49 protein-coding genes and 2 pseudogenes (2 of these 51 only partly in view) are annotated in these 56842 nt (G+C 61.5%); 20 read left to right on the top strand and 31 right to left on the bottom strand.

Going from position 1 to position 56842, the window contains the following annotated elements; all coding sequences use genetic code 11:
* Positions 1-796, top strand: the 3' portion of a protein-coding gene (gene hppD, locus AC0L28_RS23425) for a 4-hydroxyphenylpyruvate dioxygenase (RefSeq protein WP_128170248.1). 317 nt of this gene lie to the left of the window's left edge; 796 of the gene's 1113 nt are visible here — the last part of the coding sequence; its start codon lies beyond the left edge, outside the window; the stop codon is at positions 794-796.
* 8 nt (positions 797-804) lie between these two features.
* On the opposite strand, the gene AC0L28_RS23420 is transcribed toward hppD, so the two are convergent.
* The 6 genes from AC0L28_RS23420 to hmgA all read right to left on the bottom strand — a co-directional run bounded on the left by AC0L28_RS23420 (position 805) and on the right by hmgA (position 5291).
* Positions 805-1116 (bottom strand): BrnA antitoxin family protein, encoded by a 312-nt coding sequence (locus tag AC0L28_RS23420; protein WP_027153896.1) that lies wholly within the window; start codon positions 1114-1116, stop codon positions 805-807.
* The gene (locus AC0L28_RS23415) at positions 1103-1360 is read right to left on the bottom strand and encodes a BrnT family toxin (RefSeq protein WP_128170246.1); all 258 of its coding nucleotides are present in this window, start codon (positions 1358-1360) and stop codon (positions 1103-1105) included. The genes AC0L28_RS23420 and AC0L28_RS23415 overlap by 14 nt, the downstream gene beginning before the upstream one ends.
* A gap of 51 nt (positions 1361-1411) precedes the next feature.
* Positions 1412-1960 (bottom strand): DinB family protein, encoded by a 549-nt coding sequence (locus tag AC0L28_RS23410; RefSeq protein WP_473480462.1) that lies wholly within the window; start codon positions 1958-1960, stop codon positions 1412-1414.
* A 27-nt stretch (positions 1961-1987) separates the two neighbouring features.
* Complete coding sequence (locus tag AC0L28_RS23405) at positions 1988-3001, bottom strand: fumarylacetoacetate hydrolase family protein (protein WP_473480460.1); 1014 nt, start codon at positions 2999-3001, stop codon at positions 1988-1990.
* Between the two features lie 74 nt (positions 3002-3075).
* The gene (locus AC0L28_RS23400) at positions 3076-3966 is read right to left on the bottom strand and encodes an MBL fold metallo-hydrolase (RefSeq protein ID WP_473480493.1); all 891 of its coding nucleotides are present in this window, start codon (positions 3964-3966) and stop codon (positions 3076-3078) included.
* 11 nt (positions 3967-3977) lie between these two features.
* On the bottom strand, positions 3978-5291 hold the full coding sequence (hmgA, locus tag AC0L28_RS23395) for a homogentisate 1,2-dioxygenase (RefSeq protein WP_128176899.1): 1314 nt from the start codon (positions 5289-5291) through the stop codon (positions 3978-3980).
* 79 nt (positions 5292-5370) lie between these two features.
* Here hmgA and AC0L28_RS23390 point away from each other — a divergent pair, with 79 nt between their 5' ends.
* The gene (locus tag AC0L28_RS23390; RefSeq protein WP_287070675.1) at positions 5371-5826 is read left to right on the top strand and encodes a MarR family winged helix-turn-helix transcriptional regulator; all 456 of its coding nucleotides are present in this window, start codon (positions 5371-5373) and stop codon (positions 5824-5826) included.
* Positions 5827-5888: 62 nt separating this feature from the next.
* Here AC0L28_RS23390 and tdh read toward each other — a convergent pair whose 3' ends face one another.
* Both tdh and AC0L28_RS23380 read right to left on the bottom strand, forming a co-directional pair.
* A complete protein-coding gene (tdh, locus tag AC0L28_RS23385) occupies positions 5889-6923 on the bottom strand; it encodes an L-threonine 3-dehydrogenase (protein WP_473480458.1) in 1035 nt (344 codons plus the stop codon).
* A 52-nt stretch (positions 6924-6975) separates the two neighbouring features.
* Positions 6976-8163 (bottom strand): glycine C-acetyltransferase, encoded by a 1188-nt coding sequence (locus tag AC0L28_RS23380; protein ID WP_128247833.1) that lies wholly within the window; start codon positions 8161-8163, stop codon positions 6976-6978.
* Between the two features lie 281 nt (positions 8164-8444).
* Between AC0L28_RS23380 and AC0L28_RS23375 the strand changes: the two genes are divergently transcribed.
* Positions 8445-10517 carry a putative bifunctional diguanylate cyclase/phosphodiesterase gene (locus tag AC0L28_RS23375; RefSeq protein ID WP_473480456.1) on the top strand — a complete coding sequence of 691 codons (2073 nt, stop codon included), beginning with the start codon at positions 8445-8447 and terminating at the stop codon, positions 10515-10517.
* A gap of 114 nt (positions 10518-10631) precedes the next feature.
* Here AC0L28_RS23375 and AC0L28_RS23370 read toward each other — a convergent pair whose 3' ends face one another.
* Positions 10632-11057, bottom strand: a complete 426-nt coding sequence (locus AC0L28_RS23370; RefSeq protein ID WP_023802333.1) for a MarR family winged helix-turn-helix transcriptional regulator — start codon at positions 11055-11057, stop codon at positions 10632-10634.
* A 116-nt stretch (positions 11058-11173) separates the two neighbouring features.
* Between AC0L28_RS23370 and AC0L28_RS23365 the strand changes: the two genes are divergently transcribed.
* Positions 11174-11581, top strand: a complete 408-nt coding sequence (locus AC0L28_RS23365) for a hypothetical protein (RefSeq protein WP_023802332.1) — start codon at positions 11174-11176, stop codon at positions 11579-11581.
* 395 nt (positions 11582-11976) lie between these two features.
* Positions 11977-12438 (top strand): preQ(1) synthase, encoded by a 462-nt coding sequence (queF, locus tag AC0L28_RS23360; protein WP_473480455.1) that lies wholly within the window; start codon positions 11977-11979, stop codon positions 12436-12438.
* Between the two features lie 91 nt (positions 12439-12529).
* On the opposite strand, the gene AC0L28_RS23355 is transcribed toward queF, so the two are convergent.
* From AC0L28_RS23355 to AC0L28_RS23345, 3 genes are all read right to left on the bottom strand, one after another.
* Complete coding sequence (locus tag AC0L28_RS23355) at positions 12530-12985, bottom strand: hypothetical protein (RefSeq protein ID WP_473480453.1); 456 nt, start codon at positions 12983-12985, stop codon at positions 12530-12532.
* Between the two features lie 53 nt (positions 12986-13038).
* Positions 13039-13518: a DUF3828 domain-containing protein gene (locus AC0L28_RS23350; protein ID WP_023802330.1), complete on the bottom strand. Its 480-nt coding sequence runs from the start codon at positions 13516-13518 to the stop codon at positions 13039-13041.
* Between the two features lie 108 nt (positions 13519-13626).
* The gene (locus AC0L28_RS23345) at positions 13627-14505 is read right to left on the bottom strand and encodes a LysR family transcriptional regulator (RefSeq protein ID WP_473480451.1); all 879 of its coding nucleotides are present in this window, start codon (positions 14503-14505) and stop codon (positions 13627-13629) included.
* Positions 14506-14655: 150 nt separating this feature from the next.
* Between AC0L28_RS23345 and AC0L28_RS23340 the strand changes: the two genes are divergently transcribed.
* Together AC0L28_RS23340 and AC0L28_RS23335 are read left to right on the top strand one after the other, a co-directional pair.
* Positions 14656-15894: an aromatic ring-hydroxylating oxygenase subunit alpha gene (locus AC0L28_RS23340; protein ID WP_473480449.1), complete on the top strand. Its 1239-nt coding sequence runs from the start codon at positions 14656-14658 to the stop codon at positions 15892-15894.
* A gap of 4 nt (positions 15895-15898) precedes the next feature.
* Positions 15899-16966 (top strand): FAD-binding oxidoreductase, encoded by a 1068-nt coding sequence (locus tag AC0L28_RS23335; RefSeq protein WP_473480447.1) that lies wholly within the window; start codon positions 15899-15901, stop codon positions 16964-16966.
* Between the two features lie 164 nt (positions 16967-17130).
* On the opposite strand, the gene AC0L28_RS23330 is transcribed toward AC0L28_RS23335, so the two are convergent.
* Positions 17131-17733: a dimethylsulfoniopropionate lyase gene (locus AC0L28_RS23330; RefSeq protein ID WP_473480445.1), complete on the bottom strand. Its 603-nt coding sequence runs from the start codon at positions 17731-17733 to the stop codon at positions 17131-17133.
* Positions 17734-17779: 46 nt separating this feature from the next.
* On the bottom strand, positions 17780-19816 hold the full coding sequence (locus AC0L28_RS23325) for an oxidoreductase (RefSeq protein ID WP_473480443.1): 2037 nt from the start codon (positions 19814-19816) through the stop codon (positions 17780-17782).
* 147 nt (positions 19817-19963) lie between these two features.
* Here AC0L28_RS23325 and AC0L28_RS23320 point away from each other — a divergent pair, with 147 nt between their 5' ends.
* The 3 genes from AC0L28_RS23320 to AC0L28_RS23310 are packed head-to-tail and all read left to right on the top strand — an operon-like array spanning position 19964 to position 23429.
* Positions 19964-20593 (top strand): TetR/AcrR family transcriptional regulator, encoded by a 630-nt coding sequence (locus tag AC0L28_RS23320; RefSeq protein ID WP_128176872.1) that lies wholly within the window; start codon positions 19964-19966, stop codon positions 20591-20593.
* A 15-nt stretch (positions 20594-20608) separates the two neighbouring features.
* Positions 20609-21403: a pyrroline-5-carboxylate reductase family protein gene (locus AC0L28_RS23315; RefSeq protein ID WP_128176870.1), complete on the top strand. Its 795-nt coding sequence runs from the start codon at positions 20609-20611 to the stop codon at positions 21401-21403.
* Positions 21404-21443: 40 nt separating this feature from the next.
* Positions 21444-23429, top strand: a complete 1986-nt coding sequence (locus AC0L28_RS23310; RefSeq protein ID WP_473480441.1) for an oxidoreductase — start codon at positions 21444-21446, stop codon at positions 23427-23429.
* Here the strand turns inward: AC0L28_RS23310 and AC0L28_RS23305 are convergent.
* The 3 genes from AC0L28_RS23305 to AC0L28_RS23295 form a co-directional block, all read right to left on the bottom strand.
* Complete coding sequence (locus tag AC0L28_RS23305) at positions 23424-24119, bottom strand: corrinoid protein (RefSeq protein WP_236473070.1); 696 nt, start codon at positions 24117-24119, stop codon at positions 23424-23426. The two genes, AC0L28_RS23310 and AC0L28_RS23305, sit on opposite strands and share 6 nt — an antisense overlap.
* A 96-nt stretch (positions 24120-24215) precedes the next feature.
* Positions 24216-25865, bottom strand: a complete 1650-nt coding sequence (locus AC0L28_RS23300; protein WP_128176866.1) for an ABC transporter substrate-binding protein — start codon at positions 25863-25865, stop codon at positions 24216-24218.
* A 42-nt stretch (positions 25866-25907) separates the two neighbouring features.
* The gene (locus tag AC0L28_RS23295; RefSeq protein ID WP_287240780.1) at positions 25908-27458 is read right to left on the bottom strand and encodes a trimethylamine methyltransferase family protein; all 1551 of its coding nucleotides are present in this window, start codon (positions 27456-27458) and stop codon (positions 25908-25910) included.
* A 92-nt stretch (positions 27459-27550) separates the two neighbouring features.
* On the opposite strand from AC0L28_RS23295, the gene AC0L28_RS23290 reads away from it, so the two are divergent.
* The gene (locus AC0L28_RS23290; RefSeq protein ID WP_128170765.1) at positions 27551-28453 is read left to right on the top strand and encodes a LysR substrate-binding domain-containing protein; all 903 of its coding nucleotides are present in this window, start codon (positions 27551-27553) and stop codon (positions 28451-28453) included.
* 15 nt (positions 28454-28468) lie between these two features.
* Here AC0L28_RS23290 and AC0L28_RS23285 read toward each other — a convergent pair whose 3' ends face one another.
* A complete protein-coding gene (locus tag AC0L28_RS23285) occupies positions 28469-29461 on the bottom strand; it encodes a zinc-dependent alcohol dehydrogenase family protein (RefSeq protein WP_473480439.1) in 993 nt (330 codons plus the stop codon).
* A gap of 104 nt (positions 29462-29565) precedes the next feature.
* On the opposite strand from AC0L28_RS23285, the gene AC0L28_RS23280 reads away from it, so the two are divergent.
* Positions 29566-30468 (top strand): LysR family transcriptional regulator, encoded by a 903-nt coding sequence (locus tag AC0L28_RS23280; RefSeq protein WP_473480437.1) that lies wholly within the window; start codon positions 29566-29568, stop codon positions 30466-30468.
* Between the two features lie 80 nt (positions 30469-30548).
* Entirely contained in the window at positions 30549-32408 is a 1860-nt protein-coding gene (mutL, locus tag AC0L28_RS23275) for a DNA mismatch repair endonuclease MutL (protein WP_473480435.1), read from the top strand.
* Between the two features lie 234 nt (positions 32409-32642).
* Here the strand turns inward: mutL and AC0L28_RS23270 are convergent, their stop codons facing one another.
* Positions 32643-33536: a DMT family transporter gene (locus tag AC0L28_RS23270; RefSeq protein ID WP_473480433.1), complete on the bottom strand. Its 894-nt coding sequence runs from the start codon at positions 33534-33536 to the stop codon at positions 32643-32645.
* 90 nt (positions 33537-33626) lie between these two features.
* Here AC0L28_RS23270 and AC0L28_RS23265 point away from each other — a divergent pair, with 90 nt between their 5' ends.
* Together AC0L28_RS23265 and AC0L28_RS23260 are read left to right on the top strand one after the other, a co-directional pair.
* Positions 33627-34550: a LysR substrate-binding domain-containing protein gene (locus AC0L28_RS23265; protein ID WP_473480431.1), complete on the top strand. Its 924-nt coding sequence runs from the start codon at positions 33627-33629 to the stop codon at positions 34548-34550.
* 146 nt (positions 34551-34696) lie between these two features.
* Positions 34697-34930 (top strand): DUF2093 domain-containing protein, encoded by a 234-nt coding sequence (locus AC0L28_RS23260; protein WP_027153867.1) that lies wholly within the window; start codon positions 34697-34699, stop codon positions 34928-34930.
* Between the two features lie 107 nt (positions 34931-35037).
* Here the strand turns inward: AC0L28_RS23260 and lpxK are convergent, their stop codons facing one another.
* The 6 genes from lpxK to AC0L28_RS23230 form a co-directional block, all read right to left on the bottom strand.
* A complete protein-coding gene (lpxK, locus tag AC0L28_RS23255) occupies positions 35038-36066 on the bottom strand; it encodes a tetraacyldisaccharide 4'-kinase (RefSeq protein WP_287175759.1) in 1029 nt (342 codons plus the stop codon).
* Position 36067: 1 nt separating this feature from the next.
* Positions 36068-37384, bottom strand: coding sequence for a lipid IV(A) 3-deoxy-D-manno-octulosonic acid transferase (waaA, locus tag AC0L28_RS23250; protein WP_473480429.1), 1317 nt, complete (start codon positions 37382-37384; stop codon positions 36068-36070).
* On the bottom strand, positions 37381-38169 hold the full coding sequence (locus tag AC0L28_RS23245) for a lysophospholipid acyltransferase family protein (RefSeq protein WP_128170771.1): 789 nt from the start codon (positions 38167-38169) through the stop codon (positions 37381-37383). Before AC0L28_RS23245 ends, waaA begins: the two co-directional genes overlap by 4 nt.
* A gap of 5 nt (positions 38170-38174) precedes the next feature.
* Positions 38175-38420, bottom strand: coding sequence for a DUF4170 domain-containing protein (locus AC0L28_RS23240; RefSeq protein ID WP_023802307.1), 246 nt, complete (start codon positions 38418-38420; stop codon positions 38175-38177).
* Between the two features lie 76 nt (positions 38421-38496).
* A complete protein-coding gene (locus tag AC0L28_RS23235) occupies positions 38497-39306 on the bottom strand; it encodes a 3'(2'),5'-bisphosphate nucleotidase CysQ (RefSeq protein WP_128176847.1) in 810 nt (269 codons plus the stop codon).
* Positions 39293-40636 carry a TldD/PmbA family protein gene (locus tag AC0L28_RS23230; protein ID WP_473480427.1) on the bottom strand — a complete coding sequence of 448 codons (1344 nt, stop codon included), beginning with the start codon at positions 40634-40636 and terminating at the stop codon, positions 39293-39295. The genes AC0L28_RS23235 and AC0L28_RS23230 overlap by 14 nt, the downstream gene beginning before the upstream one ends.
* Positions 40637-40991: 355 nt before the next feature.
* Between AC0L28_RS23230 and AC0L28_RS23225 the strand changes: the two genes are divergently transcribed.
* Genes AC0L28_RS23225 through AC0L28_RS23215 form a run of 3 tightly spaced genes read left to right on the top strand, consistent with a single transcriptional unit; the run spans position 40992 to position 43141 of the window.
* Entirely contained in the window at positions 40992-42047 is a 1056-nt protein-coding gene (locus AC0L28_RS23225; protein WP_473480425.1) for a glycosyltransferase family 2 protein, read from the top strand.
* Positions 42022-42708, top strand: coding sequence for a class I SAM-dependent methyltransferase (locus AC0L28_RS23220; protein WP_473480423.1), 687 nt, complete (start codon positions 42022-42024; stop codon positions 42706-42708). The genes AC0L28_RS23225 and AC0L28_RS23220 overlap by 26 nt, the downstream gene beginning before the upstream one ends.
* Complete coding sequence (locus tag AC0L28_RS23215) at positions 42701-43141, top strand: GtrA family protein (protein WP_473480421.1); 441 nt, start codon at positions 42701-42703, stop codon at positions 43139-43141. The genes AC0L28_RS23220 and AC0L28_RS23215 overlap by 8 nt, the downstream gene beginning before the upstream one ends.
* A 22-nt stretch (positions 43142-43163) precedes the next feature.
* Here AC0L28_RS23215 and AC0L28_RS23210 read toward each other — a convergent pair.
* A pseudogene (locus AC0L28_RS23210) lies at positions 43164-43997 on the bottom strand (GNAT family N-acetyltransferase).
* Positions 43998-44173: 176 nt separating this feature from the next.
* Between AC0L28_RS23210 and AC0L28_RS23205 the strand changes: the two are divergent.
* Positions 44174-45496 (top strand): NAD(P)/FAD-dependent oxidoreductase, encoded by a 1323-nt coding sequence (locus AC0L28_RS23205; RefSeq protein WP_473480419.1) that lies wholly within the window; start codon positions 44174-44176, stop codon positions 45494-45496.
* Positions 45497-45762: 266 nt separating this feature from the next.
* Here the strand turns inward: AC0L28_RS23205 and AC0L28_RS23200 are convergent.
* A pseudogene (locus tag AC0L28_RS23200) lies at positions 45763-45954 on the bottom strand (aldehyde dehydrogenase family protein); the annotation flags it as partial.
* A gap of 137 nt (positions 45955-46091) precedes the next feature.
* On the opposite strand from AC0L28_RS23200, the gene AC0L28_RS23195 reads away from it, so the two are divergent.
* Entirely contained in the window at positions 46092-46289 is a 198-nt protein-coding gene (locus AC0L28_RS23195) for a hypothetical protein (protein ID WP_473480417.1), read from the top strand.
* Between the two features lie 22 nt (positions 46290-46311).
* On the opposite strand, the gene AC0L28_RS23190 is transcribed toward AC0L28_RS23195, so the two are convergent.
* The 4 genes from AC0L28_RS23190 to AC0L28_RS23175 form a co-directional block, all read right to left on the bottom strand.
* The gene (locus AC0L28_RS23190; protein WP_473480415.1) at positions 46312-47712 is read right to left on the bottom strand and encodes a DUF1998 domain-containing protein; all 1401 of its coding nucleotides are present in this window, start codon (positions 47710-47712) and stop codon (positions 46312-46314) included.
* Positions 47625-52052, bottom strand: coding sequence for a DEAD/DEAH box helicase (locus AC0L28_RS23185; protein WP_473480413.1), 4428 nt, complete (start codon positions 52050-52052; stop codon positions 47625-47627). Before AC0L28_RS23185 ends, AC0L28_RS23190 begins: the two co-directional genes overlap by 88 nt.
* A gap of 162 nt (positions 52053-52214) precedes the next feature.
* Positions 52215-55499, bottom strand: coding sequence for a hypothetical protein (locus AC0L28_RS23180; RefSeq protein ID WP_473480411.1), 3285 nt, complete (start codon positions 55497-55499; stop codon positions 52215-52217).
* A 611-nt stretch (positions 55500-56110) separates the two neighbouring features.
* Positions 56111-56842, bottom strand: partial view of an ornithine cyclodeaminase family protein gene (locus AC0L28_RS23175; RefSeq protein ID WP_473480409.1) — the 3' portion only. The gene runs 246 nt beyond the window's last position; only the last 732 of its 978 coding nucleotides appear in the window; the start codon falls outside the window, past its right edge — the gene reads right to left on this strand; its stop codon occupies positions 56111-56113.

The raw sequence follows: 56842 nt of genomic DNA, 5'->3' as shown, positions 1-56842 counted from the left end.
CGCCAAAGGCGCCACACCCTATGAAGGCGCCGACAAGGCGCTCGATGTGCCGGCGATATCAGGCATTGGCGGCTCGCTGCTTTATTTCATCGAGGTCTACGGCGACAAAGGCTCGGCCTACGAAGCCGAATTCGACTGGCTGGGCGAGCCCGACCCGAAGCCGGAAGGCGTCGGCTTCTATTATCTCGACCACCTCACCCACAATGTCTATCGCGGCAATATGGACAAATGGTGGGATTTCTATCGTGACCTGTTCGGCTTCAAGCAGATCCATTTCTTCGACATCGACGGCAAGATCACCGGCCTGGTCAGCCGCGCGATCACCTCGCCCTGCGGCAAGATCCGCATCCCGCTCAACGAGTCCAAGGACGACACCAGCCAGATAGCCGAATATCTGAAGAAGTATAATGGCGAAGGCATCCAGCACATCGCTGTCGGCACGGACGAGATCTACGGCGCCACCGACAGGCTGGCAGCCAACGGGCTGAAGTTCATGCCCGGTCCGCCGGAAACCTATTACGAGATGTCTCATGCCCGCGTGCACGGCCATGATGAGCCGATCGAGCGGATGAAAAAGCACGGCATCCTGATCGACGGCGAAGGCGTGGTTGACGGCGGCACGACCAAGATCCTGCTGCAGATCTTCTCGAAAACCGTAATCGGGCCGATCTTCTTCGAATTCATCCAGAGGAAGGGCGACGAGGGTTTTGGCGAGGGCAATTTCCGCGCGCTGTTCGAATCGATCGAGCAGGACCAGATCAAGCGCGGCGTGCTGAAGGTGCAGGCGGCGGAGTGAGGCGACGCTTATTTGGGCAAGCCGGCGGCCTTGCGCAGAATGTCGTTAATCCGGCTCTGCCAGCCGGGACCGCCGGCGCGAAAGCGAGCGACCACATCGCTGTCGAGGCGCAGCGTCACCTGTTTCTTGGGATTGTCGAGCGCCGGCCGCCCGCGCGAACGGCGAATGCTTTCGGCGAGGTCCGGAAATACTTCAGCGAAGGGACGAGCGTTTCGAAAATCCTCCTCTGTCCATTCCGGATTGTCCGAAACGGCATCCCAATCTTCCTTGCTGTAGCCGCGCCCCGGTTCGAATTTTGTCTGCAGCTTAGGTTTTGTCATTGTACAATCTTCTTTCAGCCGGGTTGGCCGGGCGCATCGAAATGATCGAGATGCCCTCGGAGCCGAGCCGGGCAAAGATCACGGCAACGATCCCGTCAATCATCCGACCAATTGCCATGAGACGATCAGCTTTGGCCGCACGGATCGTTGACGTAAGGAAAAATTCCTCATCCAGTGTGGCAAAATCCAACCCGTGCTTTTCGATGTTGGCCAACCGTTTCGGTTCGTCCCAGACGATCTTCATCCGAAATTTATGTACCTACAATAATTAAGTCAAGAATTTTCGTAACTACAATTAATTGCCGCCATCAATCGCCAACCGCTCGACCTCCGCTCTCCTCAGCTTCAGATCATAGTCGAGGAAGAATTCGTCGAGCTGCGGCGGCTTTACCGAGGTGCCGGACAGCATGGCGTGCACCTGGCCGCGATGATGGATGTCGTGGATGAAGAGGTGGGCGAGCAGATCGCTGATGCGCTCCGGTATTTTTCCGTCCTCGCGCCGGTCGGTGATGACACGGCGGTCGAGATCGGCCGCCGACAAATGATCGCAAAAGGCGATCAGTCGCCGGTCGGATGCGCCCTGGGCGTCAAACAGCGCTTGTGGTTCATCGAACGGCACGAAATCGTCATGGGCCGCGGCGCCAATGTCGCCCTCTTCGAGAAAATCGAGATAGAGATGATCGACCGCCAGGATGTGGTTGAGCGTTGCCATGATCGACGGGAAGAAGCTGGTTCGCTCGGCTTCGAATTCGCCGGGCTCAAGCTGCAGCACGGCGCGATAGAGCCGGTCGTTCGACCAGAGATTGTTGCGCGCCATGCGGCTGAAATGGTCCAGCAGGTTCATCGTTTCAGACGTCCTCCCAGTGCAATCTTACCTGATGTATTTCTCGACCTTCTGCTCGATCGCACCAAAAATCGAATGTCCGATCCTGTCCTTCATCTCGATGCGCACAATGTCGCCAAGGCCCAGGAACGGGGTTGTCGGTTCGCCGGCCTCGATGGTCTCGATCATGCGCAACTCGGCTATGCAGGAATAGCCGGCGCCGCCCGCCGAGACAGGCTTGCCAGGCCCGCCGTCGAGCTTGTTGGAGACCGTGCCCGAACCGATGATGGTGCCGGCGGCCAGCGGCCGGGTTTTCGCGGCATGCACAATCAGCGCCGGAAAATCGAATGTCATGTCCACGCCGGCGTTGGCGCGGCCGAACGGCTTGCCGTTGAGATCGACCAGCAGCGGCAGGTTGACCTTGCCGCCATCCCAGGCCTCGCCAAGTTCGTCCGGCGTCACCGCGACGGGCGAAAACGCCGAGGACGGCTTTGATTGGAAGAAGCCGAAGCCCTTGGCAAGCTCTGGCGCGGTGAGGGAGCGCAGCGTGACGTCATTGACCAGCATGACCAGCCGGATCGCGGCTCTTGCCGCATCGAGGCTTGCGCCTATCGGCACATCGTCGACGACGACAGCGACTTCCCCTTCCATGTCGACGCCAAGAGCCTCGTCGACCGTGCGGATCGGATCACGCGGCGCGATGAAACTGTCCGAACCACCCTGGTAGATCAGCGGATCGGTCCAGAAGCTTGCCGGCATCTCGGCGCCGCGCTCCTTCCGCACCAGTTCGACATGATTCACATAGGCAGAGCCATCGGCCCACTGGTAGGCGCGCGGCAACGGCGAATGGGCATCATGCTCGTGAAAGCGCGCTGACGGCACCGCATTGTTCTCCAGCGATTCCGCTATTGTCGCCAGATGCGGCGCGATCCGGTTCCAGTCGTCGAGCGCCGACTGCAACGTCGGCACCAGAAACGAGGCATCGGTGAACCGCGTCAGGTCGCGCGAGACGACGACCAGCTTTCCGTCGCGCGTCCCGTCCTTCAATGTGGCAAGCTTCATGCGGTTTCCTCTCCTGATGCGGCTTTGGTGCCGCTTTGAATTTTGTTCTTATGATCTCTTCCGAAAACCGGTTCTCACTTTTCGCTAACGCGGTCCTTCAGTTCGGGATCATGCTCCAGTCCCACAACAAGGCCGTCGTGGGCAATCGTCAAGTCTCCGGCCCATGTTTTCCTGACGGCGGCGATCCAGTCGGCCTCGCCGATCTCGGGATCATCGGCCGGGATGAGGTGGTTGAGCACCAGTCTTTTGGCTCCTGCGTCACTGGCGATGCGCCCCGCTTCCTCAGCAAAACTATGGCTGGCGAGCAGATGCTCCCTCAGCCGCGCGCCATTGCCGGTTTTCGCGACGAGCCGCTCGATGCCGTCTTCCAGCATGGCTTCATGGACGAGAATGTCGGCGCCTTTGGCGAAATCCGCCAATGGCGGAAAGAACGCCGTATCGGCGGAAAACACCACGCTCTGTCCGGCATGCTCGAAGCGCAGCGCAAAGCAGTCGTTCACCGGCGGATGGTCGACGCGTAGCGCCAAAACCTTCAGGCCGCGCTCCTCCATCACCCGGCCTTCGCCGAACTCGATGATCGAAACCAAATCTGCGATATCAGGCCGGCCTTCGTCGACTATGCGTATCTCGATGTCGAATTCCATCGCCTGGCAAAAGCGCTGCCAGTAATGGCCGGTGCCGGGCGGGCCGAACACGGTGACCGGTGTCGCCAGACCCGCCGTCCAGGCGGTGTGGATCAGCGGACCGAGTTCCAGCACATGGTCGGAATGCAGATGCGTGATGAAGACCAGGTCGAGCGACTTCAGGCTGATGCCGGTCTCGGCCAGCCCGTGCGTCACGCCAAGCCCGCAATCCACGACAATGGTACGTCCGCCGAATATCAGCAGCGACGAACTCGGCCACCGACCGCCCGGCCGGAGCGCCGGGCCGCCCTTCGAGCCCAGCAGCACCAGCCGATCCCGCATTGGATCAGCGCTCAAGACCAGTCGCCCTCGGGCGTGCCGTTGAAGCGCTTCTTCAGATCGGCCCAGCAGTCGATGTAATTGTCCTGCCGGGTTTCAACCTCGGCGGCGTAGCGGGTCAGCATCTGTGGGAATCGCGTCTCGAACATGAAGGCCATGGTGTTGTCGAGCTTGACCGGTTTCAGATCCGCGTGGAAGGCTTTTTCAAAACCTGTTGCGTCAGGCCCGTGGGCCAGCATCAGATTGTGCAGGCTGATGCCACCGGGAACGAAACCCTCTTCCTTGGCGTCGTACTGGCCGTGGATCAGGCCCATGAACTCGCTCATGATGTTGCGGTGATACCAGGGCGGGCGAAACGTGTTTTCGGCCACCAGCCAGCGCGGCGGGAAGATGACGAAGTCGATGTTGGCGGTGCCCTCTTCGCCGCTCGGCGCGGTCAGCACCGTGAAGATCGACGGATCGGGATGGTCGAACAGGATGGCGCCGACCGGCGAAAACGTTGCGAGATCATATTTGTAGGGCGAGTAGTTGCCGTGCCACGCCACCACATCCAGCGGCGAATGATCGAGTTCGGTGACATGAAACTGGCCGCACCATTTCACGATCAGCCGGCACGGCGTCTCCTTGTCCTCGAACCAGGCGCAAGGTGTCTTGAAATCGCGCGGATTGGCCAGGCAATTGGCGCCGATCGGGCCACGATCCGGCAGCGTCAGCTTGGCGCCGTAGTTCTCGCAGACATAGCCGCGCACTGTTTCATCGACCAGTTCGACCTTGAACACGAGGCCGCGCGGCAGCACGGCGATCTCGCCCGGTCGCAATTCGATGACGCCCATCTCGGTGACGAAGCGCAGCGCGCCCACTTGCGGCACGATAAGCAACTCGCCGTCGGCGTTGAAGAAATGGTCGTCGGCCATCGATCGGTTGGCGACATAGACATGGGCGGCCATGCCGGTCTGGCCGAGCACGTCGCCGGCGGTGGTGATCGAGCGCATGCCGGCAATGAAGTCGGTGGGTTCCTTCGGCATCGGCACCGGGTTCCAGCGGTACTGGCCAAGCGCCAGTTCGTGATCGCCGACATTCGGCGCGCTTTTCCACAGCGGATAATCCGCCACCTTGAAGCGGCCGGTGTGCCTGACGCTCGGCCTGATGCGATAAAGCCAGGAGCGCTCATTGGTGCCGCGTGGCGCGGTGAAGGGCGAGCCCGAAAGCTGCTCGGCATAAAGGCCGTAGGCCGGCCGCTGCGGCGAATTCCGCCCTTGCGGCAGCGAACCGGGCAAAGTCTCGGTTTCGAAGTCGTTGCCGAACCCCGGCATGTAGGAAAAGGCCATGGCATCCTCCCTGGATTGACCAAATTGGTTTCATTTGTAACCATCGAAAATGTAACTATCAATCGTGATGGAGCAGACCATGGAGGCTGACACCCTCGAACTTGAAAGCTTCCTGCCCTACCGGCTCTATCGCCTTGCCGATGCTGTCAGCCGCGAATTTTCCAGGGTTTACAAGGACCGCCACGGCCTGACGCGGCCCGAATGGCGCACGCTGGCCGGTCTCGGCCAGCACGGCACGATGACGGCAACAGCGCTCGGCGAACAGTCGGCCATGCACAAGACCAAGGTTTCGCGCGCCGTCGCCGAGCTCGAACGGCGCCGCTGGCTGACGCGAAAACCTGATGAAAAAGACCGCCGTGTCGAGCACCTGACGCTGACCAACGCGGGCCTTGCCGCCTATCGCGAGATGGTGCCGTTGGCAAAAGCGTTCGAGCGGGACTTGCTGGGAAGGCTGAACGCGAGCGAGCGAGCGGCGGTCACGGAAGGGATGGCGGCACTTAAGGGGGCATTGGATAGATCAACGACGCAGCTATGAAACTGCTACGCAGCGATCCTGCCCACCCCTCTAACGTTTCCGGAACGGCACCCGGCCAACACTCACCAGTCCATCACCACCTTGCCGGAATTGCCGCTCTTCATCGCATCGAACCCGGTCTGGAAGTCGTCCACTCCGATGCGGTGGGTGATCAGCCCACTGACATCGAGCGGACCCTGCACCAGCGCGATCATCTTGTACCAGGTCTCGAACATTTCGCGGCCATAGATGCCCTTGAGATGCAGCATCTTGAAGATGACCTTGTTCCAGTCGATCTCGAAGCCGGTCGGCGCGATGCCCAGAATGGCGATCTTGCCGCCATTGTTCATGGCGTCGATCATGTCGCGGAAGGCGGGTGCCGCACCCGACATTTCGAGGCCGACGTCAAAACCTTCGGTCATGCCGAGCGCCGGCATGATATCGCGCAGCTTTTCCTTCGACGCGTCGACCACATGCTGGACGCCGAGTTTTTTCGCCAGCGCCAGCCGCACCGGGTTGATGTCGGTGATGACCACTTTTCGCGCGCCGACGCACTGCGCCACCAGCGCAGCCATGATGCCGATCGGCCCGGCGCCGGTGACCAGCACGTCCTCGCCGACCAGATCAAAGGACAGTGCGGTGTGAACCGCATTGCCCAAGGGATCGAAGATAGCGGCGATCTCGTCGGGCACGTCGTCGGGGATCGGCACGACGTTGTGCTGCGGGATCGCCAGATATTCACCGAAGGCGCCGGGCCGGTTGACGCCGACGCCGAGCGTGTTGCGGCACAGATGCCCCCTGCCCGCCCGGCAATTGCGGCAATGGCCGCAGACGATGTGGCCCTCGCCCGAAACACGCTGGCCGATCTTGTATTCGGTGACCGCCGCGCCGAAGTCGGCGACCGTGCCGACGAATTCGTGGCCGGTCACCATCGGCACCGGCACGGTCTTCTGCGCCCACTGGTCCCAATTGTAGATGTGGACGTCGGTACCGCAGATCGCGGTCTTCTTGATCTTGATCAGAACGTCGTTCGGGCCGATTTCCGGCACCGGCACTTCTTCCATCCAGATGCCCGGCTCGGCCTTGGCCTTGACCAGCGCCTTCATCATGTTCGACATTCTTTTGTCCCTTGAAACTCTTGATCCGGAATCTCTTTTCGGTTCCGGTCGTTCAGGAAATCACACCAAGTTCGCGCCCGACTGCGCCGAACACCTCGACCGCACGGTCGATGTCGGCGCTGGAATGGGCGGCCGACATTTGCGTGCGGATGCGCGCCTGGCCCTTCGGTACCACCGGAAACGAGAAGCCGATGACATAGATGCCGCGCTGCAGCATGCGCGCCGCCATCTCCTGCGCCAGCGTCGCATCGCCGAGCATGACCGGAACGATCGGATGATCGGCGCCGGCCAGCGTAAAGCCGAGCTTACCCATTTCAGACCGGAACCGCGCCGCATTGGCATAGAGGCGCTGGCGCAGCGCATCGCCATTTTGGATCAGTTCGAAAACCCGGATCGAGGCGCCGGCGATCGCCGGCATCAGCGTGTTGGAAAACAGATAGGGACGCGAGCGCTGGCGCAGCCAGTCGACCACCTGGCTCTTGCCCGATGTGTAGCCGCCCGACGCGCCGCCCAATGCCTTGCCGAGCGTGCCGGTGATGATGTCCACCCTGCCCTCGACGCCGCAATGCTCGGACGAGCCGCGCCCGTTCTTGCCGACGAAGCCGACTGCATGGCTGTCGTCGACCATCACCATTGCATCGTACTTGTCGGCGAGATCGCAGACGCCCTTCAGATTGGCGATGATGCCGTCCATGGAAAATACACCATCGGTGGCGATCAGCCGAAAACGGCAATCCATTGCCTCCTTCAGCCGCGCTTCCAGATCGGCCATGTCGTTGTTGGCGTAACGGAAACGCTTCGCCTTCGACAGCCGCACGCCGTCGATGATCGAGGCATGGTTCAGCGCGTCGGAAATGACCGCATCCTCCTCGGAAAGCAGCGTCTCGAACAGGCCGCCATTAGCATCGAAGCAGGAGCCATAGAGGATCGTGTCCTCCATGCCGAGAAAGCCAGAAATCGTCGCCTCGAGCTGCTTGTGCTCTTCCTGCGTGCCGCAGATGAAACGCACCGACGCCATGCCATAACCATAGCGGTCGAGTGCCTGCTTGGCCGCATCGCGCAAGTTGGCGCTATCGGCGAGGCCAAGATAATTGTTGGCGCAGAAATTCAGCACCCTCTCGCCGCCCACCTCGATCTTAGCCGATTGCGTCGAGGTGATCACCCGCTCGGATTTGTAGAGGCCGGCCGATTTCAGCCCTTGAAGCTCGCTGTCGATATGGGAGAGGAATGCCGCGCTCATGATCTGGCCCTGTTGAGATTCAATGGACTGTCGCCCCGCGCGGGCGAAAAATCCACCGCAAAAGCGACGGCTTCGGTGATCCGACGGTCAGTGGCCAGAATGCCGCCCCAGAATGCCGCCAAATGGCAGATGTTCAAATGCAGCCGCGGCGCGAAAGAAGGCGATAACCATTTTGCGAGCTTTCCACCGCTGCTGCTCTGTCGGCTTCCGGAGCTGTTAACCTTTCAAGCCAATGGTTCTCATACCCAACAATCTGTCGGCGAGAGGGACCGCCCCAGAAAATGTCGCAGCAACCGATGCAAACCATTTCGGGCAAGCTCATACTGCTGATCAAGGCAGGCTATTGGCTGGCGCTGCTGATCATTGCAGCCATGGTGATGGCCTCCTTCATCCTTCTCCAGCAGATGATGGCTGGCCATCGGCACGACGACACGCTGCTCGATATTGTCGGCATGCAAAAGGTGCTGTCGCAACGCATTGTCTTCCTTGCCAACGCGGCAGGAGCAGCTACGCGCAACCAACAACCGGCTCTGGTCACCGCATTCAAACAGGCCACGGCCGACTTCGAGAGGAACTACGACCTTCTGCTCGAGCGTGTGGTCGCCGACCCGGCGTCACCGGCCAGGCTCGATCCAAAATCAGTCGAGAACGTCCTTTTTGCCAAACCGTTTCATCTCGATTACTTCTCGGTCGGGCTCATCGCCAACGGCGAACGCCTGGTTTCGGCGTTTGAATCGCAACTCGGCATGGCCGACAATGGCGGCTACAAGGGTGGCGGCGAACGCGTCAACCTCGACGCTTCCGTCGCCAATGCGGCCCTGTCGGGCTATGCGGCACTCGGCCAGCGCATCAGCGCCCAAGCCGACGCGCGATCGGAGAGCCTTCTCGATCTCCATCGAACGCTGTTCTACTCCACCCTCGGCGTCATCGTGCTGGTGGCACTTTTCATCTTCAGGCCGATGTCGAACGCCATCCTGCGCAAGACGCGTGAACTGATCGATACCCGCAATTCCATGGCCTTCATCGCCGTGCATGACGGCCTTACCGGCCTGCACAACCGCACCTTCCTGACCGACCATTTCGATACGCTGATCAAGGGCGCGCAGCGCCGGCGAGAGCGGCTTGCGGCGGTCCACCTCGACCTCGACCGGTTCAAGCAGATCAACGACACGCTTGGCCACGCCGCCGGCGACTATGTGCTGGTGGTGACGGCGCAGCGCATGCGTGATTCTTGCCGGGCGTCGGACCTCTGCGTGCGTCTCGGCAGCGACGAGTTCGTGATGATCCTCAACGGTGCCGGCGGCACCGAGGACATCAACACGGTCGCCGGGCGCGTCCTGTCGCAGATCAACGAACCGATCGTCTATCGGGGCGCGACCATCCTTCCGGGCGCCAGCGCCGGCGTCGCCGTCTATCCGGTCGACGCCGACAATGCGCAAGATCTGCTCGTCCATGCCGACCTCGCGCTCCACGCCGCCACGAAGCAGGGTGGCGGCAGTCTCTCATTCTTCTCCGAGGCGTTGCGGCATGAACTCGACTACCGCAAGCGGCTCGAGCATGACATCAGGATCGCTATCGCGGAGAAGACGTTCCAGGTCTATTTCCAGCCACAGGTTTCGTTGTCGAACGGCACCATCGGCGGGATCGAGGCGCTGGTTCGCTGGAGACATGCCGAGCGCGGCATGATCGCACCGGGCGAGTTCATTCCCATCGCCGAGAAATGCGGACTCATGCCTGCGATCGGCCGCATCGTCATCGCCAAGGCAATCGGCGAGGCGGCGGAGTGGAACCGTGCCGGCATTGCCTTCGGACGGCTCGCCGTCAACGTCTCCGGCTCCGAATTGCGTGAGGCCGATTTCGACGCCTTCCTCTTCGGTGCGCTGGAAAAGGCTGGGCTGCCGCCACAAAAACTGTCGCTCGAGATCGTCGAATCCGTCATTCTCGACGACGAGAAGACCGGCATCGCGGCAAAGCTGCGGCACATCCGCGCCACCGGCGTCCATCTTGAACTCGATGATTTCGGCACCGGCTACGCGTCGCTCAGCCACGTCAACCCGAACGAGATCGACAGGCTGAAGATCGATCGCCGCTTCGTCCAGAACATCAATGAGAACGGCGACAACACCAAGATCGTGCGTGCCATCACCGAACTCGCCCGCGGCCTCGGCATCTCGATCGTCGCCGAGGGCGCCGAAACCGAGGCTGAACTCGATTCGCTGATGGCGATCGGCTGCGACCAGGTGCAGGGCTACTCGATCGCCTTCCCGATGCCGCAGGACCAGGTACGCGAATGGCTGGTCGCGCGGGCGCCGAAGAGAGCCAGGCTGACGGTGCTGCAGGGAAGGCTGGCGTAAGGCGCCAACCTGACACGCCGCTTCGGAAATGGCGGCCTGATGGGGTTACGGCCGGTCTGTAGCTGGCTGCCGCTACATCTTGGGCTCGCTGAACAATGCGTTCGGCAGTTGGGATCAATCGACATTCGCCCGTAGCGTCGCCAAGACTTCCGCGAACTCCGCCAGCCTTTCGTCCGACAACCCGGTCCGCAGCCGCTTGTCGAAGGCAATGGCTGCCGTGCGCAATTTCAGGAACAGGGCCTCTCCCGCTTCGGTCAGTTCGACCTGATGGACGCGGCGGTTTTCCGGATCGCGGCGCCGGGTCAGCAAACCTTGCGTCTCCATCGCGTTCAGATGGTGGGTCAGCGTCGCGCCTTGGATTCCGATCATGCCGGCGAGCTCACGCTGGTTGGCCAGTTCGCGCGACTTGATCGACAACAGCGTGACCCAGACCGGCAGCGTGCCGCCCGCCTCGACCAACGTGGCGTCAAAGGCCTGAGCGACAAGCTTTGCGGTGCGGGCGAGATTCATCCCGACTGGCGGGCGGTCAAAAAGCGTCATGATCCGACACTAGAGTAAGGGAAAGGCCGATGGAACTGGCCCTTTGACTTTACATTGACATCTAATCATTTGATATCTAACTTTATGGTTGGCGGTAGGAAAGGAGGAACGCGGTCATGCAGTATGTCTACATCATCGTCCTCGGCCTTCACGTATTGGCCGGTGTGTTCTGGGCTGGAACGACCATCGCTGTCGCCCGCGATCCGGAGATTCGGATCGAACGGTTTTTCCTGCCGCAAATGAACGCGGCTGGCATGGTTTTCCTGACCGGCGCCCTGCTCTGGTATTTCTTCCACAGCGGCTCTTTCGGTTCGATGGAAATGGTTCTGGCCCTGGGTATCGCGACGGCCTTGATTGCCGCCGGCGTCCAGGGCGCGCTCGTCGGCTCTGCCAGCAGGCAGCTTGCCGGCACTGACTCGGCGACGGAAACGCAGTTGCGCGCGAAAATGACAAGGGGCGAACGCATCGCCGGCGGCCTGCTGGTCATCACCGTGCTCTGCATGGCCACCGCCAGAATGTTTTGAGCGGCCAGCCGCTATCGCGGTTTAAGAGATCGTACGGTGTCTGGCTGCAAGCCGGCGGCGTGCGCAGCGCGCAGATCGGACCGACGTGCCTGGTGGCTCTCCGTGCGGAGGTTCGGCTGCGCGCCACCAAATCAAATCCGAAGTGATCTTTAGATCCATACCGTCCTCGGAAATAGGCCGGCTCGTGGCTGGTCGACATGACCCGTTCTTCAGCGTCAAATGTTTGAGCTGATAGGGCTGGAGAAGCGGATCGCTGGTGGTCCTCGTCTTCCTGTTTCAAATTGTGCTAATGAGCGGCAAATTTTTGTTTTTGCGCATGTCGTACCCAAGTCCGCGCACCCTCGGGTCGGACCCGTGGGCAGGCTTTTGGGCGACATGCAGTAAGGAACCCGCCGATGACCGATACGACAAACCTTACCCAGCTCGGCACCAACGTCGAGGCGCCACAGAACCCTGACGCAGCAGTCCTGGAGACCGTGCCGTTTTCGCGCGGCGACGGGCCGCCAGCCATCGTTCGCTTCACCTGCCCGGAATTCACTTCGCTCTGCCCGGTCACCGGCCAGCCGGACTTCGCCCACATCGTCATCGACTATGCACCCGACACGCTACTGGTGGAATCGAAGTCGCTGAAGCTGTTCATGACCTCGTTTCGCAACCATGGCGCCTTCCATGAAGAGTGCACCATCATGATCGGCCGCCGCATCATCGCTGCGACCAAACCACTGTGGTTGCGGATTGGCGGCTATTGGTATCCGCGCGGCGGCATTCCGATCGACGTATTCTGGCAGACCGGCGCGCCGCCGGAAGGCGCATGGCTGCCCGACACCGGTGTTGCGCCGTATCGCGGACGCGGCTGAATTCTGCTGCGAGATGTCCGGCGGGACAGCAGGATCGCCAACTCTGGTTTTCAATCGTCATCAGGCGATCAACTCATCGGTCCGTTCTCACTCACACTGATATTGGCTGAGCGCCCATTCGCCGGTCACCCTCAGAAGGTCCGATATCTTCCAGATCGCCGTCGACCTTTTTGAACTTCCATTCCAGCCGGTGCGGATTGCCGGCAACGATAAAGGCGACGACGACCTTGGCCTCATCGCCTTTGACCGCTTCAACAGCCTTCAGGCTGTTGTCGATCTTGGCCCTGTCGTACGCCGCATTGTCGAGCGCCATGTTGGGATCGAGGCATTCGCCCTGCCCCGATTTCCGCAGCGCATCGCTCTTGTCGAGCACCGACCTCGCGGGATCGACGAAATGGCTGCGCTGAGCCGGATCGAGCTCGAGCCCGACATGCTCGTAAAACGGTTTCACCATCGCCGTCGGCGAACCCGGCCGCAGCGGAGCTGCCCGTGCATTTTCTGCTGAGAGCGGCGCGCTGAACAGGCCCTGGCCAGCGGTGCTGCTCAAACCCGCGGCCAGCAGGCACGCAAGTCGCCAGGGCCAGGGCGCGGGCCATGGCGTCACTCCGGAGTTTGGCCAGCCAGGCATTCGAGCGCACTCAGCGTCCAGCCGCTGGTCTTCGAGGTGATGTCGGCAACCTTCCACTGGCCGTCGACCTTCTTCAGCGACCAGACCATTTCGCGTTTGGATTCATCGCCTTCCGGGAAAAGGTTGAACGTCACTGTCACGTTGGCGCTGTCGCCATCCACTGCTTCAGACAGCTTCAACGTCTTGGCGACTGTCTTCTCGTCAAAATCCTGCGCGTCGAGACCGGGGGCGAAGTCGATGCAAGGCACCTCGTCCGGCTTGTTCTTCTGCGCCTGGTCGTTCAGGTCGAACAGCTTTGTCACCGGCTCGGTGAAACGGTCGCGGTATTTCGCGTCGGCCTCGAACTTGACCTCGGGCATGTAGAAGAACTTCACCGCATTGGAGGCCGGCCCGGCCAGGGCGGTCGCAGGCGCTGCGATCGAGAGAGCGGCGGCAAGCACAATCAGTCTCATCCGATAATCTCCAGGTTTCGTGGTGGGAACCCGTTCAATACCACGAATCCATAGCGAGCGCGGTGATGTGAAGCCGCCCGAAAAGTCAGCGAGCAAGAGAGCAGCTGCTCAAGAGCTTTTGGCGAGCCAGCTCGCAAAAAGCCGCGCTTTCGAACCTGCCCTGGGATGGATTTTCAGATAAAATGCCCTGGGTGAGGGAATGTTGTCGGGTACAAGTGTGACCAGCCGGCCCTGTTCCATCAGGCTTTTGACCAATCCATCCCACCCCAAGACCGCCCCGATGTCATCCTGAGCGGCCTGGAGGGCAATCATGTAGTTGTTCACAGAAAACCTGCGGCCTTTTGGGATGGTGTGTCCAAGCGCTTGAAACCACTCCGGCCAGTTCGTCCAGTCGGTTTCCTCGTTGTTCATATGAATCAAAGGCGCCTTGAGCAGATCCTCAACTCGGCCAATGCCGTGCTCGGCGGCGAATTTTGGAGTTCCAAGCGCGACAATGCGATCTTGAAAAAGTTTGTGACACTCCTCGGGACTTTCCTGCGCATCTCCGTAATGAATACTTAGATCACAGCGGATCGCTGTTGCGGGCACGTCGCTGACGATCTGCGAGACGGTGATGGTGGGACAGCTCTTCCAGAAGGCTGAAATCTTCGGTGTAAGCCATAGCGAGCTGACGGCAGTCGTTGTCCGGATGGTCACGTCGGCGGTTTCCGGGCGATCGCGCATGTGAGTGACGGCGTCGGAAATCGTCTCAAGCCCGCGCTGCACGGCAACGAACAGGAACGCTCCTTTCTCAGTCAATTCGACGCCGCGGCTCAAGCGCAGGAACAGGTTGCATCCCAAGTCACCCTCAAGCGCCTTGATCTGGTGGCTGATCGCGGCGGGCGTCACATTCAATTCCTGGGCGGCGTTTTTGAAACTCGCATTTCGGGCGGCTGCCTCGAAGCAGATGAGAGCCGTCACCGAGGAGAGATCGTACGGTCTTGGCATCAACGCTTCTTCGGACCCGCTTTTTGGATGGCTCGCTGAGTGCAACAGATTAGCTGAACTAAATCGTTCTGAAAATTAGTGCTATTGCGCAAAAGGCGTTCAGGCAAGAAAATTTCATCTGAAATGTGCACGCCATCTATGGAATTCCGCATGAACGCCCCCTCGCCCTCGATCCAAGAGTTGCTAGCGCGCCGGGTCTCGGGCTATGCCCTTGAGCAGCCCTTTTACACGTCGCCGACGATTTACCAGCTCGATCTCGAGCACATCTTCTACCAGCAATGGCTCTACGCGGCCCCGGCATGCCAGCTTGCGAAAGCTGGTAGCTACGTGACGATGCGCGTGGGCGCCTATGAGGTGGTCATCGTGCGCGCCCGCGATGGTGAAATCCGCGCCTTCCACAATTCCTGCCGCCATCGCGGCTCGATGATTTGCAAGGCGCGCGAAGGCCAAGTGGCCAAACTCGTCTGCCCCTATCACCAGTGGACCTATGAGCTTGACGGCAAGCTCATCTGGGCAAATGACATGGGGCCCGACTTCGACATGTCCAAACACGGGCTGAAGCCGGTCCATCTGCGCAATCTGGCCGGCCTGATCTACGTCTGTCTGTCCGCTACGCCCCCAGACTTCGAACCGTTTGCCGACCTGGCCCTTCCCTACCTAGAGGTCCATGACCTCAACAATGCGAAGGTCGCGCATACGTCGACCATCGTCGAAAAGGCCAACTGGAAGCTTGTGTGGGAAAACAACCGCGAATGCTACCACTGCAGCAGCAACCACCCGTCGCTCTGCCGCTCCTTCTCGCTCGACCCGGACGTTGCCGGGGTGGCTACCGACGGGTCGGTCTCGGCGACCCTCCAGGCGCATTTTGACCGTTGCGAAGCCTCAGGCGCGCCGGCACAGTTCCGCCTTGGCGGCAGCGGCCAATTTCGCCTGGCGCGGATGCCGCTGCAGCAAAAGGCGGTGAGTTACACGCTCGACGGCAAGACTGCCGTTCGCAAGAATCTTGGCCGGGTGGCTCTGCCCGACGCAGGCTCGCTGTTGATGTTCCATTATCCAACGACCTGGAGCCACTTCCTGCCGGATCACTCCTTGACCTTCCGAGTCACGCCAATCAGCGCCACGGAGACCGAGGTCACCACCACCTGGCTGGTGAACAAAGATTCCGTCGAAGGGCTCGACTACGACCTCAAGCGCCTGACCGAGGTCTGGATTTCTACCAATGATGAAGACCGTGAGATCGTCGAAACCAACCAGCAAGGGATCTTCTCTCCTGCCTATGTTCCCGGACCATATTCGCCGGTTCAGGAAAGCGGTGTGACCCAATTCGTCGATTGGTATGCGAACTGGCTTGTGCGCTCTCAGGCCTCGATGCGATTGGCCGCGGAGTGAACCAATGAACGTGGTGGCAAAACCCAGGCTGGTCTTCTGGACCGACGCGGAACAACTCGAATGTGCCTCCTTTCTTCCGGAGGCGCCGAACGTCCTGACCTTTTGTTTCCGGTCGCCGTCCGGATCGCTGTTCAATTTTGATCCAGGGCAGTTCCTCACTTTGGAACTGCCCACTCCCGGCGGTCCAATCTACCGGACCTACACGATATCCTCATCTCCGTCGCGGCCGACCTCGCTGACCATTACCGTAAAGGCGCAGGCCGACTCCGTCGGAACGCAGTGGATGTTTGACAGCCTCCGTCCGGGAATGCGCCTGCGGGCAATAGGTCCGGGGGGCACCTTCTCGATGGCGCATCAGCCAGCCGAAAAGTATTTTTTCATCTCAGCCGGCTCGGGCATCACACCGATGATGTCCATGACTACACATCTGTATGATTCCGGAGTTGATCCGGACATCGTCTTTGTCCACTGCGCACGCCGCCCTTCCGAGATCATCTTTCGCGAACGGCTGGAGCATATGGCGTCGCGCGTAACTGGCATCGACCTGAAATGGGTGGTTGAACAGACCGATCCATACAGGCCGTGGACCGGTTACAGAGGCATGTTCAACCAGTTGATGCTCGGACTGATGGCGCAGGATTATCTTGATCGCGAGGTGTTCTGCTGCGGGCCCGAGCCCTTCATGCAAGCCGTGCGCGAGGCGCTGGCCGGCCTCGGTTTCGACATGGCGCATTACCATCAGGAAAGCTTCCGCGCGCCGCTTCCTGAGGCCGAGAAGGTCCCGGATGACTTCGTTCCCGCCGAGAACAACGAGGCCCAGATCGAATTTGTCCTATCCGGCGTCTCCGCGAAATGCGTCGAGACCGATACGGTCCTGACTGCGGCACGGGCTGCGGGTCTGGTGATCCGATCGGGTTGCAGTATGGGGATATGCGGGACCTGCAAGGTTCGCAAAACCGAAGGCGATGTTCATATGGTCCACAATGGCGGCATCACCGACGAAGAGATTGCCGACGGCTATTTCCTTGCTTGCTGTTCTAATCCGGTTGGCCGTGTGAAAGTCGAGATATAGCAACCATTTCGCGATCTTTGATCAAGGCGCTTCTTCGAAATCGGCAGCGCCTTGACGGTCCGCGGCCAACCGACGTCGATGATGAAGCTATTGATGAGTAACGCGCTTCACCCGCAAGGCGGTCTTGGCTCTTCCCTCGACCGGTAGCCGGGTTTCGGGCAAGTTCAGTGATGCGTCTGATTCACCAACAGCGCCCAGAAAGCGAACAGCGGCCGATCCAGCGATCTCATTGCGTGTTTGATGCCTGGCGGATTGTAGAATGATCCACCGATGCCGGGCGAAAACCAATCCTTGTCACCATGCTTGAATTCGCCATGCGAAAGCACGAGGTAGGTTTCTTCCGGCGGATGATCGTGGTCGGGATACCGGACGTGAGGAGCCATCAAGGTGACGCCGAGCCACAGATCGTTTCTGTCCTCGAGGCCGCCCGGGCCAAGGATCATCGCGTTGGCGTGACCGTCGCGGAAATTGCTGCTGGCAGGCGGGGCGGGATTTGATTTCAGCCGCCATTCGAGCAGCGGCTCGATCGCCTTGAAGCGCTCAATCAAGTCGCGGAGCGTAGGCGGGATCGCCTCTTCCGCCAACGCCGGGCCGAGATAGGAACAGACCGGCAAACGGCTCCCGGCCCTGGTCTTTTCAGGCCCGGGAACCTCCGATTGGGCGAAGAGCTGGATGATCGATCTGCGCGATCGCAGGTCGTGTGAGAACTGGTCAAAGGCCACGAACGCTGTGTCTACAAAATATTGCAGGGCCTCACTTCTGTTCATCTTTCAGCCCTTGTTGTGAGCGGACGCTATGGTCCGTTGCCGGATGTTAGATATCTTTCGCCAGTCGCAGTGCATCGTAGATCGCGGCGTGCGTGTTGCGAGCTGAAACGGCGTCGCCGATACGAAAGAGTTGGAATTGGCCCTGCGCATTCCGCACCACCGACTGCGGCTGCCCGGCGATGAGCTCATCTTGCGAAATCTCTCCGTGATTGGTCGATTTCGGTTTCAGTTCGAAATAGATGTCGTCCAGCGGAATGGTGCCGTGGTTAATGACAACCTGATCCACGACGCGCTGTTTGGATATGCCGCCGTAGTCACTGCCGACATTTGCAATGAGCTGATTGCCATTCTTTTCAACTGACTCGAGCCGATAGGTAACGGTGAAGGTCACATCGAGTTTTTGAAGAGACCTCATGTAGGGCACGAGGTTCATAGCCATGACCTCGGGTGAGAATGACCGGTCCGGTGTCATGATTTCAACCTTCGCTCCGGCGCCGGCGAGGAATTCCGCGGCCTGGAGTGCCGCGTGGTCACCCGCGTCGTCGAAGATGAGGACATTGGTTCCCGGCTTTGCGTCTCCGGAGATGATGTCCCAAGACGACACCACGAACTCGTTGCCCTTGGAAAGGACGTCGGTGTGCGCCACCCCGCCCGTTGCGACGATGACAACGTCCGGATTTTCCGCCTCGATGGTTTCGGCTTCCGCCCAGGCATTGAACCTGATGGTCACTCCATGTTTTTCGCACTGGGCCATGCGCCAATCGATGATGCTCATCATCTCCTTGCGGCGCGGGCTCAGCGCTGTCAGCCGGATCTGCCCGCCAGGGTCGCTGGCGGCCTCGAAGACCACGACCTCGTGTCCCCGCTCACCCGCCACGCGGGCGGCCTCGAGGCCAGCCGGACCTGCACCGACGATAACAACTTTCTTGCGGCTGTCGGCCTTGGCGACAATGTGCGGCATGGTCAGTTCGCGGCCGGTCGCGGCGTTATGAATGCAGTATGCCGCCCCGCCCTGATAGATACGGTCAAGGCAATAGTTCGCGCCCACGCACGGCCTGATTTCGTCTTCGCGCTTTTCTATGATCTTGCGCACGATGTGAGGGTCGGTCATGTGCGCGCGCGTCATGCCGATCATATCCACCTTACCCGACGCAATCGCGTGGCGGGCAGTCGCCACATCCGGTATTTTCGCTGCGTGGAAAGTTGGGAAGTTGGTTGCCGCACGAATCTCGCCGGCAAAATCAAGATGCGGCGCATTCGCCATTCCCTGAATTGGAATGACGTCCGTCAGGCCCGCATCGGTATCGATGTGCCCGCGGATCACGTTGAGGTAGTCGATGAGTCCGCTTTGCTTGAGGCGTTTGGAGATCTCAATGCCCTCCGACATGCCAGTGCCACCGGGGAGACGCTCATCCGCAGTATATCGTACGCCCAGGATAAAGTCGTCGCCCACCCGTGACCGGATCGCCTTGAAGACGTCCATGCAAAAGCGCATGCGGTTATCGAGCGAACCACCATAGGGGCCGTCAAGTTCGTTCGTGAGAGGAGACACGAACTGGTCGATCAAGTGGCCATAGGCCTCCAGCTCGACGCCATCCATCCCGCCCGCCTTCATCCGCTCAGCGGCGTCCGCAAAGTCCTTGATGATGCGCTCGATCTCCCAGTCTTCAATTTTCTTGGGAAACGCGCGGTGGGAGGCTTCACGATGATGGGACGGCGCCAGGACGGGAAGCCAGTCACCTTTGTCCCAGCGTGTACGCCGTCCAAGATGGGTTAGCTGGATCATGATGGCGGCGCCCTCTTCGTGCACCGCATCTGTCATCTGCCTGATCCACGGCACGATCTCATCCTTGTAGGCGAGCAGGTTGTTGAAAACCGGGGGGCTGTCCTTCGAGACCGCAGCGGACCCGGCTGTCATCGTCATCGCCACACCGCCCTTCGCCCTTTCAACCGTATAGGCGAGATAACGCTCCTTCGGCATCCCGTCCTCCGGATAAGCCGGCTCGTGGGAGGTCACGATGATGCGATTGCGCAGGGTCAAATGCTTGAGTTTGTACGGCTGCAGAAGGGGATCGCTCGACATCAGACGGACTCCGGGCTGAGATGGCAAGTGCGAACGCTATCGAAAATGTACATGCATGTCAAGTTTCACTTCGGAGGAGTCGATATAGTCGACATAGGTGTACATTTTGCTGGTTTTCACTTTGATATTTTGTTAGGCTGATCACTCATGGAGCAAATTTCGAACGATAGCGGATGGCGCGGATCGCCGGAGGGGTGGCTTGAAGCCGCCTACGACCTGCTTCTTGAATCCGGCGTCGACACGGTGAGAATATCGCCACTGGCCAAGAAATTGGGCCTGTCGCGCACCAGCTTCTATTGGTTCTTCAAGGATAGAGAAGAACTGATGGCTGCCCTCGTGACCCGTTGGCGGGACAAGAACACCGGCAACCTCGTCAAGCAGGCTGAGGCATACGCCGAGACGGTCGCCGAAGCGATGCTGAACGTTTTCGACTGCTGGCTCGACAAATCCTTGTTCGATTCCCAGTTCGAGTTCGCAGTCAGAAGCTGGGCGCTTCAATCCCCTGAGATTCTGGCGGAGGTGCAGAAAGCCGACCAGACGCGTCTCGATGCATTGAGCCAGATGTTTGTCCGCTTTGGTTACGGCGAAGGCTCAGCCGATGTTCGAGCGCGCACCATCTACCTCGTGCAGATCGGCTACATCTCAATGCAGACCAGCGAAGATCTCGCGGACCGCATGAAGCGCATTCCCGGGTACGTGGAGATTTTTACAGGTAAGGCCCCGCGGAAGCGCGAACTCGACCGGTTCTTCGCCAGACACGGCCATTCGGCGGGCTGAGGAAGCGTTTCGACAATGGGTGAACCCCTGAGCATCGGAATAATCGGCGGAGGTGGCTGGCTTGGACGCGCTATCGCCGAGGCCATTATTGATGCGCAAATAGTCGCCGCAGAGCACCTCACGCTCTCTCATAGAACTGGGCAACCCGACTTTCTGCCAAACGCTACATGGACCAGGGACAACCAGGAACTGGTGGATCGATCCGATGTCATCATCGTCTCGGTCCGGCCCCAGGATTGGCCTGCCATCGACATTACTGCGTCCGGCAAGCTCGCCATGTCGGTTATGGCCGGGATCACTCTCGACCAACTGGCGGGACGTCTTAAAACCGACCGCGTCATCCGCACGCTTCCGAATGCAGCGGCAGAGGTGCGGAATTCCTATACTCCCTGGATAAGCTCTCAGAGCGTCACTGCGGATGACCGCAATGTCGTTCGCCGGATTCTGGAGGCCTGTGGCGCGGCCGATGAAGTCAAAAGCGAAGCAGATATCGATTATCTGACGGGCCTGACTGGATCCGGCCCGGCGTTTCCGGCGCTCTTGGCGGCAGCGATGATGGACGATGCCGTCAGCCGAGGAATGGATCCAGATATTGCCCGGCGGAGCGTCAGCGCGGTGCTTGTTGGAACCGGAAAACTCCTCGAGGCTCGTCCAGACAATCCCCAAGATATCGTCCAGACCTTCCTCGACTACCGCGGCACCACCGCGGCAGCGATCGAGGCCATGCGCGCAGCCGGGTTTGAATCTGCCGTGGCAGACGGCCTTGCCGCGGCGCTCCAGAAATCCGTGACTATGGGACAAGCCACCTGACTGCCGCCCGAGGCCTTCCTCCGACCGCTGGTGTGATATTATGTCAAAACTCTTTCCGCATCTGTTTTCACCTGCAAAGCTAGGCAGTCGCACGCTCCGAAACCGGATCGTGTTCGGGGCTCATACCGCCAACATGGCCGAAAATGGCGTGCCGACCGAACGACACGTTGCCTACTATGCCGAGCGAGCGCTCGGTGGGGCCGGCATGATTGTTGTTGAACCCATGCCCGTCCATCAGGCCGCCGTCCTGACACGCGGCAATTTTCGACCTGACGACGATAGCGTCATTCCTCATTTCCAGCACGTCACGCGCGCGATCAAGGACCACGGGGCGATCGCCATCCAGCAGCTCTATCACGTCGGAGCGCACGGCGATTCGGACAACTCATTTCACGCGCATTGGTCGCCCTCGGGCCTGCCAAGCTATCATGACAGCGACGGTTCCCACGCCATGTCCGAGCGTGAGATTTGGGAAACCATCGACAGCTTCGTTCAGGCGGCGCGCCGCTGCCAGGAAGCCGGTTTCGACGGCGTCGAAGTCTGGGCTGCCTATCTCGGACTGGTCGATCAGTTCTGGACGCCCTGGACAAACCGACGCGAGGACCAATGGGGCGGGTCGCTCGACAACCGCACGCGGATCTCGCGCGAAATCCTAACCCGCATCCGCGAAACATGCGGCCTCGATTTCATCATTGGACTCTCGGTCAGCGACGAACCTGATTACACAGTCGCGCTCAGTCGCCAGGAACTGGCGGAGATCATTCGGCTGCACGATGAGCAGGGGCTGATCGATTACGTGACCTGCGGCACCGGTAGCTACCTCGACTTCTACAAGATAATGCCGACGTTTCTCTATCCGGAGAAGCTTGGCGCCGATCTTGCGACGACCCTCAAGGCCGTGGTCAAGACGGCCCTCGTGGTCGCCGAAAGCCATATCAGGACGCCTGAAAACGCCGAAACCGTGCTCGGCGAGAAAGCTGCAGACCTGGTCTCGATCGTCCGCGGCCAGATCGCCGACCCGCATCTGGCACGCAAAGCCGCGGCGGACCGGCCCGAGGATGTGCGCGGATGCATATCCTGCAACCAGATGTGCTGGGGCCGTCGTTCGCGCGACTACTGGATCAGCTGCCTTATCAATCCCTCTGCAGGGCGCGAGTTTGAATGGGGTGGTGACCGGTTCACGTCCGCTGCCATCAAGAAACGGGTGCTTGTCGTCGGCGGCGGTCCCGCCGGGCTCGAGACGGCTCGGGTTGCCGCCGAGCGAGGGCACGACGTGGTGCTGGCCGAAGCCTCCAGTAGGCTGGGCGGGAACTTTCTGCTCGCAGGACTGCAGCCGCGCCGCGGGCAAATCCTCGACCTTCTCGGGTGGTATGAACGCCAGCTCAGCAAACTGAATGTCGACGTACGACTGAACACCTACGTCGAGGCCTCGGAAATCGCCTCTTTCCAAGCTGACACCGTTATCCTGGCCACGGGGTCGGTGTCTCCCGAAACCGGCTTTCAGAAGGCTTTGCCGGCAGTGCCGAGCCTGCCCGGCATCGAAAGGGGCAATGTCTTCTCGATCGAATCCGTCATGGCCCGCGTTGTGCGGCCGGGTAAGCACGTGCTTTTGCTCGACGAGGGCGGAGGCTGGCGCGGTTGTGGCACGGCCTGGAAACTTGCCGAGGATGGCCATGATGTGACCATTCTCACGCCCGATCCGTTGGTCGGCAAGGAGCTGCAGCGGACAGTTGCCGATTTCCCGCTTCGACGGACATTGCGCCAGCTTGGCGTCACATGGGTGTTGGATGTCAGCGTGCTGGAATGGCACGGGGACGGCGTGACCATCGTTGACCACAACACCCGTGGAGAGAGCTTTGTGCCGGGCGATTGCCTTGTTCTCGCAACCACCAATGTAGCAGCGAATTGGCTGGCGAAAGAGTTGGAAAGCACGTCCCAGCCTTTCATGGAGGTCGGCGACGCCGTCGCTCCGCGCCAGGCGCCCTACGCCTTCCACGAAGGACGGAAACTTGCCTTACGGCTATGATACGCGGACGTTGTGCTTGCGCTTCATAAAATCCTTGGCGGTCTCGACTGCCACGGCTGCGTCGCGGCAATAGGCGTCGGCGCCGACGGCCTTGCCGAATTCCTCGTTGAGCGGGGCACCGCCGACCAGCACGACGTAGTCGTCGCGGATGCCCTTTTCCTTCATCGTGTCGATCACGACCTTCATGTAGGGCATGGTCGTCGTCAGCAGCGCCGACATGCCGATGATGTCGGGCTGGTGCTGTTCGATGGCGTCGAGATATTTTTCCACCGCATTGTTGATGCCGAGGTCGATGACGTCGAAGCCGGCGCCCTCCATCATCATGCCGACAAGGTTCTTGCCGATGTCGTGGATGTCGCCCTTGACGGTGCCGATCACCATCTTGCCCTGCTTCGGCGCGCCGGTGGCGACAAGCAGCGGACGCAGGATGAACATGCCCGCCTTCATCGCGTTGGCCGACAACAGCACTTCCGGCACGAACAGGATGCCGTCGCGGAAATCCTCGCCGACGATGCGCATGCCCTCGACCAGCGCCTCGGTCAGCACCTTGTAAGGCGCCCAGCCGCGCTCGAGAAGGATGTTGGTGCCTTCCTCGATCTCTTCCTTCAGCCCGTCATAAAGGTCGTCGTGCATCTGCTGCACGAGTTCGTCGTCGGAAAGCTCGGAAAGGATGATCTCGTCGTCGGACATGTTTGACGCACTCACTGATTTCAATGGTTTGCGGTCCGCCGGCACCTGTTTTCTGCAACGGGTGCCGGCGGGTCATTGCCAGCCTTGGGAGCTAACTCAGGCGTCCAGCCAGACGTTCTGAAGATCCATCTCGAAAGTCTGGTGGACCGCGTAGTTCTTCACCTTCTTGTTCATGTGGCTGTACAGCTTCTGCCAGAACGGCTGAATGATGACGCCCGAATCCTGCAGGATCTGCTCGACGTCCTTCATGACCTCGCGGCGCTTCTCCACGTCGATGAGTGAGAGGGCCTGCTTGAGCTTGGCGTCGAAATCAGGATTCGAATACGCCGTTTCATTCCAGGCCTCGCCGGTGCGATAGCCGAGCGCCAACACCTGAACGCCGAGTGGGCGCATATACCAGATGGTCATGGAATAGGGGTATTTCGTCCAGTCGTTCCAGAAGGTCGACCCCGGCAGCACCGTGCGCTTCACCTTGATGCCGGCATCGCGCAGCTGGCCGGCAATCGCGTCGCCGGTGTTCTTTTGCCAATCGTCCTCGACGGTGATCAGTTCATGCTCGAAATCGGCCTGTCCGGCCTCGGCCATCAGCTTCTTGGCGCCGGCCGCATCGCGTGTCTTCTTGGGCAGCGCAAAATATTCCGGATGGATCGGGCTGACGTGGTGGTTTTCACCTGGGGTGCCGCGCCCGGCGTAGCCAAGTTCGAGCACCGCATTGTTGTCGACGGCCATTTGCAGGGCGTTGCGTACCCGCTGGTCATCATAAGGCTTGTGCGTGATGTTGGTGCGGGCAACGAGCGTGGTTGCTGTCGCGACCTCCGATTTCACCAGATCCATCTGGTCGAGGATGTCGATGAAGTCGGCGGGCGTCTCGAAATTGACGTCGATTTCCTCGGATTCGAATGCATTCACCGAGGCGTTGAAGTCGGTGCCGTAGTCGATGAATTCGACGCTGTCGAGCGGCGCTTCACCGCCCCACCATTTGCCATTCTCGCGACGCTTGACGACGGCGTTCTGGCCGACCGAATAAGACACAAGCTCGAAAGGCCCGGTGCCGATCGGCTTGGCGAGCGGATCGGCACCATCGGTATCGAATTTGCGGTGGACGACGAGCGCTGGATAGTCGGTGAAGTTCGGGATCAGCGAGATATCAGGTTCGTTCAGCGTCAGCTTGACCGTGTTGTCGTCGACCTTGGTGATCGCCCCGTCCCTGGCCTTGCCGGTTTTGACGTCGATCAGCGCACCGACGCGCGCGGCCATCGAATTGCCGGCGGCATCCTTCTCGCACCAGCGCGTCAGATTGTAGACCACGTCGTCGGCGTTGAAGGCGTCGCCATTGTTCCAGGTGATGCCCTTGCGCAGATGCAGCACGTATTCGGTGGCGTCGTCGTTGACGTCCCAGCTCTCGAGCAGGACCGGCTCGAAAGTGAATTCGCGGGTGTAGCGGACAAGCGGCTCGAGCCAGCAGCGCGAAATGTTTGCAAGTTCGACCCAGTCGTAAGTACGCGGATCCTTCTGCGCTTTTACCGACATCGATACGCGCAGCGTTCCGCCTTTCTTGGGCTCTTCGGCCAAAGCCCGTCCCGGCACCGCAAGACCGATCATAGCGTAGGCAAGGGCAGTCGATGCCCCGAACGCGCTTGCCAGCGCCAGAAACTCGCGCCGGTCCATCCGGCCCGAGCGGGCTTCTTCAGCCATCGCTTCGATAACGCTGGGGACACGATCACCGTTGTTTCTGAAGAGTGCCATTATTTCCTCCCTTATGGTTGCCTTTGGGTCTTCGCCCGTGGATTAACTAACGCTGTCCGGCAGCTTCTCCTCGCGCAGCGCGATCAAATCTTTGAGACCATCGGCGATGCCGTCATCGAGCTTCGGCTCCTCATAATCGGCGAGCATATTGCGCGCTTTCTCGCGGCCGCGCGTGTCGTGGTCCTTTGCCCCTTCAGCCTTCCACTGTTCGTAGGAATTGAAGTCCATGATGCTGGGCATGAAGAAGGCGGACTGGAAATGCTCGAGCGTGTGCTGGGTGCCGAGGAAATGGCCCTGCGGCCCGACCTCGCGGATCGCCGCCATCGCTTCCTTGAAATCGTCGAACGGCAGGCCGCCGGCATATTTGTACCAGCCGACAAGCTGTTCGCAGTCCGTCGCGAATTTTGAATAGCCGCAGGTCAGGCCGGCCTCGAGCCATCCGGCGGAGTGCCAGATGTAGTTGGCGCCGGCAAGGATGGCGGCATGCATCAGCATGTTCGCCTCGTAGCCCGCCTGGGCGTCGTTGAGTTTCGACCCGACATGGAAGCCCGACGTGCGCCATGGCAGCCGGTATTTCCGCGCCAGTGCTCCCATCAAATACATCATCTGGGCGGCCTCGGGCGTGCCACCCATCGGCGCGCCGGTCTTCATGTCGACCGTGACCATGAATTGTCCGTAGATCTGCGGTGAACCCGGACGCAGCAGCTGCGTGAAGGCGACGCCCGCCAGCGCTTCGGCATTGACCTGCGCCACCGCTCCCACCGCCGAGGCCGAAGTCGAGGCGCCGCACAGCGCGAACGGCGCCAGGATCAACGGCTGGTTGTGACGCGCATAGACCTTCATCGCGTCCAGCATGGTGGCGTCCCATACCAGTGGCGAGTTGCAATTGGTGATCGCGACCAACACCGGGTTGTCGCGGACAAAATCCTCGCCGAACACGATGCCCGCCATCGCCATCGTGTCTTCGGCGCGATCTTTTGATGTCACGATGCCCATGAACGGCTTGTCCGAATGCTTCAGCGCCGAATGAATGATGTGGAGGTGCCGCTTCGGCACCGCAATTTCCATCGGCTCGCAGATGATCGAGCTCGACGAATGCAGCGCCGGCGCCATATAGGCGAGCTTGTGGAAATTGTTGAGGTCGGCGAGCGTGCCATAGCGCCTGACATTGTCGAGGTCGCGCACGTAAGGCGCGCCATACATCGGCACGAAGATGGAATTCTTGCCGCCGACGCGGACCGAGCGCTCAGGGTTGCGCGCATTGAGCGTGAACTCCGGCGGGACTTTCGAGACCAGCTCCATCAAGAGCGCGCGGTCAATGCGGACTCGCGTCTCAGAGACATCGGCTCCGGCGGCCTGCCACAGGGCTATGGCCTCGTCGTCGCGGAACTCGCAACCAACCTCTTCGAGGATCGACAGCGACTCCTGGTGGATCAGTTCGACAGCCTCGTCCGGGACCATTTGGTATGTGGGTATGTTGCGAACCAGCGTCGGAAACGACGCCATCGGAGTTCCCCGCAGCGCCTTGCGGCCCAGGCGGCCGCCACCTCGGCGGCCGGCGTGTTCGGTGACTTCGGCGGCCGGTGCATTCATGGCAACTCTATCCTCCCAATGACGACCAGCCTAGCGAGAGGAAATACGGCTGTGACGCTGGAAAATCCTGATCACTTGTATAAGCTCAGCTTATGCGAAGCTTGCGCCATCTGCTGCCCTCGGCCGGCAGCCTGATCGTTTTCGAGGCCGCCGGCCGGCTGTCGAGCTTTACCGCCGCCGGGCGGGAGCTCGGCATGACGCAGGCTGCCGTGTCTTATGCGATCCGCGGGCTTGAAGAGCAGCTCGGCGCGAAACTCTTCCAGCGCCGCCATCGTCAGGTCAGCCTTACCGAAGCCGGCGAGCGTTTCCACGCCGACGTCTCGCTCGGCCTGTCGCACATCCGCAAGTCGGCGGAGGATCTGCGCCTACAGGCGACCGGCGGCCATGTGACGCTCGCTGCCTCGACCGCCTTCGCCTCGTTCTGGATGATGCCGCGCCTGCAGCAGTTTCGCGACGAACTGCCGGGCATCGACCTGCGCATCCAGACCGCCGACCGCGATCTCGACATCATCGCCGAAGACATCCCGCTCGGCGTTCGTGGCGGCGAACCCCAGGGATGGCCGGACTATCATTCGCTGCCGCTCGCCGATGAGGAAATATTCCCGGTTGCCGGCGCGAGCTATGTGGCACGGTTCGGGCTGCCGGAGAGCGTCGAGGATCTGCCATCGCACCGGCTCATCCATCTCGAAGAGCCGTTTCGCGAAGCCGCGAGCTGGGACGAGTGGTTCCAATCGGCCGGGGTCACCATCACCGATGCCGGGCGCGGCTTGCGCATCAACGATTATGCGCTGGTGATCCAGGCGGTCATGGAAGGGCAAGGCATTGCGCTCGGCTGGGGCCACCTCGCCGAGCGCCTGCTGGCGTCAGGACTGCTCGTGCGTGCGACCGGCCACACGATGACGACCGGCAAGGGCTTTCATGTCATCTGGTCGAGAACCCGCGACCTCAGCGACAATGCTCGCAAGGTGCGGGACTGGCTGGCCGCGCAGGCGTGAGGCTCCCATTAATGCTCAATCAACCGTCACGACGATCTTGCCGAATTGCTCGTTCGACTCGAGAAAGCGATGCGCTTCGACGATCTGCTCGAATGAAAAGGTTTTGGCGATTACCGGCTTTAGCGAACCCGACATCAATCCGTCGAGGATGAACGCCTTGGCAGCTTCCAACTTCACCGGATCGCCAGTGATCTCGTGGACGAGATAGCCGCGCAGCGTCAGCGTCTTGGCCAGCACATCGAACAGCGGGAACGGCGTCGGCTCGGGGCTCAAGCCGCCATATTCGATGAGAATGCCACCCCGTGCCATCGCCGCCGTCAGAGGTTCGAAAATCGGGCCGCCGACTGCGTCGAAAACCACTCGGATGTTGTCCGGACTGGCGATTTCCTTCAGCCGGGCTTCCAGATCTTCGTCCGCTGAAGCGACGACATGGGCCGCCCCGAACTTGAGCAGGGCCTCTCTCTTGACAGATGTCCGCGTCACCGCGATCGCGGTCGCACCAACGATGTTGGCAATCTGGATCGCGGCAAGTCCGACACTGCTCGATGCCGCGGTAATGACGACGAAGTCGTCTCTGCTGAGCTTGGCAATGTCGATCAGTGCGCCATAGGCGGTGAGATATTGCATCCAGACGGCTGCCGCCTCTTCCCAGGTAAGCGATGGCGGGTGCTTGGCCACGAGATGGGCGGGATATGTGGCGATCTCACCATAGGCGGGCCAGCGGGCCATCGATAATGGCGGCACGACGCTGACGGCGTCACCTGGCGCAAAACCGTGCACGGCTTCGCCGACCGCTTCGACGACACCCGCTGCCTCAAGGCCAAGACCGGAAGGCAACGGCGGCGTCTGGATATAAGTGCCCGAACGCAGCAGCGCCTCGGCCCGGTTGAGACCCAATGCCTTGACCCGGATCTGAATCTCGCCGCGACCGAGCGCGGGAATATCGAGATTCTCGATGCGCAGAACCTCGGGACCACCATGCTCATGAAAGCGAACAACACGTGCCATGCGGCCATAACTCCAAAATATTTGAACCGAATACGCTATGCCATCGGCATTCCGGCAGATAAATGCTTGCTTTGGCAAGACAGTAGAAACTGGGAGTTTTGAATATGGATCGCCTTACGAGCATGGCCGTGTTCGTCAAAACCGTCGATCTTGGCTCGTTCGCGGCGACTGCTGCCGCTCTCGATCTGTCCGGACCGATGGTCGGCAAGCATGTCCGGTTTCTCGAGGAGCGTCTGGGTGTGCGCCTCATCAACCGGACCACACGCCGCCAGAGCCTGACCGACTTCGGGCGCGCTTACTATGAGCGCTGCCGGATGGTACTCGCTGAAGCCGAAGCTGCGGATGCACTGGCGACCGATCAACTTTCCGAACCACGCGGAAAGCTGCGCGTCATCATGCCCGTACACTTCGGCCGGCGCTGCGTTGCCCCGATGCTGCTGGAGCTTGCGCAGCGATATCCCGCTCTGGAACTCGACCTGTCTTTCAGCGATCCCATCGCCGATCTTGCAGAGGATGGCTGCGATCTTGCCATCCGGACCGGCAATCTGGAGGATCAGGCCGGCGTGATTGCGCGTCGCGTCGCGCGCCAGCGCATGGTCGTCTGCGCGTCGCCATCCTATCTCGAGATGCACGGGCAGCCACGGCGGGTAGAGGATCTCGGCAGCCACCAGACCATTATCTACCGCCGTTCGGGCCGTGTCGTTCAACCGTGGCTGTTTCCGCGTGATGGCCAGCGTGCGCTGGAGGTCATGCCGGTCAGCCGGCTACGGCTCGACGACCTCGCTGCGATCGCCGATGCTGCGGCAGCCGGCATGGGGCTCGCCTGGCTGCCATACTGGCTGGTCCGTGAGCGCATTCAGGCCGGCGCACTTGTCGTGCTGTTGCCGGAACAGCCGGGATTTCTTTACGACGCCTATGCGCTCTGGCTGCAGACGCCTCACTTGCCGCTGAAGGTCCGCCTTGCCGTCGACGCGCTGGCAGCGGCACTGCCCAGGCTGATGACGTGAAATGCAGGAGCACGGTGAGCGGCGCGGATTCCTGAATTCGCCCCTCCCGCTTGGGCGACGAATCCGCGTATAGTACCCCCATGCCCATTCGCCAGCTTTCCGAAACGATGATCAACCAGATCGCCGCCGGCGAAGTCATCGAGCGTCCGGCAAGCGTGGTCAAGGAACTGGTCGAGAACGCACTCGATGCCGGCGCTGGGAGAATAGAGATCGTCACCGCCGGCGGTGGGCTGAACCTGATCCGCGTCACCGACGACGGCTCGGGCATCCCGGAAAAGGAACTGCCGCTGGCGATCGCACGCCATTGCACCTCGAAGCTCGCCGATGACATTCACGACATCCGCTCGCTCGGCTTTCGCGGCGAAGCGCTGCCGTCGATCGGCTCGGTGGCGCGGCTGTCGATCCGCTCGCGCACCGCCAACGGCGACAGCGCCGCCGAGATCGGTATCGAGGGCGGGCGCGTGTCCGCCGTCAAGCCGGCGGCCGCCAATCGCGGCACCACGGTCGAGGTGCGCGACCTGTTCTTCGCCACGCCGGCGCGGCTCAAATTCATGAAGGGCGAGCGCGCCGAAAGCTCGGCGACCAGCGACGTGATCAAGCGTATCGCGATCGCTTTCCCGGCCGTGCGCTTCACGCTGGCCGGTTCCGACCGCTCGACGCTGGAACTGCCGGCGACCGACGACAGCGCGGAAGGCCGGCTGCGCCGCGTCGCGCAAGTGATGGGCGCCGACTTTCCGGCCAACGCGATCGCCATCGACGCCATGCGCGACGGTGTGCATCTTGCCGGCCACGTGTCGATACCATCCTTCAGCCGCGCCAACGCGCTGCAGCAATATGCCTATGTCAACGGCCGGCCGGTGCGCGACAAGCTGATCGCTGGCGCCATCCGCGGCGCCTTCGCCGACGTGCTGCCGCGCGACCGCCATGCGGTGACGGTGCTGTTCCTGACGCTCGATCCGGCCATCGTCGACGTCAATGTCCACCCGGCCAAGGCCGACGTCCGCTTCCGCGATCCGGGGCTGGTGCGCGGGCTGATCGTCGGCGCCATTCGCGAGGCGCTGGCCAATGCCGGCATCCGTGCCGCCACATCAGGAGCGGCCGGCATGATGGCGGCATTCCGGCCGGGCGCGGCGTCCTATGCGCATGCCGGGCCGGCCAACGGCCATCGCAGCTACGAAGCCGCCTACCGGGCCTCCGGCTTCGCCGGTTTCGATCCTTCCCGCTCGCCGCAACGGCCGCTGGATGCAGGATTTGCCAATGGCGGCTTCGGCGAAAACGATCAGGCGGCGTTCGATGCCGGTTCGCTGCACAGCGCCGACGCGCGCGCCGGACAGGACGAAGCGGCGGAGACCCTGCTCGGCATGGCGCTGGGCGCCGCACGGGCGCAAGTGCACGAGAATTATATCGTCGCGCAGACCAGGGATTCGCTTGTCATCGTCGACCAGCATGCGGCGCATGAGCGGCTGGTCTACGAGGCACTGAAGGACGCATTGCATTCACGCGCCGTGCCGTCGCAGATGCTGCTTTTGCCCGAGATCGTCGATCTGCCGGAAGAGGATGCAGAGCGGCTCGCCTTGCATTCCGAAACACTGGCCCGCTTCGGCCTCGCCGTCGAACGCTTCGGCCCGGGTGCGGTCGCGGTGCGCGAGACGCCGTCGATGCTCGGCGAAACCAATGTCCAGCAGCTGGTGCGCGACCTTGCCGACGAGATCGCCGACAACGACACCGTCGACACGCTGAAAGAGCGGCTGGACAGGATAGCCGCGACCATGGCCTGCCACGGCTCGGTGCGTTCCGGCCGCCTGCTCAAGCCGGAAGAGATGAACGCACTGCTGCGCCAGATGGAGGCGACGCCCGGGTCCGGCACCTGCAACCACGGCCGCCCGACCTATATCGAGCTCAGGCTCGCCGACATTGAGAGACTGTTCGGGCGGCGGTGAAGGGACTGAGCTGTTCAGTTGTGACGGCGTAGCCCCCTCTCCGGCCCTTCGCGGCCACCTCCCCCATTAAAATGGGGGCGAGGAAACACCAATCACCAAGGCCGCGACCCCAGAAAACTTCCTCGCCCCACGAAGTGGGGAGAGGTGGTTTGCGAAGCAAACTGGAGAGGGGAAATCATAAAGAGCCGTTCGAAACAGCTGTCTATGATTCAAGCAAACCTCCAACCCTCTGATTCACCGCTTCAAATTCACCACGACCACGCCGCCGAGCGCCAGCGCGCCACCGAGAATGCCGAGCAGCGTCGGCACCTCGCCCAGCCAGAAGAAGCCGATCAGCGTCGCCACCGGGGAAACCAGATAAAGGAAGTTCGAGGCGCGCGCCGCCGGCAGCCGGGAAAGTGCTGTCGCCCAGGCGGCGTAGGCGATGAGGCTTGGCACGATGCCGAGAAAGACGACGGCGCCGAGACCGGCGGTATCGGCAGCTGCCGCCTGCGCCAGGCCGTTCGGCAGGAAGGGCAGCAGACAGAGCGCGCCGAGCAGCATGTTCGAGGCCGAAATGGTCAGCGGATGATGGCGGGCAAACAGCGGCTTTTGCACGATGGTGTTGACCGCCGAGCACAGCGCCGAGCCGAGGACCAGCAGCGCGCCATTGTTGAAATGCAACCCTTGCCCCTCGCCCATGGCGATGATGCCGATGCCGGCGAAGGACAGCAATGTGCCGGCCCAGGCCAGGCCCGAGAAGCGTTCGCCAAGCAGCGCCATCGCCATGATCGCGGTGAAGATCGGGCTGACATTGATGATGAAGCCGGCGGCACCCGCCGAAACGGTCAGCTCGCCGAAATTGAGCATCGCCGTATACAGCGCAACGAAGACGGCGCCGCCGAAGGCAAAGCGCCAGAATTCATCGAGCCGGGGCAGCGCCGGCCGCTTGACGGCGAGGAAGATCGCCGCCGGCACCGCCGCGATGGCGAAGCGCAGCGCGCCGAGCTCCAGCGGCCCGAAAGCGACGAGGCCGGCGCGGATCGCCGGAAAGGCGGAGGCCCAGCCGACCACTGTCAGAGCCACCGCAACGGCCGCCGTGGTGTCTATCCGCTGTGTCGTATTCAACGTGCCCGTACAGGCGTTCATTTCATTATTCCCGCGTTTCATGTCCTCAAACATACAAAGCGCCTTTCCTGATCGGTTGACAAACGACCAAATCGAGGGTCAGCTGTGATTATGGATCACAGCTCAGACGCGATGCTGCCGCTCGAAACCCTGCGCGCCTTCGACGCCGCGGCACGGACGGGCAGCTTTTCGGCCGCTGCCGAAAAACTCAATCTCACCCATGGCGCCGTCAGCCGGCAGATCGCCAAGCTCGAGGACTGGCTCGGGCTGAAAGTGTTCGATCGCGGCGCGCGTGGAGTCTCGCTGACGATCGAAGGCAACCGCCTGCATCTGCGCACCACCGAGGCCTTCGCGCTGATATCGAGCAATTCGGACCGCTGGATTGAGCCGCGCGGCACCGCCGTGGTGCGGCTGACCTCGATCCCCTCGGTCAGCGGGCTGTGGCTGATGCCGCGCATGGCGGCGCTGGAAAACAATCCGTCCAGGCTGCGCATCGTGCTCGACGTCGATATCCGCCAGGCAGACCTTGCCGACGAGGGCATCGATCTGTCGATCCGCTGCGGACGCGGCCGCATCCCCGGCCGCGTCTCGGTGCAGCTGTTCGAGGAACATGTGTTTCCGGTCGCCTCGCCGGACCTCGCCCGCGAGATCGGCCGAGGCGACCCTGCCCGGCTGCTCAAATTCCCGCTGATCAACGATTCCGACGCCTCGGCCTGGCGTGCCTGGTTTGCCGCACAGGACATCGATTACCGCCCGCGTCCGCAGGACCGCCGTTTCGAGGACTACAATCTGGTGCTCGGCGCCGCAGCCCATGGTCTCGGCATCGCGCTGGCGCGGCCGCCGATGACCGAGGATCAACTGAAGTCTGGCCGTATCATCGCCGTCGACGAGCGCGTCGTCCTCAGCCCGATATCCTACTGGCTCGACCGGCCTATCGGGCGCCCGCGCGCCGCCGCAGCCGAGCTTGCCCGGCGCATCGCGGCCCAAGCCGGACTGGCGGCGGAAAAGATCGAGGATTTCATCGCAGCCGAGTAGTAGGATGCGGGGCATCCACTTTGCCGGCCTGCCCGGCTGGTTGCCGTTCGAAACGAAGCCGACTGAAGCCAATCTTGCCTCGCTCGGAGCTTGACCTTGCCGGCATTTTGTGGCGATGACATCGTCATGAACCTTGGCTCCATGTCATGATGAATCGCTTTGAAGGCCCCGGCGGCAAGGAAGCCCGTATCCGCTACCTGGACGGCGACTTCCAGGTGACCAGCCCCGGCGCCTTCGTGCGCTGTGCGGTCACCGGCGAAAGCATCCCGCTCGATGAGCTCAAATACTGGAGCGTCGCCAGGCAGGAGCCCTATGTGAGTGCCGCGGCCTCGCTGCGCCGCGAGATCGAGGCACATCCCGAACTGCGCAGCCGGCGCTAAACCGGTTACGCAGAATGAGACCCGATCTGTAACGGTCCTTCGCGCCCCCTCTGCCTGCCGGCATTCCGCAAAAGGTTCTGCCGTCGCGACTCTCGAAAGCCCCTGGATCAGCCCTGCAGCTTGCGCTGCCGCCAGGCATCCAGCGTCTCGACGATGATGCGTTCGGGCACGTGGTCGGGATCGAACACGGTGTCGATCTCCAGCACATCGAGCTGTCCGAGGAAATCGGCCGACGTGGCATCGTGGCGCAGCCGGGCGGCGTCCTTGGCGGTGGTGATGAGGCCAAGTCCGGCACCTCGCGCTGTCGTTGCCAGTTCGGCCAGTTCGTCCTTGCCATAGAAATGATGGTCAGGAAACGACCGGGCCAGCGCAACCTCGCCGCCGGCCTGACGGACCGTGTCGAAGAATTTCTCGGGATGGCCGATGCCGGCAAAGGCCAGATATCGCTTGCCGGCCAGCCCCGCCTTGCTGGTTGGCCGCGTATGCGCCTCGAAGATCGGCCGGCCGGCGCGCGCCGCCTGGCGAACGACGGCATCGGCAGCAAGGCCCTCGCCCATCTTCAGCAACGCGCTGGTGAAAACCAGTTGGTCGACGATACCAGCCCTGAGCGGACCGCCAGGAATGACGCGGCCGTTGCCGACGCCGTAGCGTGCGTCGACGACGACCAGCGCGTAGTCGATGTGGATGCGCGCACTCTGGAAACCGTCATCCATGATCAGGAAATCACAGCCATGCTTTTCCAGCAGGAGGCGGGCGCCGGCGGCACGGTTCGGCGTCACTGCGACCGGTGCGTGCGCAGCCAACAGCAGCGGCTCATCGCCGACATGCTTGGCGGCGTCATGGTGCGGATCGACGACATGCGGCCGCGCAAAGGAACCGCCATGGCCGCGCGACAGGAAACCTGGATTGAGCTGCATGCGCCTCGCTTGCCGGGCCAGTGCGATCGCCACCGGCGTCTTGCCGGTGCCGCCGACGGTGAAGTTGCCGACGCAAAGCACCGGCGCCTCGATCTTCTCGCGCGCCGCTGAGCGCATGCGGCGGCCGGCAACCAGCGCATAGACAGCCGACAGCGGCGCCAGCGCCAGCGCCCGCCAGTCCGGTTCTTCCCACCAGAAGGGGGGTGCTTCGCTGGCCATCTTAACGGCCGTTGGCGCCCTTGAGGCGCGATTTGACGACCAAAGGCTGAATGTAGGGTTCGAGCGATTTCAAGGTGAGCGCCAGCGCGCCGCGCATCTCTTCGACAGTCGCCGCACCGGCGGCCATCATCTCGTGGCGAGCCACCTCGTTGGTCAACAGGAAATTGACGGCGCCGGCCAGCATGTCGCGGTCGCGCACCAGCTTGGCGCCGCCGCTGTCGAGCAGGCGCTGATAGGTCTCGCGAAAATTCTGGACATTGCGGCCGGCCAGCACCGCGGTGTCGAGCATGGCCGGCTCCAGCGGGTTCTGGCCGCCCTCCGAGGTGAGCGAACGGCCAACGAAGGCGATCTCTGTCAGCCGGAGATAAAGCCCCATCTCGCCCATCGTGTCGCCGAGCAGAATGTCCGTATCGGCGATGATCCGGTCGTCCTTGCTGCGCCGAGCGAGTTTCAGGCCCATGCCGGAAATCTGCGCGGCAAGCGCTTCGGCGCGATCGGGATGGCGCGGCACGACGATGGTCAAAAGACCGTGGTGCCGCTTGTGCAGCATCGCGTGAACCTCGGCGGCGACCGCCTCCTCGCCGTCATGGGTCGAGATCGCCGCCCAGGTCGGGCGGGCGCCGATCTGGCGCTTCAGCGTGTACAGCGCCCTTTCATCGGCCGGCGGCGGCGTGGTGTCGACCTTGAGATTGCCGGATACGGTGACCGGCCGGGCGCCGAGCGAGAGGAAGCGCTCGCCGTCGACATCCGACTGGGCGACAACATGGGCGAGATTCTCGAACAGCGCCTCGGCGATATTGGCGCGCTTCTTCCAGGATTTGTACGAACGGTCCGACAGCCTGCCATTGACCAGCACCTGCGGCACACGCCGTGCGCCGAGCTCGAGGATGGTCATCGGCCAGATCTCCGATTCGGCGATGATCGCCAGATCCGGCCGCCAATGGTCGAGGAAGCGGCTGACCGCCGGCTTGAGGTCGAGCGGCACGTATTGGTGGATGATGCGGTCGCCGAGCCGTTCCTCGGCAACCTGAGCGGAGGTGACGGTCCCCGTCGTCAGCACGATGTTGACACCGTAATCGAGGATGCTCTCGACCAGCGGCACGACGGCGATCGTCTCGCCGACGCTCGCCGCATGGATCCAGATCAGCGGCCCTTCGGGGCGCTCGCGCCCGGCGATGCCATAGCGCTCGCGCCGGCGAATTCGATCTTCCTTGCCTCTGGAGGTGCGCCAGGCGACATAGGGCCCGACCAGGGGATAGGCGGCTGCGCCTGCGAAACGATACGCCGTCAGGAAAGTGCGCGCCCAGCGCTCGCTCATTTTGGGCCATCCACGAGGCGGTAGGCCTCGGCGGTCGCGGCGTTGAGCGCGGCCGTGACCTCCTGGCGCTTGCGTTCCATTTCAGCCTCGTCGGCATTGGCCGGAACGAACACCGGCGCTCCAAGCACGATCGAGGAGCGGCCGAACGGCAGATTGATCGTGGTCTTGTCCCAGCTGCGCTCCAGCACCTTGCGGCGGCTGGTGGCGATGGCGGCGGGCAGGATCGGCCGGCCCGAAAGCCGCGCCAGGAGAACGATGCCAAGCCCGGCGTCGCGCGGCGTGCCATGCGGAATGTCAGCGATCATGGCGACGTTCTTGCCGGTGGCGAGTGACTTTTTCAGGGCGATCAGCGCTTTGGCGCCGCCCTTGTCGCGACGCTTCGAGCCTTCGCGTCCACCCGAGCCGCGCACCGCCTCGATCCCGAATTTCTCGATCATCAGTGCGTTGAGCTCGGCATCGGCGCTACGCGACACCATGGCGACCACTGGCCGTCCCCCGGGATAGTAGGCCGGTGTCAGAAGATGCTGGCCGTGCCACAGCGCGATGATGGCGGGTTCGAACTGCGAGTAGGCGCCGCCCGACATCTGCGCCGATCCGTCGACAGCCCGGTTGGTCAGGCGGACAAGGCGAACGAACTGCGCAAACAGGCTGGCGATGGCGTTCTTGACGAATCGCGACTGCGCCAGCGGTTCGCGTATCTTGCGCCAGAATGTCTTCGGGGTGCCACCGCGGCGCCGCCTTGCCGCGGACCTCGTGGCCGGCCCTTTCACGCCTTCATGATCCATCCATGTCAACCGGCAGGCTTGTTTTCGGGGTCGAGCAACCGGTGCAGGTGAACGACGAAATAACGCATGTGGGCATTGTCCACGCTGGCTTGGGCCTTGGCTTTCCACGCCGTTTGCGCGGATTGATAATCTGGATAGATGCCGACGATATCGAGCGTCTCGAGATCACGGAATTCTGTTCCGCCAAGCGTCTTCAGTTCGCCGCCGAACACCAGGTGCAAAAGCTGCTTCTTTCCGTCTTCCGCGGTCATGTCGGTCCTTCACATATCGTGAGTTTGTGACAGGTCTAGACCAAAGCCGCCGACTTTGGAACCATTGATGACATGTTCAATCGTCCAGCCCTGCGACGACGGCGGAGAGGACGGCGAGCAGTTCGCCGCTGCCGGCGACCAGCGCGCCGTGCTGGATCACTTCGCCGGCATAGCGCGGTGCGCGGCCCTTCTGGTCGAGCAATGCGCCGCCGGCCTCGCGCAGAATGAGATCCGCCGCGGCGATGTCCCAGTCATGTGCGCTGGGTTTGACGAAGGTCGCGTCGAGCCTGCCATTGGCGACCATCGCCAGCCGATAGGCGAGCGAGGGAATATAGGGCACGCGGCTCAGCCGGCCCTGCCATTCCGCCGGCATCAGGGCGATCAATGGCTTCGGCCCGCCAATTTCGACCATCGCTGCCGGGCGGCGCACGGCAATGCGACGGCCATTCAGGAACGCCCCCTCACCTGGCAGCGCCCAATAGGTCTCCTCCGTGGCAGGACATTCGAGCACGCCGGCAAGCGTGCGGCCGTCCTCGACCACCGCGACGCTGACGCACCAGGAGCGCAGGCCTTCGAGGAAGCCGCGCGTGCCGTCGATCGGATCGACGACGAAGGTGCGGCGGGCGGCAAGCCTTGCCGGATCGTCGGCCGTCTCCTCCGACAGCCAGCCATAGTCCGGCCGCGCTGCAAGCAAGGTTTGGCGCAGATAGGCGTCGGCGGCGTGATCGGCCTCGCTCACCGGTGAGGTGCCGCCCTTCATCCACACTTGCGGATTGTTGCCGAAATAGCGCATGGCGATGGCGCCCGCCTCGCGGGCAGCGTCGCGCAGCAGCGGCAGATCCTCACGAGCCCCGGCGGCGGAGGCGACCTGGTCAAGCTCCGGCAAGGGTCATACCTTCGATCAGCAACGTTGGTGCGGCGGTGCCGAAATTGCGATCGAGATCGCTCGCCGGAACCATGTTGAGGAACATCGTCTTCAGGTTCGAGGCGATGGTCACTTCCGCAACCGGATAGGCGAGCTCGCCATTCTCGATCCAGAAGCCGGAAGCGCCGCGGCTGTACTCGCCAGTCACCATGTCGACGCCCTGGCCGAACACCTCGGTGACGTAAAAACCTGATTTGAGCGACTTGATGAGGTCCTCGGGCGTCCGCTCGCCCGGCTCGATGGCAAGATTGGTCGATGACGGCGAGACCGAGGAGCCGTTGCGCGAGCCGCGCCCGTTGGTGGTCAGCCCCAATTCCCGCGCGACTGAGGTCGACAGGAACCAGTGGTTCAAAACGCCCTTCTCGACCATAAGCAGCTTTTCACCCTCGATGCCTTCGCCGTCGAACGGACGCGACGCCTGGCCACGGAGCCGGAGCGGCTCGTCGGTGACGGTGATCGCGGCCGCCGCCACCTGTTTGCCCATCATGTCGCGCAGAAAGCTGGTCTTGCGCGCGACGGAGGCGCCATTGATGGCGCCGGCGAGATGGCCGGCAATGCCGCGGGCGACGCGCGGGTCGAACACCACATCGACCGGCCCCGTCGCCGCCTTGCGCGCGCCGATGCGCCGCGCCGCGCGTTCGCCGGCCTTGCGGCCGATGTCCTCGGGCGCGTCGAGATCGGAGAAATGCTGGCGCGAGGAGTATTCATAGTCGCGCTCCATGCCGGTGCCCTCGCCGGCGATGACGCTGGTCGAGCGCGAAAAGCGCGAGGCGACATAGTGGCCGACGAAGCCATGCGAGGTGGCGAGCACCAGCCCGCCAAGCCCGGCGCTGGCGCCGCTGCCGGCCGAATTGGTAACGCCCTTGACGGCAAGGGCTGCCGCTTCCGCGGCCAGCGCCGCTTCCTTCAATTGGTCGGCCGAGACTTCCGTCGGATCGAACAGATCGAGGTCGCGCGGCTTCTTGACCAGCAAGGCCGGATCGGCGAGGCCCTGGTAGGAATCTTCCGGCGAGACTTTCGCCATCGCCACGGCGCGCTCGGCCAGCGCTTTCGGGTCGGAGGCAGCGGTTGCCGAGACGCTCGCCACCCGCTTGCCGACGAAGACGCGCAGCGAGACATCCTCGCTCTCGGACGCCTCGGTGCCCTCGACCTTGCCAAGCCGCACCGACACGCCGGTCGAACGGCCGCGCACCGCAACCGCGTCGGCGGCGTCGGCGCCGGCCCGTTTGGCAGCCTCGACCAGGGCCGCGACCCGGTCGGTCAATTTCGCTGAGTCCAGCGTATCGGTCATGCGCATAGTCCTGTTTTCCGCCTGACATAAGGGGCGGCCGCTCCGCACCATCTATTGTTCTGATGTGGCTTGTGCAATGGCAGAAGTGGCAAGCGGGGCAGATCGGCCAGCAGACACCCGGTTTTGGGCGGCATGATCGAAGCGGGCCTCAAAGGTTGCTTCGCGGCAGTTTCGGACTGGCCGATAGCCCATTGGCGCCGTGCTCCGACCACAAATGGACGCTCGATTGCGGTAACGCCTGTGTTCCTTTCCACGCATGATCAGCACCTGGCCGAAACCGCTAAATTTAGCGATTTCTTGTATGTCCTTGGAACTTTGTAGCTTGCGTTCCATTTTCAACGGCATGCGAGACCCTGTGATCCAAAGCATCAGGACTGCGGTGAACGTGTCGCCGCCGCGGTACTCGCTGGTCCTTCCCATATACAATGAAGAACAGGTGCTGCCGCGACTGATCGAGCGGATCAGTTCGCTGATCGGCCGGCTGGACGGCGAGACTGAGGCGATCTTCGTCGATGACGGAAGCCTCGATGGGAGCGTCGAATACCTTCGCAACGTCGTCGCCGTCGAGCCGCGCTTCCGGCTGATCGAGCTTTCCCGCAATTTCGGCCATCAGGTCGCCATCACGGCCGGCATGGATGCGGCTGCGGGTGATGCCGTCATCGTCATGGATGCCGACCTGCAAGACCCGCCGGAGGTGGTCCTCGATTTGGTGGCGAAGTGGAAGGAAGGCTTCGAGATCGTCTATGCCCGCCGTGTCAAGCGTGAGGGCGAATCCTGGTTCAAGCGCCTGACGGCGAGTCTCTTCTACCGCCTGCTGGAGAAGATGACGTCGGTCGACATCCCCCGCGACGTCGGCGATTTTCGCCTGGTCGGGCGCAAGGCTCTGGAAACCTTCAAGCAAATGCCCGAACACGACCGTTTCGTCAGGGGCATGTTCGCCTGGATGGGGTTCAAGCAGACAGCGGTGCCTTTCGAACGCCCGGCGCGGACCCTTGGCCAGACCAAATACCCATTCTGGAAGATGATGCACCTTGCCGTTCACGGCATCGTAAGCTTCTCCGAGAAGCCGCTGCGCATGGCGCTGTGGGGCGGATTGGCGATCTCCGCGCTTGCGGTGTTGTTCGGCATTTACGCCATCTTCGCCTGGATTTTTGAAACCGGCATCATTGCCGGCTGGACATCCACCGTGGTGATCGTGTCGCTGCTTTGCGGCATCAATCTTTTCATGACCGGCGTGATCGGGCTCTATGTCGGCGGCATCCACGCCGAGGTGAAACGCCGTCCGCTTTACGTGATCGATCGGGTCGCCGGCTTCGACAAGGCGATGCGTGCCGCCAGTGAGAGCCGTCGACCGTTTCGAAAACCCAGGAACGGAGCCTCGGCTGATGGCCGAACTCTTCGACAGCTATAAATCGAACTATGGCGAGGCGGTCGCAGGATCCATCCGGTTTTCCGGACTCGGGCACGACTTTTTTCTGATCGCCAAGGCCGACCTGCTGCGGCGTCTCGTTGTCGAGCGTGGGGTTCGACAGGGCGGGGTGCGGGCGCTGGATATCGGCTGCGGCGTGGGGTCGCTCCACCCTTATCTCGAAGGCGCGTTCGAGAGCCTGGATGGCTGCGACGTCTCGGAACAATCGATCCTGCGCGCCGGCCAGGACAATCCGTGTGTGAGCTACCGGGCCTGCACGACGCCGCGCCTGCCTTATGGCGACGGCGCGTTCGATCTGGCTTTCGCCAGTTGCGTCGTCCATCACGTTCCGCCCGCCTCCTGGCTCGATTTCTTCCGGGAAATGCGGCGCGTCGTGCGGCCGGGCGGCGTCGCCTGCATCATCGAGCACAACCCTTATAATCCGCTGACGCGTCTCGCGGTGTTGCGGTGTCCGTTCGACCAGGACGCTGTCCTGCTCAACGCCGCCAAAGCAAGATCGCTTTTTCAGGAGACGGGTTTTCAGGATATCCGATCCGAGCACTTCCTGCTGCTGCCGTCGGCCAGGTCCTTCGCCAGACGACTCGAGCGCCTGCTCGCGCCTCTGCCGCTCGGGGCCCAGTATGCGTGCAGCGCGCATGTCTGAGGACCGTTCGACTGCCGGTGCCGGGCTGAAGCTGCTGGCGCGCTTCGGGTTGGTCGGCATCGCCGCGACAATCCTGTATGCTGCCCTGGCTATCGGTTTGGTCGAATCGAAATGGATCGGCCTTTCGCCGGTCCAGGCGTCGCTCGCGGCTTATGCGGCGGCTGCCGTGTTTTCATATTTCGCCCATAAATCGGTAACCTTCATGTCGAATGGATCGCATCGATCGGAAGCTGCGCGTTTTCTCCTGCTGACGGCGACAGGCTTTGCCGTGGCTTACGCGGCGCCGGCGCTTTTGACGGCGAAACTCGGCCTGCCGCCGATCATTGCCATTCTGGTTACATGCCTGCTTGTTCCGGCGGTCAATCTTCTCATGCTCGACCGATGGGTTTTTGCGCAGCGAGGACCCGGCGAGCACAGCGACCGCTCCACCTGATCCATGGCCTTCTGAGTTGGCCTCAGCCGAGGGCCTGGCTGGCCAGGGCAAAGATGCGTGCGTTCGTGGAACCCGGGATATTGCTTGCGCCCCGAAGCATGGCAACCGGCCCGCCCACATGGGCGAGCCCCAGTCCTTCGAGCCAGGGTGAAAGGCCGGCGTCTTCAGGGATGTCGATGCGCACGAAGCAGCCCTGCATTCCCGAGAGGATGAAGGCGATCAGGGCTCTCGCCTGATCGCGATCCTGCGCCACGACCGGTCCGACGACCTCGCCCCTGCCAAATGCCCTCACGGCCGCGAAGGCCGCGATGCCGTCCTCGTTGGTGATGGCCGCAAACCGCCCCTCGCCCGCCAACGCGTTCATGAGCGCGGCGCGATCCGCACCGAAGGTGGCGCGATCGAGCGCGGTGAGTGTCGGAAGGTGCTCGGACCCGATCCACTCCACGGCCGGTGCGCACTGACCTGCCCGACGGTGCCCTGGTGCTGCCGAACATCGTGCGTCGCGACAAAGCCAAGCTTTTCATCAAGAGGCAGTCCGTCGGCCGTGGCGGTAAGGCGGCACTCGCGGTCGCCGGCCTGCTCGAGCGCGGTGGTGGTCAGCCGCCGTCCCAGCCCGCGACCACGCATTGCCTCATCGACGATGATGGTGTTGAGAGTTGCGCAGGTTCTTCCGAAAGGGGTCATGAAGGCGGTTCCCACCACCCTGCCGCCTTCCAACGCGACCTGACCTTCGCTCAGGGACCAGATCATGGCCCAGTCTTCCTTCCGGCGGCCAGCCGGCCGCTCGCGACAGGGCCGTCGCTTCCTCAAGATGGTGCGCTTCAAAAGGTTCGAATGTGATGGACTGGATGTTCATAAGCACCAGGACTGTTGGAGTGGGAAGACTGACACGACGATAGAATCGCCGCTTCCGCGTCACTCGCCGAATGCCGGCGATATTCGGGGCAAAAATACCAAAATGCCGCTGCAGTCAGTGCATTCTGCGGCACCGGTCGCCGATACTGCGAGCTATCATTGATTGCCGAGGCCGCCATGTCCCCTTTAATCCACCACATCAGCAGCGATGAAACGCTGCCCAAGTCAGCGGACGTCGTGGTGATCGGCGGCGGGATTGTCGGCGCCAGCGCGGCCTATTCCCTGGCGCGGCGCGGCCTATCGGTGGCGCTGATCGAAAAGGGCTATGTCGGCTGCGAACAGTCGAGCCGGAACTGGGGCTGGTGCCGCCGGCAGAACCGCGATGCACGTGAATTGCCGCTTGCCAATCTGGCGCTGCGGCTGTGGCAAGAGCTGACCGAAGAGATCGGGCACGACCTTGGCTTCCGCCGTTGCGGGCTCAACTATGCGACGGACGATCCAAAGCAGCTCGCCGAATGGGACAAGTGGCGCGCGGTTGCGCGGCGGTTCGACGTCAAGACGCGGATGCTTACGGCCGACGAGGCCACTGCCGCCGTTCCTGCGGCTGGCGGCCGCAAATGGCTGGGTGGCGTCCACGCGGCAGACGATGGCAAGGCCGAGCCCTGGCTGGCCGCCCCGCGGATCGCCGAGGGCGCCCGCAAGCGTGGCGCGACCATTCATCAGAACTGCGCGGCACGCGGCCTGGATATCACCAATGGGCAAGTGAGCGGCGTCGTCACCGAGAAAGGCCTGATCCGCACCAGCGCGGTGCTATGCGCCGCCGGCGCCTGGGCTTCTGCTTTCCTGCGCATGCATGCGGTTTCGCTGCCGCAGGCCAGCGTCCGTCAGACCGCCTTGCGGACCGGTCCTGCACCGGATCTTGGCGGGGCAATCTTTACCTCTGACGGTGCCCTGACGCGCCGGATCGATGGCAGCTACACGATAGCCGCCAGCGGCAGGGCGACGCTCGAGATCACGCCGCAGGGGATCCGCTATGCCCGCCCGTTTCTGCCGATGTTCATCAAACGGCTGAAGGCCGTCGAGATCGGCATAGGCCGCTCGTTCTTCGCAGGCCCGGAAACACTCGGTCGCTGGCGTCTCGACAGGCCGACCCCGTTTGAGCGCATCCGCGTCCTCGATCCCGCTCCGGACAAGCGGATGGCGGCAACCATCATGACGCAGATAAAGGCCCTCTTCCCCGCCATTGCCGATGCCGGCACCGTGTCCTCCTGGGGCGGGTATATCGACTTCACACCGGACGCAGTGCCGGTGATTTCGGTGGACAGCATCGGCGGAGCGTTCGTCGCCGCAGGCTGCTCCGGACACGGCTTCGGCGCCGGCCCCGGCATTGGCCATCTGGCGGCGGATCTGGTCGCCGGTGACGCGGCAAGCGTCGATCCGACGCCATTCCGCCTGTCACGCATCACGGACAGATCCAAAATGGAAGTCGGCGCCTTCTGACGCGATTGACCGCAATGGCAACAGCAAAGGGCGCTGAGCGATCGTTACCTACGGGCTCAGGCGCGATCTGGACCGTTTGATGACCGCTCTCGCCGATGCGGTCGCACAGGTTCCATACACTCTTGGGCTGAACGTCCACATTCGCAGGTCGCACCTGCCTCAAGGTGCGCCGCCCCGACGGCCCCAAACCGTCCCCGCGCCATGGCGCTCAGCCGCCCTCACAGGTCGATGAGAACGCTCTTGGTCTTGCGGTTGGCCAGATATGCTCAGCGTCCCAGGTCCTTGCCGATGCCGGATTGCTTGTATCCTCCGGTCGGCAGGATGTGATCGCGCGAGCGGCCGTAGCGGTAGACCCAGATTGTGCCTGCTTGCAACGCGCGGATTGCGCGCAGGGCACGCGACGGGTCGCTGGTGTAGAGCCCGGCCGCAAGCCCATAGGTCGGGTGGCCTGCCAGGGCGCGATGGGGCGGGTCGGGCGCAGCTTACATTGAAAACCCGCAGAAATGGCTCGCAGGGATCCTTCCGGACTGCATGTCCATTGCCTTATTCGCCTAGAAGGAAAAAGAGCGGTGGCGATGACTTTCATGCGCGGTACTTGCTGACCGATGTTGGCGGGCTGAACGTTGAAGCGGGTTTCTTTGCCGAGGGCGCTCACCAGCGCGTCCCACTGGCTCTGTTGGCAAGCGACTTTGCCGCCACCAAAATCATAGAGTTCGGACGCAGATCTACGCTGTACGACCTGGTTAAGCCGATACTCGAAATATTGGCCGATGGTACGGGCCGCCGCCTCTGAGCGACGAACCGCAGAGCCCTGATCAGATGCTACAGGCGTAGACCACCGCCTCCTTGGACGAATCCATCAGGTTATCCACGCCCGAGCTAATGTCCCAGCGGAGGGTCTTTCGTGAGTTACCATCGTTGAATTCCGCCATGATCTGGCGGTCATGGAAGTGTCCACCCCGGCGAGGCTGATACGGACTGAAGTACACTCGAATATCCCCAAGATCTGCCTGCTTGAGGCGAAAACGCAGGTCCGCTTCCTGTGCCGCCACGGATTCTGGAATGCTCATGGTTTGTCTCGGATCGTCGGGTCTCCACACCATCGTGACCGTGTCGATCGCAACATCCATTCGAGTGAGAGCCTTCAAGAATTCCACTGCCGAACGACGATTTCTCTCCCCCTTAAGCAGGTATGGATCGCGCAGCACGAAGCGAACACGGGATCCCTGTCTCGCCAAGGCAAATGCTTCCGTGAGGTCTCGCCTGTCGCCAGGCTTGAATTCCCAACGCCGCGTATTGGCAAGAATTCCGGTCAACGCATTCGGGATGCGCCGCGCTTCCCCTACTATTTTTAGGAGCTGGTCCGAGTCCTCTTGCGAGAGGCTTGCGGAGAGGAAATTTCGCCCAGGAAGCAGCTGGTCAAGCAACGGCCTGTCGGATTCGTCGCAATGAATGGCCATCGGCCCGTCGCCAGTGATGGCGAGCATTCTTGGCAGCGCAACGTCGAAACGTTCTGGAGGCAGGCCATGCAGTTCGAGCCGCCCCGATTCCTCCTGATGTGCCAGGAGTTCGACCGCGGGAAGATCGGATGCTGTGACCGAGCCGAGCCCTGCCGGCAGCCCTGAGGCCGCCACGACTATTACTTTCCTGTTTGGAGAGTCGTCCGCAATGTCTCGCAGGAAGCGAGCAGTGGCCATGGCTTCTTGGTGATTCCTGCTGCCGTGAAGCGTCGGCGCGAAGAAGATTGCGTGCGTGCTTCCGGATAAACGCTGCCTGAGAGCGTCACGGGATGGCTCCTCCCAGCGTTTCGCATAGGATGGAGCACCTGCAAATTCGGCCTGATCCGAGTGTAGAGCTTGGAGCCACGGTAGGACAATGGTGCGGTCGAACTGGTCCCAGAACGCCTGGTTCCCATAGTCGTTCAGGCAATGTGCGCAGGAACTCCCGCATTGACGCGGACAGTTGAGAGCCTCGATCGCCCGAGCAATGATGCGCCCTGCAGAGAACTTCCCGCCCTCGCATAGGCGCCGCACGTAACCTGCTCCACCAGCGACCGCATCGTAGAGGACAACGGTCGGCCGACTGGTATCCGACTGATATGTTGCAAGGAGGTCCCTAGGGCTGGCGTTCAGCAGCCGGGCAGACGCCAGACGTAAGGATTCGGCCAGCGTGCGCAGGAAGCTCTGCTCATATTTCCGAACCTCGCTTTCCTCCATCGAGCGGTCAGGCGTCGGTATCGGCGTTGCAAAGGAAAGTGCCCGCACGTCCGTTTCAAAGATGTGACCCAAATCGATCGGCATTTGACCTCGTCGACGGGGCAGCGTTCCCCGGTTCTCGGATCATCATGTACGGCCTTCGTCGCCTTTCCGAGTTTGGATCCAGGGCGCGCTGCCTCGGCATGCTCACATTTTGGACAGCGTAGATAGCCCTGGCCGAAGGGACCACGATTGAGAACGAACAATCTGCCCGTCGGGACAGGCGTGGCCTCACCCGGATTAGCGGGCGCATAAAAGGTTCGGACACGCCTTAGGTCTGTGTCGCTGAACGCTTCGAAAGGCGCCTGCGTGACGAGCCGCGCCTCTTCAGCACGTCGCTGCCGGACACGAGATGCACCAGGGTCACGTCCTTCGCGTTCCTTGTATGCGGTTAGGAACGCCTTTGGCTCGACGAACGTACCAGATTGGCCGACCTCACCTCCGCATTGACCGCATTTTTCTGAGAGTTCCTCGCGAAAGCGCTGGATTTCGACATGCCCGCAGCTTCCGCAGATTCGATAGGTCTGATCGGGCATGAAATCCTTTGGATAGCGGACTATTCCTGCACTCACCCAGATTCTTCCGCCCGCGACTACTTCCGCGCCCGGCGCATACTCACTCACGCCCAGCGTGGCAGCGCGATCGAGCTGGATAGGGTCGTCATGACCTGCCCCACGATGGCCTGCTCCTCTTCCGCGCTCGGTGGTAATCTCAAGGCGGCAGGAATGGACCGGAAAGCTGTAGGTTGGGATCACTGCCGCGCGTGAAAGCGCATCCACGAGAAGCTGCCCGAGCAGGCGTTCCTGTTCACCCTGCATTGCCCAGGCCCGCTTGTCGTTTCCACTTTCGCGGGCCTCTTCTCGACGGCTCTGAAGCGCTTGCCATCGGTTCGCGATATCTCGAGCGAAGTGCAGAACCTGATCGCGGAAGTGGCGTGATAGTTCGCCACCAGCAAGTCCTATAGGACCAGCATGACTGGGTAAGTGCGTTGCCAGCATCTCCCCCTCGGAGAGGGCGGTGCGACCTTCCGGGCTTTCCAGAAAAGCAGCCAGAGAATCGGCGAAGGATTGAGATTCTTCAGGCCCGAGCGTTTCCCCGAACAGGTCGCTGAGAATAGGAGCGCCTTGCTTCTTCAGCCCAGAAAGCTTTCGACGAAGGAATCCGGCGAGGACCATCGATACTTGGTGTCTGCGGAAGAAGTCGGGGTTGTCGATGGCTATGAAGGGAACCGGCGGGAGGTTCGCCAGATAGCGGTCGAAGGAACGATACTGTTCCTGATCATAGTTGCCGTTGCGCGCCACGGTAAGTGCGATCGGTGCAGCCTGCGCCCGGCGCCCGGCTCGGCCGGCTCTCTGCTGATAATTCGCGATTGATGGAGGCACATTGCGACAGACTATCGCTTCCAAGTCGCCTAGATCTACGCCCATCTCCATGGTCGTTGTACAGCTTAGGAGATTGATCCCGCCCTTGCGAAACGCATCTTCAAGCCCCTCCCGGACCTGTGTTCCAATCGCTGCCGTGTGTTCGCGAGCGACAGCGGCCTGAGGCTGTGCCGTCAGATAGCGCTGAACATAGTGATTATTCGTCTCGAATTTGGATCGAGCGCTGCCCTCGATGGAGTGCAAGGTTCCGATACATTGCCAAGAAGAACATTTATCTCCAACGGATCGGATGGTGCGTGTTCCGCAGATGCTGCAGCGGTACAGGGGACGAGTCCGGCCTGAGGCAAACCGAAGAACCGCGGGGTCTAGAGCCTGGCCGCTATGGTGTGACTTCAGTAACCCGGTGCTCGAGGCACCTTCCCAGAAGGCATCAAGCGCGCCGACGGCATCCGCTCGCGACAGTCCCAGCTTCTCGGTGAGAAACCAGTAGAATCGATTGGGTCGATCGCTTGCCGGCACTAGGCCCACGGTGATCTTCTGGTTGGGCGACTTGACCCGGACCAATGCACGTCCCGCTTGGTTGATGCCATCGCCCCAGATGGAAGCGTCCGTCAGGTCGAGCTCATCATCCAAGTCCGTGATCAAACGGTTGCGTCGTACGATATCGAGAAAAAGTCGGCTGAGTTCCTTTGCCCGATCTGCAATGCTGGGCACCGCAGCCGCCACCCTCTGTGCTACCTTTGCGAGCTTGGTTGAGTCGTAGTCGACATGAACGAGGCCCAAGGTTTCTAGTGAGCTTCTCGTACCGCCGGGCAGACAGAATTCAGCTACAATCCAACTGAGCAATTTTCCTTTTGTTTCGCGATCGGAAAGGGGCTCCACTGTTCCCGGACGCAGGACAGCGAAAGCCCTTTTGCCGCGATTGCGAAGGCGCTTCCAAGCATCATCTCTCAAGTCCCGGACGGAAAGATCTTCATCGTCGTGTGAAATACCAACAATCGTGGCAATGGCTGCCCGGATCGCCTGATCCCGCGATGTTCGCTCAAAGAAGGGTGCAAAGAATGCAGCGTCCTGTCGACTATCGGAGAAGACGAGTAGGCGCCGGCCGTCCATAGGCAAGGGAACGCTGCCTGAGTTAGATTCTGGCAACGCCTCAAGGAGCTGCTGCGTGGCTACAGCCGCTAGCGCATCGTCGCCAGGGTGCAAGCCGGAAACGGGCTCGGCGAAGCGTCCTCCTCGCTCACCGCAGGCCGGACAGCGTGTTACGTAGCGGCGACGGTCAGCGTCATCTTCTCGCATCGGCACCAGCCGCAAACTCACTGTTTGGCCGGGTTGTTGGGAAACGATGTCGCCGGTTGCCGGATCTACTGTGAGAACCTCTTCCCCTGTCCCGTCGTCCTCGTCCGACTGCTCAACATCATCTTCGAGGGCGGCGCGTCCCGTAAACAGCCTAAGTACTACACGGGACGCACCTGGCTGAGGTTTTGAATGTAGCCGCGAATGACCTTCCCATCCTTCTACAAAAGGTTCCCCACAGTTCCGGCATGCAAGGAGAGGGTAATATGGTCCCAATGATTCGTTCGCGTATGATCGCACCGGTCTGAACTCCTCCCACGGCTCTGCGACGTCGGCCTTCAAGCGAACGACGCCGCCCTCGATACCGCTCGCTGCCAGATGGTAGCGAGCTGGCAAGAGAGGAAAATCTGAGGGACCGCTTCGCCCTAAGACACCAACTGCCACAACGCCTCGCAAGGCTGCATGTCTTGCAGCAGGTGTCGCCGCGGGAAACAGTTCGGCTGCTGCGTCCTCGAAACGCGTCAACCCGCCTTCCAATAACCGCGCGAGTTTTCGAACCTCTGAAGTCGCGGAACTGACCTTTAGCAACCCTGCTTCAACATCGAGTCCGGGGGCGACCTCAAATTCGGGTATGTTAACGCGTCCGACTATCTGGTTCCAAGCTACTGCATTAGCCGTTTCCAATGACCGGAACTCGGTAACTGCTTGCGGCACCCTCGCCCAAGCGTCAACCGCGACCGATTTGATTTCGCACTGAGCCGTCAACGAGGGGTGAAGTCTCCGCCTGCCGGTGACGATCGCATCCATTCCATCACCGAAAGTCTCTCCGAAAAGGTCCTCGGCAAACGCAACCAGCTCATCTGCTCGAGATGCGTCGAGACTGGCGCTGGTACCAATACATTGCACCGCTCCCGATCGGAGACCCAGTCTGGTTTTCAGCTTACGGAGCAGAAAGGCAACTTCGATTGCCTGTGCCCCGGCATACGTGTGGATCTCATCGAGTACCAGAAACTTAAGATCAGCGCCGTTAAATAGGGGTGCGTTGCGTGGTAGCAGTAGCAAATGCTCGAGCATTGCGTAGTTTGTAACAAGTATATGAGGTGGACGCTGGAGCATCTCGTCACGAGACAGGAGCCATGAACGGGGTATTGATCTCCCAAGCCTGAGCGCTTCGACCAAGCCGTCATTGTCGAGGAGCCTACGCTCCTCCTCCGCCCTGTTAGTGTCGGACCTCACTTGCCCCGTAAAGCGGCCGAAGGTGATACCAGGATCGCCGAGTTCACGAAGCAGAAGACGTGCTATCCGATAGTAAAGCTGATCGTTGGCCAGCGCATTCAGCGGATACACAAGGACGGCGCGCACCCCCGGGTTCTCAAGATGTCCGTCGGTCAGCAGGGAATTGACAATTGGGTAAAGGAAGGCCTCCGTTTTGCCACTGCCAGTTCCGGTCGCGACAAGATAGTTTCTCCGCTCGCAAGCAGCAGCGATGGCTTTGTCCTGGTGGATATGCAGGAGCCGTTCAAACAGGCCCGAGTGATCCGTGTCGACCATCCTGCGCCACCGATCGCTGAAGATCCCTTCATCTGTCAGGTTGCGCAGGCTGCGCCCCGGGCAGACTTTCAAGAAATGGCCCCGTGACGAGCCCAGAGGCAGTGCCAGCTATCGATTCACGAACGGTGCTTGCGAGTCGAGGGGCACGTTCGTCTGATATCGGTACCGCCGTTGTGATATAGCGGCCGAGCGTCTCGCCAATCCGATCACGCAATTCGAGTGGGTCAAGATCGCTCATTGAGGGTGGCTCCTCCGTTCGAGCTCCCACAGGAGCAGATAGAAACCCAATAACTCAGGTGCGATGCGTGTCAGGAAGCCGAAATCGCGGAGCAACTCCGATTGTGGCCGCTGAGACCGTTGAACAAGCTGGCTCCAGAAAGCCATCGATTCCCCGCGCCTAAATGACCGTGCTGCGACTGAGAAAAGCGCGGGAACCGCGCCAGCAATGCTTAATTGTTCAACGATGGAGTCTGGTGTCGCGACGGCAACGTTAGCGCCAATCTGCAATCCGATATTCGCCAAATACGCCGCTTGGGGCATCCGTTGGAGGTTGTTGTCCAAACCGTCTGGCGCAACGCGCGCAACGCGCTCCACAAGTCGATCTACGCACCAGGCGTGATGTGCTGCCGAAAGCCGGCCATCCCGCGGCCGCCAGAAGACACCCGTTTGATCCCCTCCGCCCTTCAGCGCCTGATTGAAGCGCTGGAAGCTGAAATTCTGCAACTTAACCCGGTCGCTTCGAGCGGCTTGCATGAAGTTGTCGAATCCGTGGAAGAAACTCGGATCCACCATGCCGATCGCATCACGCAGTCGTTCGCATGACACGGTCTTGGAAATTGCCCCGAGTTCGGGACCTCCATCCACCTCGTCACTGGCGAGCACCTGGAAAGCACCCGCATCCGCTGCAAACAGATCGGGAGCAAGTTCGATAGGGTGTCGGAGTGGCACCCAAGTCGGTGACACATCGATGGGCAGAGGTCGTGCGACCGCTTCCAGTAGAGCTCGGCGTCCCTGTGGGCTAGCGGCAAGTCGCTTGCCGATTTGATTCCAGTGCGCCTCAACAATGCCACTGTAGCTAGGCCAGCACTCGACCGCGATACAACTGTTCATCGCCTCTGTCAGACGAAGAAATAGAAGCCTCAACTCAGCCAACTCGCCAATTGAGGCGTTGGCGGACAATCCAACAACATAGCGGTCGCCGCGTGCGTTCGCGAGCGGCATCCACCGGGTATCGTCTTCTCTGCCGACCAGCAGTTCCCCTATCCATACGCCAGGTGGGAGCGTGCCATAGTCAATCGAGAACACAGCTGAGTTCGGCGCGTCTCCTTCCGCCTGAACAAGCCCACGAGATGGGATGCCTACCTGCCATCGCCCAAACGCAGCAGCTGCTTCGATCCGCTCGTCCGTGGCGAGGTTCGTTGCGACCAGCATCATTGCATTCATGGGGGTATAAAACGAAACCTTCGCCGTCAGCTTTCGCTGCGGTTTCAAACGCTCGATGATGAACGCTTCCGGAGCCGCCGTCGGCGCGATCTTGACAAGGACCCGTTCTGCTTCCGGTCGTCCGCGCGGTCGGAACCGAATTTCATCGTGAGTTGCCTGGCCAGCCAGAGCAGCCATTGCAATACGGCGCACTCCAGTACGGCCGAATGCAGTCGACTCCGCTTGTCCCCTTACGTCCAGTCCGGCATCGATCTCTGAACATCGAATGACGAGGCTGTCCGTGCTGTCGCGCCCAGCAGAGAGCGTGGCACCGAAGGGTACAAAGCGTTCCCTCCCTTCGTCACTAACCAAGGATACTGTTATTCCAGGACGCAGGATCTCGAACGGTACAATCCAATCCTTCGCACCTACGAATGCGATCTTCGCGGCCCGATAGGGCTCATCGACGACGAGACTTATCCGTCCCTCGCTGTCCCGAGCCACATGGCGGCACTCCGTCCAGGCGAGATTCTGCGGTACCGTCGGTGCTTCAAAGGTGAGTCCGTCAATCAACCCTGCGAGACCGGGCCAAACCCAGGCGCTAGATCTAACAAGCGGCCGGCCCCCTAACTTCATATTGACAGATGCCCGAAGAGGTCCGGCCAGCCCAGATTGAGGTAGCGAATCGGTTAGATCGACGTTCACATCTTCCCCTTCGGGAACCCCTATCGTGAATGGCTGGGACAATGACGGGTGTTCCAAGACCAGATCTAGTAGCCCTTCCGGACGCCCTCCAGGGAAGCGCACGCGCGCAGACGACGGGTTCCCGCAGACTGGTCCGAATCCTCCGGAACCTATCCTGACGAGTTCCAACTCCAACTGTGGACGAGATGGTGGTGCGACAAGGAGGTTAAAGTCTCGGAAAGTCACCTCTACTTGTTCGTTCATTTGAATGGCTAACCCGAAGGCTTGGCGCCCAAGTGGAACGGCGGCTTCCCCCGTTACTGAAAAAGCAGATGAGGCGATCAGTACAACTTGCCGCGCATCCAAATAGACTGGGGTAACACCTGCCGCATCCGTTACCGCCCGCAGAAAGCTGCCGTTGTCGGCATCAAATGCTAGCAGCTTGCGCTCGCCGGCTAGGACCGCGAGCGTCCCAGACGCACTACCGGAAGGGGCTTCGTCGGAGTGCTTCCAATTGAGCGCTGCAGGCCACGGCGTTCCGAGCACAAGTTGCCCACCTCCGGAGATCCGGCGATCTCGACCTCCAATCCTTGCAAGGATAGGAACGCCGTTGGGGGCTTGGATGACAAGTGCATCGTCAACCCACACCAACTTGGGTTGCGCAAGCAGTGATGCCCTGCGACTTAGGCCTTTTGAATCCGCAGATTCGAGTTCCGCGGCTATCCGCCGTCCCAATCCCAAGTCATCATACACACCTTGCCTCACGCGTGCGTAGGAAAGAGCATGATATGCTAACTCATCCTGGCGTAGGATGTTTCGCAATCTGGACAACTGCCAAGGCGCGAATTCTGCGGCTTGATCCTGCCATGCATACAGCCGCCGCGTGTCATCGTCTGGCGGTAACCCTAAAATAGCTTCGGCCTGTACGAACGCATCTACAAGCGCAGGCAACTGGTTGTCGGCGACTCCAGCCTGGAACACATAATCATCAACAAATCCGACGGGCCTGAAGCCCGCGACGCTCAAACCAAGCTTTCTGCACGCCGTTCTAAACGTGCGATTTAGTTCGGCTCGATGCTGGCTCGGGATATCCGAGACGCCGTAGGCGTGGGCGATCCATTGATAAACGGCATTCCCATCGTGCCCATAGTTCTCAGCGATGGATTTCACCATCACCCAAAGCCCCGACAAGGGATAACACTGGATGAAACGAGAGATCGCTTCGGGCTTACCCCTTACGAATGCCTTCGCTGCAGCTCTGAGAAGGTCGGCGCGCCCTTCTTCCAGTTCCAAATGTGAAATGAACGGAGAGGAATCATAGCGTTGAAGACGCCTCCTTAAGGCGAGTTCAGTCGCTGACAGCTGGAGACCAGACCTCTTGGCGGTCGAACGTGTAGCAATTATCGTTTCCATGGCGCCCCCGCCTGACTGAGCCACACCGTGGACAATCAACATTTCGAACTGGTAAACTCTTACGCTACATTGAGCTTGCCAGCGTTGGATGGTTGACCCAGCCCCGCGTCATGCCAGCCAACCAGAATAGTAACATGATCTGTCGCTTTTTTTACTGATTTGGACATCAGGTCAAGCAAGGACTGACCGTTATATCCCACAGAACTTCACCGGAGGCATCGGCGTTAACCATGCCAGCTTTTTTATTTGAGATCCGTTGCGGATTCCGATCGGTTGCGGCCGTTCACGCAAGAGCATGAACGCGACGGCCCTCGCAGGTGTTGGAAGCATCGACGGAGGCCTGACCCCCAACCTGACTAGAGGTCTTGGGCTATGAGAATTGATAGATGGCATTTCCGCCGTCCGGAGGCCGTACGTGGTTCCATCATGAAGTTCAGAAGCTAGTCGATCGAGCGTGGACGGAAGGCTATCGCGGCCTCGCGTGCATGATCTCTATAGCCTGGGGAACGGGGTTCGGCCCAACACAAAGGGATTGCTGATAAGCGACTTCTCAACGTTCGGGTAATGGCCTTTGGCCCAGACGAGAAGCGTCATTGCCTGGTTCTCCCGCGTTACCAGCGCCATGGCACGCGCGTTCCCGTGCCCCGGCTCCTGGCCTGTCGCCAGAGCATATCCGCGACCGTCAGATCCTGCAGCGCGAGCCCGGTCATATCGAAGACCGTGATGTCGGCGGCATCGCGCGTGAACGGCATTTTTCCGGTCAGAAGATCGCCGATTTCGATTGCCCGGCAGCCGGTGTCCCACTGGCCTTCGCCGACAGCGGCCGATTGCTCGCAGTCGTCGGCAAAGAGCCGTACCCGGCGAAGCAGGCCGTCGGGCAGTTCCCGCTTGCCTTGCGTATCGGCACCCACGGCGTTGATGTGCGTGCCGGGCCGCACCGCTTCTGGCGGAAACAGCGGCCCGCTGCCAGGGGTCGCGGTGATAATGATATCGCTCGAGCCGACAGCTTTGGCGGCTTGGTTCGAATGGGCCGGCGCGAAATCCTCGAATGCCGCCTCGAACGCCGCGTCGGGCCGGCCGTCCGCCGTCAGGTAATGGATGGTGTCCAGACCGGGCATCTCACGCAGTGCCAGGCGCAGCTGGATCCGGCCCTGGGTGCCGGTGCCGAAAATGCAGATCGACCGGCTTTCGGGGCGGGCCAGCAGGGTCAGGCCAATGGCGCCAGCCGCCCCTGTGCGCAAGGTGGTGATGGCGTTCCCGTCGATGATGCACAAGGGACGCCCGGTATGCGGGTCGAAAAGCACGATGGTCGCCTGATGCGGCTCCTTGCCGAGTTCGCGGTT

The sequence above is a fragment of the Mesorhizobium sp. WSM4847 genome (genome assembly GCF_055811335.1).
The sequence above is the reverse complement of the archived record's forward strand: the minus strand, read 5'-3'. Positions and strand labels throughout refer to the sequence as shown.

Bases quoted from the DNA above. Each gene is read 5' to 3' on its own strand.
- AC0L28_RS23420 (WP_027153896.1), bottom strand. From the start codon at position 1,116: ATGACAAAACCTAAGCTGCAGACAAAATTCGAACCGGGGCGCGGCTAC.
- AC0L28_RS23415 (WP_128170246.1), bottom strand. From the start codon at position 1,360: ATGAAGATCGTCTGGGACGAACCGAAACGGTTGGCCAACATCGAAAAG.
- AC0L28_RS23410 (WP_473480462.1), bottom strand. From the start codon at position 1,960: ATGAACCTGCTGGACCATTTCAGCCGCATGGCGCGCAACAATCTCTGG.
- AC0L28_RS23405 (WP_473480460.1), bottom strand. From the start codon at position 3,001: ATGAAGCTTGCCACATTGAAGGACGGGACGCGCGACGGAAAGCTGGTC.
- AC0L28_RS23400 (WP_473480493.1), bottom strand. From the start codon at position 3,966: ATGCGGGATCGGCTGGTGCTGCTGGGCTCGAAGGGCGGCCCGGCGCTC.
- hmgA (WP_128176899.1), bottom strand. From the start codon at position 5,291: ATGGCCTTTTCCTACATGCCGGGGTTCGGCAACGACTTCGAAACCGAG.
- AC0L28_RS23390 (WP_287070675.1), top strand. From the start codon at position 5,371: ATGGAGGCTGACACCCTCGAACTTGAAAGCTTCCTGCCCTACCGGCTC.
- tdh (WP_473480458.1), bottom strand. From the start codon at position 6,923: ATGTCGAACATGATGAAGGCGCTGGTCAAGGCCAAGGCCGAGCCGGGC.
- AC0L28_RS23380 (WP_128247833.1), bottom strand. From the start codon at position 8,163: ATGAGCGCGGCATTCCTCTCCCATATCGACAGCGAGCTTCAAGGGCTG.
- AC0L28_RS23375 (WP_473480456.1), top strand. From the start codon at position 8,445: ATGTCGCAGCAACCGATGCAAACCATTTCGGGCAAGCTCATACTGCTG.
- AC0L28_RS23370 (WP_023802333.1), bottom strand. From the start codon at position 11,057: ATGACGCTTTTTGACCGCCCGCCAGTCGGGATGAATCTCGCCCGCACC.
- AC0L28_RS23365 (WP_023802332.1), top strand. From the start codon at position 11,174: ATGCAGTATGTCTACATCATCGTCCTCGGCCTTCACGTATTGGCCGGT.
- queF (WP_473480455.1), top strand. From the start codon at position 11,977: ATGACCGATACGACAAACCTTACCCAGCTCGGCACCAACGTCGAGGCG.
- AC0L28_RS23350 (WP_023802330.1), bottom strand. From the start codon at position 13,518: ATGAGACTGATTGTGCTTGCCGCCGCTCTCTCGATCGCAGCGCCTGCG.
- AC0L28_RS23345 (WP_473480451.1), bottom strand. From the start codon at position 14,505: ATGCCAAGACCGTACGATCTCTCCTCGGTGACGGCTCTCATCTGCTTC.
- AC0L28_RS23340 (WP_473480449.1), top strand. From the start codon at position 14,656: ATGAACGCCCCCTCGCCCTCGATCCAAGAGTTGCTAGCGCGCCGGGTC.
- AC0L28_RS23335 (WP_473480447.1), top strand. From the start codon at position 15,899: ATGAACGTGGTGGCAAAACCCAGGCTGGTCTTCTGGACCGACGCGGAA.
- AC0L28_RS23330 (WP_473480445.1), bottom strand. From the start codon at position 17,733: ATGAACAGAAGTGAGGCCCTGCAATATTTTGTAGACACAGCGTTCGTG.
- AC0L28_RS23325 (WP_473480443.1), bottom strand. From the start codon at position 19,816: ATGTCGAGCGATCCCCTTCTGCAGCCGTACAAACTCAAGCATTTGACC.
- AC0L28_RS23320 (WP_128176872.1), top strand. From the start codon at position 19,964: ATGGAGCAAATTTCGAACGATAGCGGATGGCGCGGATCGCCGGAGGGG.
- AC0L28_RS23315 (WP_128176870.1), top strand. From the start codon at position 20,609: ATGGGTGAACCCCTGAGCATCGGAATAATCGGCGGAGGTGGCTGGCTT.
- AC0L28_RS23310 (WP_473480441.1), top strand. From the start codon at position 21,444: ATGTCAAAACTCTTTCCGCATCTGTTTTCACCTGCAAAGCTAGGCAGT.
- AC0L28_RS23305 (WP_236473070.1), bottom strand. From the start codon at position 24,119: ATGTCCGACGACGAGATCATCCTTTCCGAGCTTTCCGACGACGAACTC.
- AC0L28_RS23300 (WP_128176866.1), bottom strand. From the start codon at position 25,865: ATGGCACTCTTCAGAAACAACGGTGATCGTGTCCCCAGCGTTATCGAA.
- AC0L28_RS23295 (WP_287240780.1), bottom strand. From the start codon at position 27,458: ATGAATGCACCGGCCGCCGAAGTCACCGAACACGCCGGCCGCCGAGGT.
- AC0L28_RS23290 (WP_128170765.1), top strand. From the start codon at position 27,551: ATGCGAAGCTTGCGCCATCTGCTGCCCTCGGCCGGCAGCCTGATCGTT.
- AC0L28_RS23285 (WP_473480439.1), bottom strand. From the start codon at position 29,461: ATGGCACGTGTTGTTCGCTTTCATGAGCATGGTGGTCCCGAGGTTCTG.
- AC0L28_RS23280 (WP_473480437.1), top strand. From the start codon at position 29,566: ATGGATCGCCTTACGAGCATGGCCGTGTTCGTCAAAACCGTCGATCTT.
- mutL (WP_473480435.1), top strand. From the start codon at position 30,549: ATGCCCATTCGCCAGCTTTCCGAAACGATGATCAACCAGATCGCCGCC.
- AC0L28_RS23270 (WP_473480433.1), bottom strand. From the start codon at position 33,536: ATGAACGCCTGTACGGGCACGTTGAATACGACACAGCGGATAGACACC.
- AC0L28_RS23265 (WP_473480431.1), top strand. From the start codon at position 33,627: ATGGATCACAGCTCAGACGCGATGCTGCCGCTCGAAACCCTGCGCGCC.
- AC0L28_RS23260 (WP_027153867.1), top strand. From the start codon at position 34,697: ATGATGAATCGCTTTGAAGGCCCCGGCGGCAAGGAAGCCCGTATCCGC.
- lpxK (WP_287175759.1), bottom strand. From the start codon at position 36,066: ATGGCCAGCGAAGCACCCCCCTTCTGGTGGGAAGAACCGGACTGGCGG.
- waaA (WP_473480429.1), bottom strand. From the start codon at position 37,384: ATGAGCGAGCGCTGGGCGCGCACTTTCCTGACGGCGTATCGTTTCGCA.
- AC0L28_RS23245 (WP_128170771.1), bottom strand. From the start codon at position 38,169: ATGGATCATGAAGGCGTGAAAGGGCCGGCCACGAGGTCCGCGGCAAGG.
- AC0L28_RS23240 (WP_023802307.1), bottom strand. From the start codon at position 38,420: ATGACCGCGGAAGACGGAAAGAAGCAGCTTTTGCACCTGGTGTTCGGC.
- AC0L28_RS23230 (WP_473480427.1), bottom strand. From the start codon at position 40,636: ATGACCGATACGCTGGACTCAGCGAAATTGACCGACCGGGTCGCGGCC.
- AC0L28_RS23220 (WP_473480423.1), top strand. From the start codon at position 42,022: ATGGCCGAACTCTTCGACAGCTATAAATCGAACTATGGCGAGGCGGTC.
- AC0L28_RS23215 (WP_473480421.1), top strand. From the start codon at position 42,701: ATGTCTGAGGACCGTTCGACTGCCGGTGCCGGGCTGAAGCTGCTGGCG.
- AC0L28_RS23205 (WP_473480419.1), top strand. From the start codon at position 44,174: ATGTCCCCTTTAATCCACCACATCAGCAGCGATGAAACGCTGCCCAAG.
- AC0L28_RS23190 (WP_473480415.1), bottom strand. From the start codon at position 47,712: ATGGAGGAAAGCGAGGTTCGGAAATATGAGCAGAGCTTCCTGCGCACG.
- AC0L28_RS23180 (WP_473480411.1), bottom strand. From the start codon at position 55,499: ATGGAAACGATAATTGCTACACGTTCGACCGCCAAGAGGTCTGGTCTC.